We start from the raw sequence: 57,432 nt of genomic DNA, 5'->3' as shown, positions 1-57,432 counted from the left end.
AAATGCCGGGCAATAAAATCGGCCTGCTGAATGTGCATCATCGCGTGAAGTTGTTATATGGCGAGGGGCTGCATATCCGCCGCCTGGAACCAGGAACGGAAATTGCGTTTTACATTCCTAACCAACGCACCCCTGTCGCCTCACAGGCTACGTTATTGCTTTGAGCCGGAGTGATATTGTGAAAGTCATCATTGTTGAAGACGAATTCCTGGCACAACAGGAACTTAGCTGGCTTATTAAAGAGCACAGCCAGATGGAGATTGTCGGCACCTTTGACGACGGTCTGGACGTGTTGAAGTTTTTGCAGCATAACCGCGTCGACGCCATTTTTCTGGATATCAATATTCCGTCGCTGGATGGCGTGCTGCTGGCACAAAACATCAGCCAGTTCGCCCATAAGCCGTTTATTGTGTTTATCACCGCGTGGAAAGAACATGCGGTGGAAGCGTTTGAACTGGAGGCGTTTGACTACATTCTCAAACCGTATCAGGAGTCACGGATTACCGGGATGCTGCAAAAGCTGGAAGCCGCCTGGCAGCAGCAACAAACCAGCAGTTCGCCCACTGTGCCGTTAACGCGTGAGAATGACACCATCAATCTGGTGAAAGATGAACGCCTCATCGTGACGCCGGTTAATGATATCTACTACGCCGAAGCGCACGAGAAAATGACCTTTGTCTATACGCGGCGTGAATCTTATGTGATGCCAATGAACATCACCGAGTTTTGCAGCAAACTGCCGTCGTCGCACTTTTTCCGCTGCCATCGCTCGTTTTGCGTCAACCTGAACAAAATCCGCGAGATAGAACCGTGGTTTAATAATACCTATATTCTGCGGCTGAAAGATCTGGATTTTGAAGTGCCAGTCAGCCGCAGCAAAGTTAAAGAATTCCGCCAGTTAATGCATCTGTAATCGGGAACTTTCATGAAAGCAGCAGGCTTGCCCGCCGATCAACAATTTTTCGCCGATCTGTTCAGCGGCCTGGTGCTTAACCCGCAACTGCTTGGGCGCGTCTGGTTTGCCTGCCAGCCCGCCTCGCTGCCGGTAGGCAGTTTGTGTATTGATTTTCCCCGACTGGATATTGTGCTGCGCGGCGAATATGGCAATCTGCTGGAAGCAAAGCAGCAGCGTATGGTGGAAGGAGAAATGCTGTTTATTCCGGCGCGCGCGGCTAATTTACCGGTCAACCACAAACCGGTAATGCTGTTAAGCCTGGTGTTTGCGCCGACCTGGCTGGGGTTATCGTTTTACGATAGCCGCACCACGTCGTTGTTGCATCCTGCTCGCCAGATCCAGCTTCCCAGCCTGCAACGCGGCGAAGGTGAAGCAATGCTCACCGCCCTCACCCATCTCAGCCGTTCGCCGCTGGAGCAGAGTATCATTCAGCCACTGGTGTTAAGTTTGCTGCATCTTTGCCGCAACGTGGTCAACATGCCACCGGGCAATTCGCAACCGCGCGGCGATTTTCTCTACCACAGCATTTGTAACTGGGTTCAGGATAACTACGCCCAACCACTCACCCGCGAGAGTGTGGCGCAATTTTTTAATATCACGCCCAATCATCTGTCAAAACTGTTTGCGCAACATGGGACGATGCGTTTTATCGAGTATGTTCGCTGGGTACGAATGGCAAAAGCGAGGATGATTTTGCAAAAATATCATCTGTCGATTCATGAAGTGGCGCAGCGTTGCGGGTTTCCGGATAGCGACTATTTTTGTCGCGTTTTCCGGCGTCAGTTTGGTCTGACGCCGGGAGAGTACAGCGCACGTTTTCAGGGCTAAGTTTAGAAAGTTATTTCCGTTTCCAGCAGCGTCAGAATACTTTGTGCATCTTGCGCGGCGAACAGCGACTGGCGGAAATTTTTATTCACCAGTTTACGCGCCAGCTGCGAGAAGACTTTCACATGATTCATCCCTTCGTTAGCGCCCAGCGTCAGCATGATCACCAGTTCGACTTCGCCCATTTCTGACTGCCAGTCAACCGGTTTCACCAACCGGGCAATGCTGATACTGGAATGACGGATCCACTGTGATTTGGTATGCGGGATCGCCACGCCAAAACCAACGCCAGTGGTGACAATCTCTTCCCGCTGCCAGACATCCTCTTCCAGCTCGAACGGATGTTCAGTACGCCCGTTAACGCCGAGGTTGCCGCACAGAAACTGAATCGCCTGCTCTTTATTGCTAAAGTCCTGATCAACGAAGATATTCTCCAGCGCCAGCAGTGGGCGAACGTCTTCTTCCGGCGTAAACGCGGTGAGTAACGCTTCAATTTCCTGCGCGCTGCGGCATTCACATGCCTGACGCGCCAGTTCCCGACACGCCTCGCTATCCAGTTGACGAAGCTGGCTTTTCACCGCCGGAATGCGCGGGCTACTCATACTCAGCTCATCCAGGCCCAGCCCAAGCAGTAGCGGCAGATAACGGCTTTCACCGCCCAGTTCACCGCAAATGCCTACCCATTTGCCCCGCTGATGCGCAGTGGTAACTATCTGCTGCAACATGCGCAGGAACGATGGCGTAATCGGGTTATACAGCGGCGATACGCGCGGGTTATTACGATCGACCGCATACAGATACTGGGTCATATCGTTGGAGCCGATACTGAAGAAATCGACCTCATCGCAGAAGTGATCGATGATGTAGCACACCGACGGCACTTCCACCATGATCCCAAGCGTAATCGTCTCTGCATGACGCAGGCCATCGCGCTTAAGCTCAACGATCGCTTTCTGGATCTCACCTTTCACCCATAAGATCTGATCAAGGCTGTGGACCATCGGGATCATCAACTGGGCGTTGCCGAAACTGGCAGCGCGCAAAATCGCCCGCAGTTGAGTGCGGAACAGGCCAGCAAATTCCGGATAAATACGTACCGCGCGATAGCCGAGGAACGGGTTCTCTTCCTGGGGAATGTTGAGGTAAGGAATGCTTTTATCACCGCCGATGTCCATCGTGCGGAAGATAATCGGTTTGTCGCCCGCCGCCAGTAATACCTGCTGGTAGGCTTCAAATTGCTCCTGTTCGTCCGGCGCGCTGTCACGATCCATATAGAGCATTTCGGTACGAAACAGCCCGACGCCTTCCGCGCCGTTGGCAAACGCGCCTGGTGCTTCCAGAGCGGTGCCGATATTCGCCGCAATATCAATACGCTTGTTATCACGGGAATAGGCCAACTGCGCGGCGGCCTGCGCCTGTTGTTGCTGACGTTTATCCGCCAGCGTCTGCGCAACCTGATAATAACCGCTCACCGCGTCATCAGGATTTACCGCCAGTACGCCGCACTGGGCGTCAAGCACCGCCGGTTGCCCAGCATAACGGGCAATCGCATCCAGCGGCAGGCCGCTAAGAACGGGGATCGCCGAGGCGCGGGCCAGAATCAGAGTATGCGAGGTGCGCCCGGTTTTCTCCAGAATCATGCCTGCGAGATTTTTCAAATCGAGGCTCAAAAACTGGCTTGGGGTTAAATCTTCAGCCACCAGAATGGTCGGTTTTTCAAGCACCAGATTGTTGCGCGGCTTCAGTTCCGGCCAGGTAATATGCAGCAACTGTTCGCTGATATCACGAATGTCGCTGACCCGCTCGCGCAGATAATCGCTGGCAGAAGCAGAAAGCTTGTCACAAACCTGCTCCATATTGCTGATGATCGCCGCTCCCAGCCCCTGATGCTGTTCTGTCATCAGGCGACGGATATTGCCCGCGAATTCATCATCCTGAATCAGCGACAAATGGGCGCTTAGGATGGTTTTGCTTTCGCCGTCGCGCTCGCGCAGCTGCTGGTTCAGTTGCTCGGCAAGCGTTGCCAGGCTGTGTTCCAGCCAGGTGGAGTCTTGCGCACTGGCCGGGGTTGCCCGATAACTGTCGAGGCTGTTGCTCTGTAACAGAGTCAGCGTACCCACGCCGACGCCGCTTGCCAGCACATTGCCGTACAGTAAATCAGGATTCAGGCGGCTTAATGAACGCGGCAGCGGGTGCGCCGTCAGTTCTGCCTGCGTCGGCTGGACGCTGTCGCTGTCGATAAAGCGCACCTGGATGTACTCTTCCAGCACGCGCCGCGCCTGCTCTTCATCGCTGCCGCTAATGTTCAGGCTGCAACTGTCATTAAATAAGGTGCCGGTGCCAATCAGCGCCAGCGAGCTTTTGGCATCCGCCTTCGCGTTCTGGCGATGGTTGATGAAGGTGATTTCGCTTTGCCACTGGCTGCACTGTTCTTTAAGTTCCCACGCCGGACGGGCATGAAGACCGTTAGGCAAAGGACAGAGAAATTGAATCGTTAGCATAACCGCTCCGGGTTAATCAGGAGATCATCTGAAATCCGTCAGTTGAACAACCGTCTCACGCGTAAGACGTTGAATAAGGGCAGATAAAAGCTGCTGCATCTGCAAAATGTCGCGGCAGTCGGCAATCGATGCGGCGCAATGTCCATGGCGGGTTGCTGGCCCCATCACCACTGTTGGTATGCCAGTACCGGTTAAGTGCACCGCTCCACCGTCCGTGCCGCCGTTACTGAACATATCCGCCTGTAACGGCACGCCAATTTCTGCCGCCACGGTTTCGATCCAGACGGTAAGTTTTGGCGGCGCAATCAGTGACTTGTCGCTTAACACCAGCATCGGCCCGTTACCAATCTGGCGATGGTTAGCCGCGCCATAATCAAAGTTTTTCGCCCAGCAGGCGGTATCAAGCACAATGGCGACATCCGGCGACACCGCGCGGGTGGCAGTTTGCCCGCCGCGTAATCCCACCTCTTCGCTGGAACTTGCCACCAGCCACACTTCCGCAGGCAATTCGGCGTCGTGCAGTTCGCGCAGTAACGTCACCAGCAGATAGCAACCGAGGCGGTCATCAAAGGCTTTCCCCATCACCCGCTGGTGGGGGAGAACCTGAAAAGTAGTATCAAACGTGACGCGATCGCCTGGACGAATTCCTGCCTGCATCACTTCGTCATACGAGCGCGCGCCAATGTCCACGCGCATGGCGCTGACATCATTCCCCTGCCGCTCGCCATCAAGCAGACCGGGAATTTTGCACTCTTCACGGGTAGTGATCCGCACCGACTGCAGCTGGCGGGCAGCCATGCGCACATTGCCAACTGGCAGCACATCAATCGCCCCTTCGCGGGAGACGCTGCGCACCATAAATCCCACTTCATCCATATGGGCGCAGATCATCACTTTCGGACCTGTCGATTCATTGAGGCGGATCAGCACCGATCCCAGGCCGTCAAATCGCACTTCTTTTTGCAGGCGATCCGCTTCATCCAGCAGGATCTGCCGCACTTCCTGTTCCGACGAGGCGATCGCATCTGCCTCGCTCAACGCTTTCAATAGCGATAAATCCATTATGCCTCTCCCGTGAGCAACACTGTTTTCGGCATGGCGTAGAGCACTTCTGCGCCTTGCGGGGTGACCAGCACAACATCTTCGATGCGCACGCCCCCTTGCCCTGGCAAATAAATCCCCGGCTCCACGGTCAGTAACATGCCTGGCTGTAGCGTCGTGGTGTCCCGCGGTGAAAAGCGCGGATCTTCATGTACTTCAATGCCGATAGCATGACCGGTGTTATGACCGAAATAGTCGCCATAACCGGCTTCTGTAATGACCCGGCGCGCGGCATCGTCAACCTGTTGGCAGCGCACGCCGGGGCGAATCGCGGAGATTGCCGCCAGCTGTGCTTGCAGGGCAATCTGATACACGTCAAACAGCGGGTGAGATTCGGCGCTCACCCCTTCGCCATTCACCAGCAAGGTGCGCGTCATATCAGAGCAGTAACCCTGATACAGCGCACCGAAATCGAGAGTGACAAACTCGCCTGCTGCAACAATCTTGTCGCTGGCTTTACCGTGCGGCAGCGCCCCACGCCAGCCGCTGGCGACAATGGTGTCAAAAGAGGCTTTTTCTGCGCCCTGCTGGCGCATAAACCACTCCAGTTCAGCGGCTATCTCGCATTCGCTCATCCCCGCCTGAATAAAGCGGCGAATATGCTCTGCGCCACGATCGGCAATCCCACAGGCGAGGCGGATTTTCTCCACCTCCTCTGGCGTTTTGATTTGCCGCAGCACATCCGGCGTGGCGCTTACCAGTTTCGCATTGAGTTCAGACTGCCAGCGGTGCGCGGTTTCCCAACTCACCTGCTGGCCTTCAAAACCGAGCGTTTGCAACTGCTCATCGGCAATGATTTGCCTGACGATGGTGGCAAGCGTGTGCATCGCGTCGAGCAAATGCAGCTGGTAGCCTTGCGTGCGGGCTTCTACATCCGCGTAATAGCGCGAGTCCACCAGAATGTGCGCACTCTCACGGCTAATCACCACATAACCTGATCCGGTGGAGATCCCCAGATGCGGCTGTTTGTTCTGCCGTGAGGAGAGAAGCACCGCATCCAGTTGTTGCGTCTTAAGCCAGTTGCGCAGCGAAGCGAGTAATGTCATCTGGATTTTTCCTTCTTACAGGCTATCGATTAACAATTTGCCTTTGCGGAACATCATCAGACGCAGGAACACCACCATCAGCGCAGTAATGATTGCTCCCAGCGCGATCCCCGCCATATAGACGCCCAGATTAGTGACCAGCGGCCACGCCCAGATAGCGGATTCCGGGAACCATTGCACTGCACCCAGCCAGACAGCAGCGGTGGAACCGACAATCGCGCCAACCATATAGGACGGAATGGCGGTGATGGGGCTTTCCAGCGCAAACGGAATCGCACCTTCACTGATCCCCATAAACGCCAGGAACATAGCGGTTTTACCCTGCGGATAAAGCTGGGCGTTGAACAGGCGTTTGCCGGTTAAACGACGGTCGATAATGGTCGCCAGACCCAGACCAATCGGCGGAATAACGATAGCGATAGAACGCGCGGTGACTGGTAATACATGGTCGGTGGTAAAGCTGAAGGCGACGAAACCAGCTGCTTTGTTGATTGGACCACCCAAGTCGATTGCGGTCGCCGCAGCAATGCCCATTGCGTACATCAGCGCGCCCTTCTCACCAGCAGCGGTCAGCACGGTACGGATACCGCCGTTGATCCAGCCACCAAATGGGGTGATGACGTAGTACATCGCCAGCATGACAAAAATGGCGGAAAGAATCGGTAGCAAAAATGTGGTTTTGAACGCTAACAGGAAATCTGGTAACTGGATTTTCTGGTTCATCCACTTCACGAGGTAACCCGCGACGATAGAAATAATCAGCGCACCAATGAAGGTAGATGGGACTGGTGAAGAGGTCGCCCACTGCATAGTGCTGGGATCAAAGTTCAGCAGTTGCGTGGCTGGGTAGACATCAACCCGCCGATAAACCCAGCCGGGAACGCCAGTTTTCCGCCAATAGAGTTCGCCACAAAAGCGGCAAACATCGGAATGGCAAAGCCAAACAGCACGCCGCCAAAGGACTGCGACAGCCAGGCAAATTTCAGTAAGGAGAGGTCGAAACCGGAAAATTTCCCGCTATTAAGAGCATCCATAATGCCGATGTCTGCGGGAATTTTAAGCCAGCTATAAGCAATCAGCTGGCTGAAAGCGAGGATCACACCGCCCATAATTAAGGTCGGCACCATGCGTGAAATCCCTGACATCACATGCTGCGGGAGTTCACCCCAGAAGCTGGTTTTAGAGGCCTGCGGATTCTTAACTGCCGCTGCCGCACCGGATGCGCCAGGCACAACGGTTGCACTGCGTTTTTTAATGGCCATAATAATTATCCCTGTCGAATATTACTGTTGTTCAGCGGCAATCATCTCTTCGATTTCTTTGATGATGCCCGCAGCGTTTTTAATTGCGTCCTGCAAAGTGATTTCATAAACGTCGCGTGATTCGAAACGTTCGTTATCTTCTGGTGTTACTGCCACGGAATGAATGATGATGGTCGCTTCGGCGATATCCTGCGCCGTCAGGCGGTTCTGGATACCATCCGCGCCCTGAGTTTCAATTTTCACTTCATAGCCGGCTTCCACCGCCGCTTCTTCCAGCGCCTGGGCGGCCATAAAGGTGTGAGCCAGGCCCATTGGGCAGGCACATAAGGCAATCAGTTTCTTACTCATCGTTATTTCCTCGTTCGTTTATAGTTGACGAATGAAATTATGAACGTGCAAAACAAATTGCCGTTACCAGATAAATAATGCATTTACTGGAGAATTAATCCCGTAGTGCGGAAGTGTGACGCAGGTCGGCCTTGTGAAGAGACACAAAGAAAAATTGAATTAACTGTTTGATTTAAAAGATTATCGGGAGAGTCACCTCCCGATAGGACAGGAAGGATTTACAGAATGTGGCCTAAGGTCTGGCGTAAATGTGCACCGGAACCGAGAAGCCCAGGGTTATCGTGCACAATTAAATAGACCGGAATATCATGAACATAATCTTTAAAGCGCCCTTTGTCTTCAAAAGCGGCACGGAAACCGGAGGCTTTGAAGAACTCAAGGAAACGCGGAACGATACCGCCCGCAATATAGACGCCGCCAAATGTTCCGAGATTGAGCGCCAGATTGCCGCCAAAACGCCCCATAATGACGCAGAACAGTGACAACGCGCGGCGACAATCGGTGCAGCTGTCGGCCAGCGCGCGTTCGGTAATATCTTTTGGCTTGAGATTTTCCGGCAGGCGGTTGTCCGCTTTCACAATCGCGCGATACAGATTCACCAGACCAGGGCCAGAGAGCACACGTTCAGCCGAGACATGGCCAATTTCCGCGCGCAGTATTTCAAGGATAATGGCTTCTTCTTCACTGTTTGGCGCAAAATCAACGTGACCACCTTCACCAGGCAGGCTTACCCAGCGTTTATCGACATGGACCAGATGTGCAACCCCAAGCCCTGTCCCGGCACCGTACACCGCGACAGGTTTACCTTCAACCGGTTCTGCGCCGCCAAACTGAATCAGATGCTCTTTTTTCAGCATCGGGATCGCCATCGATACAGCGGTAAAATCGTTAATAATTTCCAGATGGCTAAAACCGAGATTCTTTTTCATTTCGGCAATCGAAAACGCCCAGGTGTGGTTGGTCATTGCCACCCAGTCACCGGTAATTGGGCAAGCGATGGCGATGCAGCCATCTTTCACCTCGACTTTATGCTCTTCAAGATAAACGCGAATGACCGCTTCAAGGCTGGGATAATCAAGCCCTGAATAGGTTTTAGCCTGCGAGATTTCACCACTGGCAATATCACACAGAGCAAGACGTGCGTTAGTACCGCCCACATCACCGACTAATGCATACTTTGTCATTCTTCAACTGCTCCGCTAAAGTCAAAATAATTCTTTCTCACACTGTAAGTTCATGGGGGCATAACAACAACGCCGTAGAGGCGGGCTCCCTGTAAATATCGATCTGGGTCACACATTTACTTTATCGTTTCAGCACCAATTGCAGCGATGTCTTTATGCAAGCTGGGCAAACTAAATATCTGAACCCGCATAAAGGAATAGAACATGCTCCATCCGCGAGCCAGAACCATGTTGTTATTATCGCTCCCCGCTCTGGCAATTGGGATTGCGTCCAGTCTTATTCTGATGGTGGTAATGAAAATCGCCTCGGTATTACAGAATCTGCTCTGGCAACGACTGCCGGGAAGTCTGGGGATAGCCCAGGATTCACCGCTCTGGATCATCGGAATTTTAACGCTGACAGGGGCTGCTGTTGGGCTAGTCATCCGTTTCAGCCGGGGTCATGCCGGGCCGGATCCTGCCTGTGAAGCGCTGATTGGCGCGCCAGTCCCCCCCTCTGCGCTACCAGGACTGATCGTAGCATTAATTCTCGGTCTTGCGGGCGGCGTCAGTCTTGGGCCGGAACATCCCATTATGACCGTCAATATCGCCCTCGCGGTGGCGATTGGCGCGCGTCTGTTACCACGAGTGAACCGGATGGAGTGGACTATTTTAGCCTCTGCGGGCACCATCGGCGCACTGTTTGGCACTCCTGTTGCGGCGGCGTTGATATTTTCGCAAACCTTAAATGGCAGCCACGACGTTCCACTTTGGGATCGTCTCTTTGCGCCGTTAATGGCAGCGGCGGCTGGCGCACTAACCACCGGATTGTTTATCCATCCTCATTTTTCGCTGCCCATTGCTCATTACGGACAGATGCAGTTAGCAGACATTATCAGTGGTGCAATTGTGACGGCGATCGCCATTGCGGCAGGTATGGTTGCAGTGTGGTGTTTCCCACGGGTGCACGCGATGATGCATCAGATTAAAAATCCGGTCCTCATGCTGGGGGTTGGCGGCTTTATTCTCGGTATTCTGGGTGTTATTGGTGGGCCTGTTTCGCTATTTAAAGGGCTGGACGAGATGCAGCAGATGGTGACAAATCAGGCTTTCAGCACCAGCGATTACTTATTGCTGGCGGTAATCAAACTTGCCGCCCTGGTCATTGCCGCCGCCAGCGGGTTTCGCGGCGGGCGAATCTTCCCGGCGGTATTTGTCGGCGTAGCGTTAGGTTTGATGCTGCATGCGCACGTTCCCGCCGTTCCAGCGGCCATTACCGTTTCCTGCGCGATTCTCGGCCTCGTACTGGTGGTAACGCGCGATGGCTGGCTAAGTTTGTTTATGGCGGCGGTCGTTGTACCTGATTCCACATTGTTACCGCTACTGTGTATCGTCATGCTTCCTGCATGGTTATTACTGGCAGGTAAACCGATGATGATGGTGAATCGTCCAAAACAACAGCCACCCCACGATAACCTTTAGCAAAAAATGCTCTCCCTTATGATTTAAGAGTTATGGCGATGAAACGGGGCTTTACCTCCCCGTAATATTGCGTTAACAGGCCGCTGACGGCTTCGATCGTGAAGGAGAATAACAATGTTCAGGTCACTGTTTCTGGCGGCCGCCCTGATGGCATTTATCCCGCTTGCAGCAAACGCAGGTGAAATTACCTTACTGCCATCAATTAAATTACAAATTGGCGATCGCGATAATTATGGTAACTACTGGGACGGCGGCCACTGGCGCGATCGTGACTACTGGCACCGTAATTATGAATGGCGTAAAAACCGCTGGTGGCGTCATGATAATGGCTATCACCGTGGCTGGGATAAGCGTAAAGCGTATGAGCGTGGCTATCGCGAAGGCTGGCGCGACCGTGATGATCATCGCGGAAAAGGCCGTGGACATGGGCATCGTCATTAAACACATTCGCTAATGGAGCGCAATGCCTGATGCGACGCTTGCGCGTCTTAGCAGGCCTACAAACCCACTTCATTTAACGCGTAGGGCGGATAAGGCGTTTTACGCCGCATCCGCCAGTGGTGCCTGATGCGACGCTTGCGCGTCTTATCAGGCCTACAAACCCGCTCCATTTAACGCGTAGGTCGGATAAAGCGTTTACGCCGCATCCGCCAGTGGTGCCTGATGCGGCGCTCATTCAACTACAGCCCCAATGCCGTTCCCACCAACAACCAGATATTCAGCGTTACCACCAGCACCACAATCATCCAGCCGATTTGTTTAACCCATTTGCTATTCACCAGATCGCCCATCAACTTGCTGTCACTGGTGAAAATCAGCAGCGGCACCAGCGCCAGAGCAATACCAAAACTGAGCAGCACCTGACTCATAACCAGAATCCGTGTCGGATCTAATCCCATCAGAATGACAATAAATGACGGCAGCATGGTTACCGTACGGCGTACCCACAGCGGAATATGAAAGCGAATGAACCCCTGCATCACCACCTGCCCTGCCAACGTACCCACTACCGTTGACGAAAGCCCCGCCGCCACCAGACTTAAACCAAAAACCGTTGCCGCAGCATTGCTTAACAGCGGTTGCAGCGTAAGGTAAGCCTCATCAAGGTCGGCAACACCAGTATGACCAGAAAAGTGAAACGCGGCGGCAGCCGTTGCCATCATCGCCAGATTGACAAAGCCAGCGATGGTCATGGCAATCGCCACATCCCATTTGGTCGCAGAGTAACGTTGCTGGCGTGAACCACCGTGTAGGTGCTGGGTAAGCGAAGAGTGAAGATAAATCACGTGCGGCATAATCGTCGCCCCTAACACGCCAGCCGCCAGGAAGACCGCTTCCGAGGTCGGTAAACTCGGTATCGCCATACCTTTGCTCAACTGCACCAGATTCGGTTGGGAGAAAATCAACTCAACAATGTAAGCCGCGGCAACAAACAACAGAAGCCCACCAATTACTTTCTCCAGCGGTTTTTGCCCGCGACGTTGCAGCATTAAAATCAAGAAGGTGGCGATACCTGTCAGCACCGCCCCCTGCAATAAAGAAACACCAAGAATGAGTTTGAAACCGATCGCCGCACCAATAAATTCCGCCAGATCGGTCGCCATCGCAATAATTTCCGCCTGGACCCAATAGAACCAGACTACCGGACGTGGGTAGTGGTCGCGAATTTGCTCCGCCAGATTTTTACCAGTGGCAATCCCGAGTTTGGCCGAGAGGATCTGAATCAGCATCGCCATTAAGTTGGCCCAGACGACCACCCACAGCAGTTGATAGCCGAAGCTGGCGCCCGCCTGAATATTGGTCGCAAAGTTACCGGGATCGATATAACCAATTGCCGCAATGAACGCAGGTCCCATTAATGCGAGCCTCATCTTGCGCGCTGCCCGACCGCTGCTACTCTCAACGCGATAGTTCGTCATCTTGTGCCTCTAAAACATAGCCTTTGCTATGTTTCATGCTATGTCAAACGAGAATGATTATCAAATTCATTTAAATGGATTATGGTGATTTCTCTGATAGACCAGGATTATGACTACGAAAAGATTGATGATTTGAATGTTATAATTATGTTTAATGTTAGCACATTTACATAACTTTCAGCTTCCATACACAACATAGAAAAAATGTATGACAGGTCACTATTTTTGAAGCTTGTCACAGGACGTCATTATAGTGTGTGTCAGATCTCGTTTTCCTTACCCATGTTACATAGAATGTGCACGGAAATTTAACCTGCCTCATATTTGGAGCAAATATGGACCGCGTCCTTCATTTTGTACTGGCACTTGCCGTTGTTGCGATTCTCGCACTGCTGGTAAGCAGCGACCGCAAAAAAATTCGTATCCGTTATGTTATTCAACTGCTTGTTATCGAAGTGTTACTGGCGTGGTTCTTCCTGAACTCCGACGTTGGTCTGGGCTTCGTGAAAGGCTTCTCCGAAATGTTCGAAAAACTGCTCGGATTTGCCAACGAAGGGACTAACTTCGTCTTTGGTAGCATGAATGATCAAGGCCTGGCATTCTTCTTCCTGAAAGTGCTATGCCCAATCGTCTTTATCTCTGCGCTGATTGGTATTCTCCAGCACATTCGCGTGTTGCCGGTGATTATCCGTGCAATTGGTTTCCTGCTCTCCAAAGTCAACGGCATGGGCAAACTGGAATCCTTTAACGCCGTCAGCTCCCTGATTCTGGGTCAGTCCGAGAACTTTATCGCCTATAAAGATATCCTCGGCAAAATCTCCCGTAATCGTATGTACACCATGGCAGCCACGGCGATGTCCACCGTTTCTATGTCCATCGTTGGTGCATACATGACCATGCTGGAACCGAAATACGTCGTTGCTGCGCTGGTACTGAACATGTTCAGCACCTTTATCGTGCTGTCGCTGATCAACCCTTACCGTGTTGATGCCAGCGAAGAAAACATTCAGATGTCCGACCTGCACGAAGGCCAGAGCTTCTTCGAAATGCTGGGCGAATACATTCTGGCAGGCTTCAAAGTGGCCATTATCGTTGCCGCAATGCTGATCGGCTTTATCGCCCTGATCGCTGCACTGAACGCTCTGTTTGCTACCGTGACTGGCTGGTTTGGCTACAGCATCTCCTTCCAGGGCATTCTGGGCTACATCTTCTATCCAATTGCATGGGTGATGGGTGTTCCTTCCAGTGAAGCACTGCAAGTTGGCAGCATCATGGCAACCAAACTGGTTTCCAACGAGTTCGTTGCAATGATGGATCTGCAGAAAATTGCTTCCACGCTCTCTCCGCGTGCTGAAGGTATCCTCTCTGTGTTCCTGGTATCCTTCGCTAACTTCTCTTCTATCGGGATTATCGCGGGTGCCGTTAAAGGCCTGAACGAAGAGCAAGGTAACGTGGTTTCTCGCTTCGGTCTGAAACTGGTTTACGGCTCTACGCTGGTGAGTGTGCTGTCTGCGTCAATCGCAGCACTGGTACTGTAAGCGAATCCATTAGAAAAGCCGGGGATAATTCCCCGGCTTTTTTACGCCTGTTAATCAACTAATGGTTGCGGGCGACCAATTAAATACCCTTGCAGATATTGCACCCCGAGCTTATGCAATAGCGCCTGCTGCTGTTGCGTCTCGACAAACTCCGCAACCACACTCAATGACTTCGCTTTCGCCAGATCGGTAATTGATCTCACTATCATCGCATCCAGTGTATTAGTGACGATATCCTTAACGAAGACGCCATCAATCTTGATGATATCAGCCTGCAAACGTTTTAACCGTTCGTAGTTGGCATAGCCTGTGCCAAAGTCATCAATCGCAATACGGAAGCCAAACTTATGCAGTTGTTCGATATTGTACATACTGCTTTCTGCGTTAGAAAACGCCTGCTCCTCAGTGATCTCAATAATCACAGCCTCCGGGGAGACACGGTAACGTTTAAACAGACGAATAATTCGCCCGGCGATATTCTTTTGCAGCAGAGTGAGCGGCATTAAATTGACTGAAAAGCGCGGGCCTTTCTTGTCGCAAGGGTGGGTTGCCAGCCACTTCAGCAGGGATTCCAGCACCTGTAAATCGAATCGCGCGCTAAGGTTAAATTGGGCAATAAGCGGCAAAAATTTATCAGGCGTCATTATGCCGCCGTCGTATTTCAGACGCGCAAGGATTTCATCGTAACCTTCTCCATCCTTGTTGCGAATTGGCTGGGCATAGAGCAGCAAATCACCCTTATCTAACGCCTTACGGATTGTATTGAGTAACAACACCTGTTTGGTTGTCTGCCCGGATGCAATCTCTTCTCGATTATCCAACGCCAGCACGTGATGATGAACGCAGGATTGTTCTGCCAGCCAGCTTAACTGCCCCAGCATTGGCTGCAGGGTATCCTGATTACCGTCAAAACGTCCCCAGGCAGCACCATAGCCCATATCCAGCCCGGTGTTGTTCCAGTGGATTTGCCGACTGTTGAGAACGTTAACCATATGCTGTAGCCGCCCTTCCGTTTCCGGCCCGGTCAGTACCAACAGCAATTCGCTCCCCGGCAATTGATACAACTTTTCGTTTTCCTGCATCAATGGCAGCAATGTACGGTAAATTGAGCGGATACAATGAACGCGCATTACTAACCCGTAATGGCGACTCATAAACTCAAGATTATCAATGCGCAGACAGCAAAAACTCTTACCAGCCTCTTGCTCCTGCGATTGCTCCAGTGCACGAAAGTTGGGTAATAGCGTTAACGGATCGGTCAGTGCCTGCAAATGCCAGCGACGGTTAAGCCATTCGCTACGATAATAAATGCGTACCATGTAAAGCAGGCAAACGCTAAAGGAAATCAGCACCGCGAGAATAAATGCTAGCGAATATTCTGTTTCCACCCCTTGTAAAAAATTCTGGTTGTAATTCAGGAGGAAAAGCGTCGATACAGCCCAGGTAAGATTTAAAAACGGATAACGAAGTTTACCGACACCAAGGGTAAAGATGATAAAGAAAACAGGTACCAGATAACCGGCGATAAAGTCGTTTTCATAAGGCGTGCACATCAAAAGTAGCAGAACGCTAAGAGCCGCCAGCCAACTTAAGGTAAATGTGCGTTTTTCTTTACTCAGCGACGGTGCGATATCTCTGCGCCACAATATCTGCGCAAAGTGAGGACTTACAATCATGCGAGTGAGATAGTAAAAGAGCATGTTGTAAATCAACACGGCGGTGAAAAGGCTTAGTAAATCAACGACCGTGAAAATCGCGTCGGCATCGCCGAAAAAGGTTGATATCTTTAGTGGGAAATCAAAGAACCTGCCCACGAGATACATGCTGCCTTTGATGCCGAACGGCGTCACCAAACCAAGCCAGAAGAGACGTTTCCATACGTTTCGGGTGGTTAATCCGTAGCGCCAACGCGTTCCCAACTGCCAGCGTAATATTGCGCAGGCACACAGCACAGCAAACGACTGGCTGCCAAGCATGACGGCGGTTTGCAAAAATGAGAGATGAAAATTCCACAGATTGGTGCAAAACATTCCGCATAAAACGGGAACGACACCGCGCCAGCCGAAGATAAAGAATATTGATAGCATTACGCACAGTGGCATCCACGCCAGGAAAATATAGCTGGAATGGATAACAGCAAGTGGCGAGATAAAACGGGATAGCTGAATAAGTACCACGGTGAGCGTAAACGCTAGTGCAAATATCTTGATATTTTTTATCAGGTTATGCTCCACAAACATGAGTACACTACTCTCACTGATCGGGGTTTTAAGGCACACAAATAATATGTTTATTCGCATCGCGAAGCAAACAGGGACCGACCTGTTGCCGATATTTCATCCAATGATGTTTCCAACAGGCAACACTAACCTGGGAGGTAGACTGTATTACAAAAGCGGCAAAAAGCAGAGACAAAAAACCCCCGCTTCGCAGCGAGGGTTTGAAATTTGGTGGAGCTAAGCGGGATCGAACCGCTGACCTCTTGCATGCCATGCAAGCGCTCTCCCAGCTGAGCTATAGCCCCACGAGTTGTTTACGTACCAAATTTGCTGGGTGCAAAATTTGGTGGAGCTAAGCGGGATCGAACCGCTGACCTCTTGCATGCCATGCAAGCGCTCTCCCAGCTGAGCTATAGCCCCATCACGTAAAGCTTGTCGAGTTGACGGGCGGCATCATATGAATTCCGCCCGAATGTGTCAACGGCAAATTGCAAGGCGTAGTTTCAATCGCTGAAAAATCAGGCAAATGAACTATTTTGGATAGTCGCTCGCATTCAGTAGTTATTCCTGTCACGGTTTCTTGTAAAGTGGTGTTATAAAATGAACCACTAATAGACCCGCAATCATTCAGGGAATTGTTATGTTCAAGGAGAGGATGACGCCAGATGAACTTGCCAGGCTGACCGGTTATAGCCGCCAGACCATTAATAAATGGGTACGCAAGCAAGGCTGGACGACATCACCAAAACCAGGTGTCCAGGGTGGCAAGGCCCGACTGATTCACGTCAATAAACAAGTTCGTGAATATATTCGTAATGCAGAACGTCCGGACGATCAAAGAGAAGCTCCTGAACTGTCTGCCGATACGCCGCTTGAAGTGCTGCTGGTGACGCTGGCGAAAGAGATGACGCCTCTTGAACAAAAACAGTTTACATCCTTGCTTCTGCGGGAAGGGATTATCGGATTATTACAACGCTTAGGGATTCGCGACAGCAAATAATATGAAAAGATTACGTAATAAAATGACCACCGAAGAGCTGGCGGAATGCCTGGGTGTGGCTAAACAAACTGTTAACCGTTGGATCAGAGAAAAAGGCTGGAGAACGGAAAAATTTCCCGGCGTGAAAGGAGGTCGTGCCAGACTTATTCTGGTCGATTCGCAGGTTTGCGAGTTTATTCAGAACACGCCTGCGTTCCATAACACACCAATGTTGATGGAAGCTGAAGAGAGAATTGCTGAATACGCTCCTGGAGCACGCGCCCCGGCGTATCGACAAATCATCAACGCGATAGATAATATGACAGACATTGAGCAGGAAAAAGTCGCGCAATTTTTGTCACGTGAAGGAATTCGCAATTTCCTCGCCCGTCTCGATATTGACGAATCAGCATAAATAAAAAAACGGCAGGATATTATCTCCTGCCGTTTATCTTTTTACACGCTAATTACTGCTGATTTTCGCGTTCAGCAATAAAGGCCAGCGCTTTGTTGATACGCTCAATGCTACGTGTCTTACCGATCGCGTGAACGGTAACATCCAGTGCCGGGGACTGTCCTGCACCGGTAACGGCGACACGCAGCGGCATCCCAACTTTACCCATGCCCACTTCCAGTTCATCCGCCGTTGCCTGAATTGCATGGTGAACATTTTCCGCCGTCCAGTCAGTGATAGCAGACAGTTTATCGCGCACTACTTCCAGCGGCTGACGCGATACCGGACGCAGATGTTTTTTCGCAGCATCGGCATCAAACTCAGCAAAATCTTCGTAGAAATAGCGGCAGCTTTGCGCCATCTCTTTGAGCGTCTTGCAGCGTTCACCGAGCAGTTTCACCAGCTCAGCAAGCTGCGGGCCGTTACGGGTATCAATATTTTCCTGTTCGATGTGCCACTGTAAGTGAGTAGCCACATACTCCGGCGGCAGCGCGTTAATATAGTGATGGTTCAACCACAGCAGTTTGTCAGTGTTGAACGCACTGGCAGATTTGCTGACGGCATTCAGGGTGAAGTACTTGATCATCTCTTCACGATTGAAGATTTCCTGATCTCCGTGGGACCAGCCCAGACGCACCAGATAGTTCAGCAGTGCTTCTGGCAGATAGCCGTCGTCGCGGTACTGCATTACGCTGACTGCACCGTGACGTTTGGACAATTTTTTACCGTCATCACCGTTGATCATAGAAACGTGCGCGTAAACCGGCACCGGCGCTTTCAGGGCCTTAAGAATGTTGATCTGGCGCGGCGTGTTGTTGATATGGTCTTCACCACGGATGACGTGAGTAATTTCCATATCCCAGTCGTCGACAACCACACAGAAGTTATAGGTCGGAGAACCATCGGTACGGCGGATAATCAGATCATCCAGCTCCTGGTTGCTGAACTCGATCGGACCACGGATCTGATCGTCAAAAACAACGGAACCTTCCTGTGGGTTAGCAAAACGTACAACGCACGGTTCATCATCAGCGTGATGCTCATGGCTGTGGCGGCAACGGCCGTCATAACGCGGTTTCTCGCCTTTTGCCATCTGCTCTTCACGCAGCGCTTCGAGGCGCTCTTTAGAGCAGTAGCATTTATAGGCAGTACCCTCTTCCAGCATCTGATCGATAACCGCGTTATAGCGATCGAAACGTTTGGTCTGGAAGTACGGGCCTTCATCCCACTCCAGACTCAGCCAGTTCATGCCATCCATAATGGCTTCGATAGCTTCCGGCGTGGAACGCTCAAGATCGGTGTCTTCAATACGCAGCACGAACTCACCGCCGTGGTTACGTGCAAAAAGCCAGGAGTAAAGAGCAGTACGCGCGCCGCCAACGTGCAGATAGCCTGTTGGGCTTGGCGCGAAGCGAGTTTTGATTTTCATGAAATGGCCTTACGTTTAGAAAGATGCCGACAACCGGCAAATCCTGGAAAAATTGAGTGGGCGATATTCTATCACTCCCGCCTGATTCCTCAATGTAGTTCGGGTTGCTACCTTACGCATTATTGTTTTCGTTGACAAATTGCGCAACACGGTCTGTTTTGCGATCACCTTGCTTAAATTTACGACGAACGAACAATTTCTTTAGAAAATGCGTTGACTCATTTCCAACTCTCCCTATAATGCGACTCCACACAGCGGGGGTGATTAGCTCAGCTGGGAGAGCACCTCCCTTACAAGGAGGGGGTCGGCGGTTCGATCCCGTCATCACCCACCAACTACTTTATGTAGTCTCCGCCGTGTAGCAAGAAATTGAGAAGTGGGTGATTAGCTCAGCTGGGAGAGCACCTCCCTTACAAGGAGGGGGTCGGCGGTTCGATCCCGTCATCACCCACCACTTCGGGTCGTTAGCTCAGTTGGTAGAGCAGTTGACTTTTAATCAATTGGTCGCAGGTTCGAATCCTGCACGACCCACCAATGTAAAAAAGCGCCCTAAAGGCGCTTTTTTGCTATCTGCAATACTCAAAGATTCGAACCTGCAGCAGGTTCGAGTTGAGCGCAGCGAAACAACGGAGCCGGTTGCGGCGACGGCCCGAAGGGCGAGCGAAGCGAGTCATCCTGCACGACCCACCAATGTAAAAAGGCGCCCTAAAGGCGCCTTTTTGCTATCTGCGATATTCCTTCACGCGATCAAAGCATTAACCAACCTCTCCAGCGCAGGCGTCGCGTGTTGCTGTTCATAGACAATATACAGATCTGCCGGAATACGTTCTTCCAGTGGACGAAATACCACACCGGGCCAACTCATCTGGGCATAGCTATCTGCCATTAATGTCACGCCCAATCCCATACTGATCATCGCCAGCACAGTTTGCGGCTCTACGGCCTCCCGGACGATCATCGGTGAAAAACCTGCCTGCTGACAAACGCGCTGTAAAAACGCCCAGTCAGAATGGACGGAAGGCAGCGTTACAAAGTATTCATTGCGTAATGCAGTTAGCGGGATAGCATCTCGCGATGCCAGATGATGGTCTTGCGGAATAGCAACCAGAAAAGAGGATTCATGTAAGCGTAAGCTGGTAAACCCCGTGGTTGGTTCAATCGCCATCCGCCAGATACCCGCATCCAGTTCCCGCCGCTCCAGCAACGCCATTTGCATGCCTGGTGATTTTTCACGAAATGAGACATGAACATTGGGGCATTCTTTCAGAAAGCACCGCATCGCCGGACGCATTCGCCCCCACATTGCTGTTCCCACCACGCCCAGCTCAATCCGCCCTGCCTCACCGCGACCAATCTGCTCAACCCGTGCCATCGCCTGACTGGCATTCGCCAGTAACCGTCGTGATTCTTCCAGTAAAATTTTTCCCGCATGAGTGAGCGCCACACTGCGCGAATGACGAACGAACAGCAACGTGCCCAGTTGTTGTTCCAGATCTTTAATATGAATACTTAATGGCGGCTGCGACATATTGAGCCGCGCAGCCGCCCGCCCAAAGTGAAGTTCTTCTGCAACCGCAAGAAAATAGCGCAATAACTTGAGATCAATACGATGCGTACTTTCCATGATTATTGCGCTCCATAAGTTTGGTAAGGCTCCAAATCTAGCACATAGCAATAAAGGTCAACCCCGTTTACATCAGTGAGCTAATGATTTTTGTGCCATTTTTTCAGGTTCATGCTTATAACGGAAAAACAGGGCAAAGATCACTGCCAGGGCCAGCGCATACGCAGCAAATACCAACCAGATAGTTTGCCAGTCTTTCACACCATCAACCGTGAAATAGTCAACCGCCATACCACTCAGAAGAGAGCCGATCCACGCCCCAACGCCGTTGACCATCGTCATAAATAAGCCCTGAGCGCTGGCGCGAATACTGGAATCCACTTCCTGTTCGACAAACACTGAACCTGAGATATTAAAAAAGTCGAACGCACAGCCATACACAATCATCGATAACAACAATAATACAAAGCCACCTGGCGATGGGTCGCCAAAGGCAAAGAAGCCAAAGCGTAATGTCCACGCGACCATACTCATCAACATGACGGTTTTTATGCCAAAACGCTTCAGGAAGAAGGGAATAGTAAGAATGAAGCCGACTTCCGCCATTTGCGAAACAGAGAGCAGGATGGAAGGATATTTCACCACGAAGCTATCAGCAAATTCAGGGTTACGAGCAAAATCATGCAGGAACGGGTTACCAAAAACGTTAGTAATTTGTAGTACCGCACCTAATAACATGGCAAATAAAAAGAAAATCGCCATACGCGGATTTTTAAATAACACAAACGCATCCAGACCTAATTTACTGGAAAGCGTAGTGCTGATTTTATGCTCCGCCACTGGAATTTTCGGTAGCGTTAATGCATAGACCGCTAACACTAAAGAAGCGCCAGAAGCAATATACAGTTGCACACTACTTAACTCCAGATGCAATAAACTCACCAGCCACATGGCGACAATAAATCCCACAGTGCCATAAACACGGATTGGCGGAAAACAGGTTACCGGATCTAATCCGGCCTGGGCCAGACACGAATAAGAAACACTATTGGATAATGCAATAGTGGGCATGAACGCCATTGCGTTAAGCAACATTATCCAGAACATCATATTCGGTTCAGTCACGGAGGCGGCATAAAAAAGTACCCCGGCGCAAATAAAGTGGCACAGCATATAGGTACGTTCAGCTCGTAACCATTTATCTGCAATAATACCCATAATGGCTGGCATGATAATAGCCGCAATGCCTTTAGAGCTGTATGCCATACCAACATCAGCCCCGGTAAAATGTAAGGTGTTTATCATGTAAGATCCGAGGGTAACTAACCAACTCCCCCAGATAAAATATTGCAGAAAAGACATAATCTTTAAACGCGTTGCGATATTCATTTTTGGTTTCCTTATCGCAGTGAGATGGCCCCATCCGCGAGGCCATTTTTTATTGCTTTCAGGCGATTTTGCGTAAGAATCCGCAAATCAGATTGATAAAGTTTTGCCGGGATAATTCCGCTGCAGCCAGCGTTTGGGCATGTGACAATTTCACATCGCTTAAACCTTCCGCCATATTAGTTATTGCAGACACAGCAACGACTTTCATTTCGCTATGACGTGCGGTAATCACTTCAGGCACTACAGACATACCCACAACGTCACCGCCAATCATCTGCATCATGCGAATTTCTGCCGCCGTTTCGAAGTTAGGCCCTGGATAAGAAACAAAAACGCCCTCTGTGAGCGGAAAACCTTCTTCCTGCGCGACGGACTGCAAAACGGCCCGATAATCAGCATCATAAGCGTTCGCTAATGAGAAAAAGCGCTCGCCGAAGCGATCATCATTAAGGCCTGTCATCGGTGTGCCTGGCATCGTGTTGATGTGATCTTTCAGCGCAACCAAACTGCCCGCCCTCACTTCCGGGCGAAGCGAGCCTGCAGCATTAGTGCAGAACAACAACTCACAGCCCAGCAACTTGAACGTGCGAATCGCATCAGTCATGACTGTCATTCCACGGCCCTCATAAAAATGGCCACGACCTTTCATGCAAGCTACAGGCACACCAGAGAGCATGCCGAGGACCAACTCTCCTGCGTGACCATGTACGGTGCTCACCGGAAATCCCGGCAAATCGCTATAAGAAATAGCGACCGCGCCTTCAATCTGTTCAGCCAACGCACCCAGCCCCGAACCAAGAATAAACGCAACGCGTGGGGTAAAGTTTGGTTTGTGGCGACGAATGATATCTGCGCAATACCACGGGTTTTGTGAAAAATGAGATTGGGTCATGGAAAGTCCTTGTAATAAACATTATTCGTTAAATATGTGTCACTTCTTCTTATAACGAGAAAAAGTCGTGACTGACCAATACATTTACCAGAGATATTCAATATATTTTTTAAATCGATCATACCGTCCCCCGGCAGAGAGATATAACGACGGTATAATTTATTTTGGTAGTTAATTTAAAAAGTTGATTATCAGGCAATCACTCACCTGATAATCAAAAAGAATAAACTATTACATTTCTTTGTTGTCAATCAATGCTTCAAGCTCGGCAAATGAATGTGCCACCGTTGATGACCAGGTTATCATTAAATTTAGATAATCGGTCGTCAGTGCAGACTGATACTTTTGTTGCTTACTACAATAAATAATCGATTGCTGCCCTAATGCATAGGCAATGCCATTCATAATACCGGTGTCAACATTCGGCTCAAAGGTATCAGAATAAAAAATGGCTTGTCTGGATTTTCTTAAATTATCAATATCAGTCGCAATATCATTCATGTTGTCACCAACGATAAATGTTTTACCCGCACTAACGATCGCGTCTTTGATATTATCCAGTAAGCCCCGAGATGGTTCTGTATACATAAAGTTAGGATCAAGATAATAATCATACTCAATGGGCAGTGGCGTGACGGGTATAGCTGGAGTAATCGTCGTGCCGAAGTCGGCAATTAAATTTTGCTGAAATATTTGCAATGCACGATTGATGATGTCTGTTGTTTGTTCACGATAGTTGCTGATACTGGCATCAGAATCTGACACTAATACAACTTTTGCTACATAATTTATCAGCTTACTTATAGGGTAAAACTCTGAAGAATTACCTGCCGCCCATAAGAGAAAGTCGGTCGTAACCAGATGTACCGGCATTCCTGAAGCCCATGCATAGCCCACTTCCCACGCACAACCGGAATCATAGGTTCCGCCATCGAAATAACCGATAACCCCAACGCTGTTGTCCATATTCGCGACATCGTTAACAAAAATCTCCTCTTCACTGGAGGCACCGGCATCATCACGATAAGGAAGAAAAGTATGGATCAGGGGCGGTAACAGACCATCGTCAATCCATTGATCGATGATGTCATTTAAATTTAAAGCATCTAATCGCCAGGGTGCACAATAGACCCGACATTGGTTATACAATTGATTTGCCATAACATCCTCCTTTACGAATCCTGTAAAACATTATTAATTTTGATAAATACCGTATCAGGCGTAATGACTGGACGTCGTCGTGGCACCGTTGTGTTTATATTTAAACAACACCATAAATGCGAGAGCAAGAACCAGTGAATACCCAGCAAATACCAGCCAAATGGTTGCCCATTGCGGGTTACCATCCGTTGTTAAATAATCGACGACTTTGCCACTAATAAAACCGCCCAGAATACAACCAAAACCATTGGCCATCATCAGGAATACGCCCTGAGCACTATTACGGATCGAGGGATCAACTTCTTGTTCAACAAATACCGAGCCAGATATATTGAAGAAGTCAAAGGCACAGCCATAAACAATCATCGAAAGAATTAACAGAATAGTACCGCCGAATGAAGGATCGCCATAAGCGAATAAACCAAAGCGCAGCATCCAGGCTATCATGCTCATCAGCATGACATTTTTAATACCATATTTTTTCAGAAAAAAGGGAATAGCAAGAATGAAACAAACTTCGGATATCTGAGAAATCGATAACAAAATAGAAGCATGGGTGACAACAAAACTATTGGCAAACTCTGGAACACTCTCGAAGCTGTGGAGAAAAGTATTTCCAAACATTCCGGTAATCTGTAATTCTGCCCCAAGCAGCATGGCAAAGATAAAGAAAATAGCCATTTTGCTATTTTTGAACAGTGCAAATGCACGCAGCCCGAGAACGTCTATTATTCCTTGGGCCTGGTTAGATTTAGCCACCGGTACAACGGGTAATGTCAACGTAAACAGACTTAATCCTAATGAAGCCGCCGCTCCGATATACAATTGCATATGACTTAATTCAAAACCAGCCAGACTTACTGCCCACATCGCAACAATAAATCCGATCGTTCCCCAGATGCGTATTGGTGGAAACTCAGTCACAATATCCATACCCGCATTTTGTATACGGTAATAGGAAATCGTATTACTCAAGCCAAGCGTTGGCATATAAACGAGAGAGTTAAGTAAAATGACAATGAACATTGCCGAAGGTGTTGTAACAGATGCCGCGATAAATAATGTTACCGCGCCAAAAAAGTGACAAGCGGCATAAATCCATTTAGCGCTAATCCATTTATCTGCCACAATGCCAAATAGTGTTGACGTTATCACCGCTGCAATACCCAATGTACTGTAGACTGCACCAATATCTTCTCCTTTGAAGCGCAGCGTAATAAACATATAAGAACCAAATGTGTTTAGCCAACTTCCCCACAAAAAGAATTGCAGAAATGAAAGAACTTTTAACTGTAGTTTTAGATTCACCGTCGTCCCCTTCGATTTGAGCCTCCCCTTTAAATATCCTGAAACACATCAAATTTACCAATATCTTTTATTGTAATGATCAATTGCGATTTGATATCGATTCTGAAAACATTAAGAAAGCCACCCTAATATTGCGTAATGATCATGAGTTTTTAGATAAACCACTAACCCAGTAACAGCAACACTAAACAATCACATCAAAAATATATGAAGCAATCACATTCATGATATTTATTGTTCGCGTGAAATATACAATTAAAAGGCAGTTCCTGTTATTAAACCTGAGTCTGCCCTCATAGTTTTACCGCACCGTTAATAATAAAGTGAGTGAAACGCTCTCTCCGGGTGACATTCTTTATTCAATAAAATACCCGTTCTAAACCAGCGCTGATCATGCTAAAACTGCTATGTACATCAGTAGTAATAACCTTCTGTGATTTTTTCGGCTGTCACATAGTTCCCTCAGTTAACGGCCCCTATTTGCCAACCAGGCGAAGCTCCCCTCTGACTTCCCATTACCACGCACAAATTGATAAGCAATTCAGTTTTATTTATCAATCAGAACAACGCACAATGAAAGCATCGGTCATCTGGAGTCTTTATGAAACTTTTTCGTATCCTCGATCCTTTCACTTTAACCCTGATCACGGTGGTATTGCTGGCTTCTTTCTTTCCGGCCAGAGGCGGTTTTGTCCCCTTCTTTGAAAATCTGACCACGGCAGCTATTGCCCTGTTGTTCTTTATGCACGGCGCTAAGCTGTCGCGTGAGGCGATAATTGCTGGCGGTAGTCACTGGCGATTGCATTTGTGGGTAATGTGCAGCACCTTCGTACTGTTTCCGATTCTGGGCGTACTGTTTGCCTGGTGGAAACCGGTAAATGTCGATCCGATGCTCTATTCCGGTTTTCTCTATTTGTGCATTCTCCCGGCTACCGTGCAGTCTGCAATTGCCTTTACTTCAATGGCGGGCGGTAATGTCGCGGCAGCAGTTTGTTCTGCGTCGGCATCCAGCCTGCTGGGGATTTTCCTTTCGCCGTTGCTGGTCGGTCTGGTAATGAATATCCACGGTGCAGAAGGCAGTCTGGAACAGGTCGGTAAGATTATGTTGCAACTACTGCTGCCGTTCGTGCTGGGACATCTTTCTCGCCCGTGGATTGGTAACTGGGTAGCACGCAATAAAAAGTGGATAGCAAAAACCGACCAGACATCCATTCTTTTGGTCGTTTATACGGCATTCAGCGAAGCCGTCGTTAACGGCATCTGGCACAAAGTCGGTTGGGGTTCGCTGCTGTTTATTGTGGTAGTTAGCTGCGTATTGCTGGCTATTGTGATTGTGATTAACGTCTTTATGGCGCGTCGACTGGGTTTCAATAAGGCGGATGAAATCACTATCGTCTTCTGTGGCTCGAAAAAGAGTCTGGCGAATGGTATTCCGATGGCGAACATTCTGTTCCCCACATCGGTGATCGGTATGATGGTACTGCCGTTGATGATTTTCCATCAGATCCAACTGATGGTTTGCGCGGTACTGGCGCGTCGTTATAAGCGCCAGACCGAGCAACTGCAGGCGCAGCAGGAAAGCAGCGCCGGAAAAGTTTAAAGCGGACGTTTCAGGGGCTGGACCAGTTGCGTCAGCCCCTCGGTTTTAATCAGCAACGTGATTTGCATTAACTCACCAAGTTTGCCTGCCGGAAACTCATCTTTGCGGGCAAACCACAGTAGATACTCTTCCGGCAGGTCAATTAAGCGACGCCCTTTGTACTTGCCAAACGGCATCACCGTATTGGCAATTTCAATCAGCTGCTCTTTCTCCACCTCAGCTCCCCAGCAAACGCAGCATTTCAGCTTCGTCGATAACTTCAATACCCAGTTCCTGCGCCTTCGCCAGTTTAGAGCCTGCAGCTTCTCCGGCAATCACCAGATCGGTTTTCTTCGACACGCTGCCCGCCACTTTCGCGCCCAGTTCGACCAGTCGAGCTTTAGCGTCATCACGCGACATCTGACTTAAGCTACCGGTGAGCACCACAGTTTTACCGGCAAACGGGCTGTCGATCTCTTCCGCGTTAATCACCACCGGCTCAGGCCAGTAAACGCCTTCCGCCAACAGCTCGCTGATGACATTGCGGTTGCTTTCTTCGGCAAAGAAGTTGTGAACATGAGATGCCACCACGATCCCGACGTCTGGCACTTTTTGCAGCTCTTCAATCGAGGCTGATTCCAGCGCTTCCAGCGTGCCAAAATATGCCGCCAGACCGGCTGCGGTAGCCTCACCGACTTCACGGATGCCAAGGGCATAGAGGAAGCGGGAAAAGGTGGTTTCTTTCGCTTTTTCCAGCGCGTTAACCACATTTTGTGCCGATTTCGGCCCCATTCGCTCCAGCCCAGTAAGTTTGCCTGCGGTGAGTTTGAACAGGTCCGCCGGAGTGTGGACGTATTCTTTTTCAACTAGTTGGTCGATAATTTTGTCACCCATGCCATCAACGTCCATCGCACGACGGGAAACAAAGTGTTTCAGTGATTCTTTACGTTGAGCACCGCAAATCAGGCCACCAGTACAGCGAGCCACGGCTTCGCCTTCTACACGTTCCACGTCAGAACCACATACCGGACAATGCGTCGGGAATACAACCTCACGGGTATCTTCCGGTCGTTCAGAAAGCACAACGTTAACCACTTGTGGGATCACGTCACCTGCGCGGCGAATCACCACTTTATCGCCAATGCGTAAACCGAGACGTTCAATTTCGTCGGCGTTATGCAGTGTGGCGTTGCTCACCAGCACGCCTGCAACATGGACAGGTTCCAGACGCGCAACGGGCGTAATCGCACCTGTACGCCCAACCTGAAACTCTACATCACGCACAAAAGTCATTTGTTCCTGCGCAGGGAATTTAAACGCAACAGCCCAGCGCGGGGCGCGGGAAACAAAGCCAAGTTGCTCCTGCTGCGCCAGCGAGTTGACCTTAATGACTACACCGTCAATATCAAAGCCCAGCGTCGGGCGGTCTTCTTCCACTTTGTGGTAAAACGCCAACACATCTTCTGCTGATTCGCAAAGCGTTACCCGATCGCTGACTGGTAATCCCCACGCTTTAAACTGCATTAAGCGGCCCAGATGAGTGTCCGGCAGTTCGCCACCTTCAAGTACGCCAACGCCATAGCAGAAGAAAGTAAGCGGTCGCTTCGCACTAATACGCGGATCAAGCTGGCGCAGAGAACCTGCCGCCGCATTACGTGGGTTAGCAAACACTTTTCCGCCCGTGCGTCGCGCCTCTTCGTTAATCTTCTCAAAGCCCGCCTGCGGCAGGAACACTTCACCACGCACTTCCAGACGTGCTGGAATATTCTCACCATGCAGTTTCAGCGGAATGGCGCGAATGGTACGCACGTTAGACGTGATGTCTTCCCCAGTAGTGCCATCGCCACGGGTTGCCGCGCTTACCAGTACACCATTCTCATACAGAATGCTGACGGCAAGCCCATCGAGCTTTAACTCGCAGCACCAGGTCACTTTTTCGTTGCTTTTCAGACGATCCTGTACGCGTTTGTTGAAGGCGAGAAAACTCTCTTCATCAAATACGTTATCCAGCGACAGCATTGGTACTTCATGACGGATCTGGCTAAAGGCTGCCAGCGGCGCAGCACCTACACGTTGGGTAGGTGAATCAGGGGTAATCAGCTCTGGATGTTTGGCTTCCAGCTCACGTAACTCGCGCATCAGCCTGTCGTATTCAGCGTCGGGAATTTCCGGCGCATCCATCACATGATAAAGATATTCATGGTGGCGAAGCGTCGTTCGCAGTTCTGTCAGTTGTTGTTCGATTGATTCCATATCGCACCATCAATGCTAAAAACCCCCGACAAGCGGGGGTTCGAAAAGAAGTTAATTTGCCTTAAGTGTATCAGGCGTTGGCGTCTTTGACTTCGCGGATGATGTCCTGGTACTCGCGCAATTTCTGCGGAGTCATCATACGGCGCTGATCGTCAAGCACTACGCCGCCTACTTCATCGGCAATATGCTGCGCGGATTGCAGCATCAGCTTGAAGTTTTGCAGTTCATCACCGTAAGACGGCACCTGCATGAAGATAGTGACACCCGGCGTTGTGAAATCCTTCATTTCAGGATCAAAGGTTCCCGGTTTCACCATATTCGCCAGGCTGAATAATGCCGGGCCGCTGCCATCCGGGCTCAGATGGCGATGATAAATATTCATATCGCCAAAGATAAAGCCCGCCTGTTGAATGCTATTAAGAAGCAGTTCGCCGTTCAGCTCGCTACCGTGATGCGCCGCGACGTTCATGATGATCACCGCTTCTTTGCGCTTCGGCTTATCCATCACAGGCGCTGGTTCAGCTACAGGTTCAGGCTGCGGTGCCGCTACAGGTTCCGCGGTCTGGAAAGTAGGCTGCGGAGCTGGAGGCACCTGCGAAGCAACCGGCTGTTCAGGCTGCGGCGGGTAAGCCGGCTGCTGTACTGGCTGCGGTTGTTGCACTGGCTGCGGTTGCTGAACAGGCTGCGCTGAATGCGGAGCATGTTGCGGCGGTACCTGCGCTTCAGGCGGCTGCTGAACCGGTTGACGCGGTTGCGCAGACGCATAAGGCGGTTGGTACTGGTGTTGCGGCGACGGACGAGCAGCCTCATGCTCCTGGGCGTTAGCCGGGGCATGATTTACGCGGTGAACACGAACCTCACCAACGCCCTCATCATCTTCGACATCCTCGTCATAAGAATCGTCGTCACGTTTTGACTTCATTCGTTTTAGTGGCCGATCGCGAAACATAGAAGAGCGTTCTTTACGGCTGGTCCAGAAACCATGTACCAGTAAAGCGATTATGGCGATCGCGCCAACAATGATTAATATCAGACGCAAATCCTGCATCATTATATTCTCTGTTGTTCTAACACCTTGCCACCACGGCAAACATTTACTCACTAAGAGTATTTGTCGATTACCTCAAGTGCAAGTGCACTATTAACTTTCACAGCACAAAGATAGATGAAATCGTGCTTTTTGCTGGTTTTTCGAACATATCCTAACTGTCCATTGCGCAAATACCCGGTAAAATACGCAGAACTTTCCTGGGATTGGTCAAAAGGAGCATATCCTGATTATGGTTTCAACATTCACATCTGCCTCACGCAGCGGTTTTTACTATTTTGCGCAAGGCTGGAAGCTCGTCTCGCAACCTGGGATTCGCCGTTTTGTCATCTTACCGCTGTTGATCAATATCTTGTTGATGGGAGGCGCGTTCTGGTGGCTCTTTAGCCAGCTGGATGTTTGGATTCCGTCGTTAATGAGTCACGTACCTGACTGGCTGCAATGGTTGAGCTATTTGCTGTGGCCTGTAGCGGTTATCTCCGTGCTACTGGTTTTTGGCTATTTTTTCTCCACCATCGCCAACTGGATTGCCGCACCATTTAACGGTTTGTTGGCTGAACAACTGGAAGCAAGACTGACTGGCGCTACGCCACCGGATACCGGTATTTTCGGCATCATGAAAGATGTGCCGCGGATTATGAAACGTGAATGGCAAAAGTTTGCCTGGTATCTGCCGCGCGCGATTGTATTGCTGATCCTTTACTTCATCCCTGGCATTGGGCAAACCGTCGCACCGGTGCTGTGGTTCCTGTTCAGTGCCTGGATGTTAGCCATCCAGTACTGCGACTATCCGTTCGATAACCACAAAGTGCCATTCAAAGAGATGCGCACTGCCCTGCGCACGCGCAAAATCACTAATATGCAGTTTGGTGCTTTAACCAGTTTGTTCACGATGATCCCGGTACTCAACCTGTTCATCATGCCGGTGGCCGTTTGTGGCGCTACGGCGATGTGGGTCGATTGCTACCGCGCTAAACATGCATTATGGCGGTAACAATTTACCGATTATTTTGTAAACATTATGTGTGGAACAGGGGTGGCTTATGCCGCCCCTTATTCCATCTTGTGAGCCATTATTTCCCTTCTGCATATAGATATGCTAAATCCTTACTTCCGCATATTCTCTGAGCGGGTATGCTACCTGTTGTATCCCAATTTCATACAGTTAAGGACAGGCCATGAGTAAGATTTTTGAAGATAACTCGCTGACTATCGGTCACACACCGCTGGTTCGCCTGAATCGCATCGGTAACGGACGTATTCTGGCGAAGGTGGAATCCCGAAACCCCAGCTTCAGCGTTAAGTGCCGTATCGGTGCCAATATGATTTGGGATGCCGAAAAGCGCGGCGTACTGAAGCCGGGCGTGAGTTGGTGGAGCCAACCAGCGGCAATACCGGGATTGCACTGGCGTATGTGGCTGCCGCTCGCGGTTATAAACTCACTCTGACCATGCCGGAAACCATGAGTATTGAACGCCGCAAGCTACTCAAAGCGTTAGGTGCAAACCTGGTGCTGACCGAAGGTGCTAAAGGCATGAAAGGTGCGATTCAAAAAGCGGAGGAAATTGTTGCCAGCAATCCAGAAAAATACTTGCTGCTGCAACAATTCAGCAATCCGGCAAACCCGGAAATTCACGAAAAAACCACCGGCCCGGAGATCTGGGAAGATACTGACGGTCAGGTCGATGTGTTTATTGCTGGTGTCGGCACTGGCGGTACGCTGACCGGCGTCAGCCGCTACATTAAAGGCACCAAAGGCAAGACTGACCTCATCTCTGTTGCCGTAGAACCAACCGACTCTCCCGTTATAGCCCAGGCGCTGGCAGGTGAAGAAATCAAACCCGGGCCGCATAAAATCCAGGGCATCGGTGCTGGCTTTATCCCGGCTAACCTTGATCTCAAACTGGTCGACAAAGTTATTGGCATCACCAATGAAGAAGCCATCTCTACTGCGCGTCGCCTGATGGAAGAAGAAGGCATTCTTGCCGGGATCTCTTCCGGCGCGGCTGTTGCTGCGGCGTTGAAACTACAAGAAGATGAAAGCTTTACCAATAAGAATATTGTGGTTATTCTACCATCATCGGGTGAGCGTTATTTAAGCACTGCACTGTTTGCCGATCTCTTTACCGAGAAAGAACTGCAACAGTAATGCCAGCTTGTTAAAAATGCGTAAAAAAGCACCTTTTCAGGTGCTTTTTTGTGGCCTGCTTCAAACTTTCACCCCTCCTGGCATTGATTCAACTTGTCGGAACTGGTATTTAACCTGACTAATTATTTTGATGCGCGAAATTAATCGTTACAGGAAAAGCCTTAGCTGAATCGATTTTATGATTTGGTTCAAGTCTTCCTTTAGCGGCATAATGTTTAATGATGAACGAAACGTCAGCGGCCAACATCCGCCAGCAATGGACTGTATAGAGCACTTCGTGCGTCGCGTCTGTTAAAACTGGCGCTAACAATACAGGCTAAAGTCGAACCGCCAGGCTAGACTTTAGTTCCACAACACTAAACCTATAAGTTGGGGAAATACAATGTTCCAGCAAGAAGTTACCATTACCGCTCCGAACGGTCTGCACACCCGCCCTGCTGCCCAGTTTGTAAAAGAAGCTAAGGGCTTCACTTCTGAAATTACTGTGACTTCTAACGGCAAAAGCGCCAGCGCCAAAAGCCTGTTCAAACTGCAGACTCTGGGCCTGACTCAAGGCACTGTTGTGACTATCTCTGCAGAAGGCGAAGACGAGCAAAAAGCGGTTGAACATCTGGTTAAACTGATGGCGGAACTCGAGTAATTTTCCGGGTTCTTTTAAAAATCAGTCACAAGTAAGGTAGGGTTATGATTTCAGGCATTTTAGCATCCCCGGGTATCGCTTTCGGTAAAGCTCTGCTTTTGAAAGAAGACGAAATCGTCATTGACCGGAAAAAAATTTCTGCCGACCAGGTTGATCAGGAAGTTGAACGTTTTCTGAGCGGTCGTGCCAAGGCATCTGCCCAGCTGGAAACGATCAAAACGAAAGCTGGTGAAACGTTCGGTGAAGAAAAAGAAGCCATCTTCGAAGGGCATATTATGTTGCTCGAAGATGAGGAGCTGGAGCAGGAAATCATAGCCCTGATTAAAGATAAGCACATGACCGCTGATGCAGCTGCTCATGAAGTTATCGAAGGTCAGGCTTCTGCCCTGGAAGAACTGGATGACGAATACCTGAAAGAGCGTGCGGCCGACGTACGTGATATCGGTAAGCGCCTGCTGCGCAACATCCTTGGGCTGAAGATCATCGACCTGAGCGCCATTCAGGATGAAGTAATCCTGGTTGCCGCTGACCTGACGCCGTCTGAAACCGCACAGCTAAACCTGAAGAAGGTGCTGGGTTTCATCACCGACGCAGGTGGCCGGACTTCCCACACCTCTATCATGGCGCGTTCTCTGGAACTGCCAGCCATCGTGGGTACCGGTAGCGTCACCTCTCAGGTGAAAAACGACGACTATCTGATTCTGGATGCCGTAAACAATCAAGTTTACGTCAATCCAACCAATGAAGTTATTGATAAACTGCGCGCCGTTCAGGAGCAAGTTGCTTCTGAAAAAGCAGAGCTTGCTAAACTGAAAGATCTGCCAGCAATTACGCTGGACGGTCACCAGGTCGAAGTGTGCGCTAACATCGGTACTGTTCGTGACGTTGAAGGTGCAGAGCGTAACGGCGCTGAAGGCGTTGGTCTGTATCGTACCGAATTCCTGTTCATGGACCGTGACGCGCTGCCAACCGAAGAAGAACAGTTTGCTGCTTACAAAGCGGTGGCTGAAGCGTGTGGCTCACAGGCAGTTATTGTTCGTACCATGGACATTGGCGGCGATAAAGAGCTGCCGTATATGAACTTCCCGAAAGAAGAGAACCCGTTCCTCGGCTGGCGTGCTATCCGTATCGCGATGGATCGTAAAGAGATCCTGCGCGATCAGCTTCGCGCTATCCTGCGTGCCTCTGCTTTCGGTAAATTGCGCATCATGTTCCCGATGATCATCTCTGTTGAAGAAGTGCGAGCACTGCGCAAAGAGATCGAAATCTACAAACAGGAACTGCGCGACGAAGGTAAAGCGTTTGACGAGTCAATTGAAATTGGCGTGATGGTGGAAACACCGGCTGCCGCGACAATTGCGCGTCATTTAGCCAAAGAAGTTGATTTCTTTAGTATCGGCACCAATGATTTAACGCAGTACACTCTGGCAGTTGACCGTGGTAATGATATGATTTCACACCTTTACCAGCCAATGTCACCGTCCGTGCTGAACTTGATCAAGCAAGTTATTGATGCTTCTCATGCTGAAGGCAAATGGACAGGTATGTGTGGTGAGCTTGCTGGCGATGAACGTGCTACACTTCTGTTGCTGGGGATGGGTCTGGACGAATTCTCTATGAGCGCCATTTCTATCCCGCGCATTAAGAAGATTATCCGTAACACGAACTTCGAAGATGCGAAGGTGTTAGCAGAGCAGGCTCTTGCTCAACCGACAACGGACGAGTTAATGACGCTGGTTAACAAGTTCATTGAAGAAAAAACAATCTGCTAATCCACGAGATGCGGCCCAATTTACTGCTTAGGAGAAGATCATGGGTTTGTTCGATAAACTGAAATCTCTGGTTTCCGACGACAAGAAGGATACTGGAACTATTGAGATCATTGCTCCGCTCTCTGGCGAGATCGTCAATATCGAAGACGTGCCGGATGTCGTTTTTGCGGAAAAAATCGTTGGTGATGGTATTGCTATCAAACCAACTGGTAACAAAATGGTCGCTCCGGTTGACGGCACCATTGGTAAAATCTTTGAAACCAACCACGCGTTCTCCATCGAATCTGATAGCGGCGTTGAGTTATTCGTTCACTTCGGTATCGACACTGTTGAACTGAAAGGCGAAGGCTTCAAGCGTATTGCTGAAGAAGGTCAGCGCGTGAAAGTTGGCGATACTGTGATTGAATTCGATCTCCCGCTGCTGGAAGAGAAAGCCAAGTCTACCCTGACTCCGGTTGTTATCTCCAACATGGACGAAATCAAAGAACTGATCAAACTGTCCGGTAGCGTGACTGTGGGTGAAACCCCGGTTATTCGCATCAAGAAGTAATTCTTGCCGCAGTGAAAAATGGCGCCAATCGGCGCCATTTTTTATGCTTCCGCCAACGGCGGCAAAATCAATTCATCGCTCTCATGTTGCTGGGTGTAGCGCATCACCTCCAGCACGCGTAAGCCTGCGCTATGTACCGCGTCAGTCAATTCCTTACCTTTCAACAATCCACTGATAAGCTGGGCGCAAAACAGATCGCCTGTACCTTTCAGATCGGTTTTTACCCGAGAATGGGAAATGACATTCACGCTGTCGGCACTGACCACCACCACCTGCATCTCCTGATTTTCTTCGTTACCAGAGGCGCTGGTAATAACCACCCATTTTAATGGGTCTGAAAGCAAACTTTTTGCTGCGGCAATGGCGCTGTCGAGATCGCGGCAGTTTTTACCGGTCAGGATTTCCAGCTCAAAGATATTTGGTGTAATTCCCTGCGCCAGTGGCAACAAATATTGCCGATACGCCTCCGGAAGATCAGGTTTGACGTAGATACCGCTATCAATATCGCCAATGACCGGATCGACCATAATCAATAAGTCAGGATGGTTTTCGCGTAATACAGTCAGCCACTCGGCAAGTATTTTGATTTGCGACGCGGTTCCCATATAACCGGTGGTGACAGCGCGCAGCTGGCGCAGCGCATCACGCTCCTGTAGTGCACGTAAATAGCCGCTAAACCATTCGTCCGGAATCGCACCACCGTAGAACGTATCATAATGTGGCGTATTGCTTAGCAACACGGTCGGCACGGCAAAGACATTCAGGCCGTTCTGTTTAATAGCAGGCACGGCAATGCTGTTGCCTACGCTGCCATACACCACCTGCGACTGCACAGCGACAATATCCGCCTGCAACGCTCTGCTCTTATCGTTAAACAACAACAAACTACTCATTTAATTTTTCTCCTTGCCGATGATCCTCATCGCATCCCAACCGAAACTTTACCTGATTTTGGCAGTCAAATCGGCTATCACAAAACAAGGATATGGTAATTCAGTGAAGAAAATCATTTGTCTGGTCATTACGCTGTTGATGACACTCCCCGCTTACGCGAAGTTAACTGCCCACGAAGAAGCCCGTATCAACGCCATGCTGGAGGGATTAGCACAGAAAAGGGATTTGATATTTGTGCGCAACGGTGATGAACATACTTGTGATGAAGCAGTTTCGCATCTGAAGTTGAAGCTCGGCAACACGCGCAACCGCATTGATACCGCCGAGCAGTTTATTGATAAGGTGGCTTCGTCGTCATCGATTACCGGTAAGCCTTACATCGTGAAGATGCCCGGTAAGAGCGATGAAAATGCGCAACCTTTTTTACATGCGCTGATTGCGCAGACGGATAAAACAGTGCCTGCGCAATAATCTTAAATCCCCGCCCCCTGGCTAAAATGCTCTTCCCCGAATACCCCGGTAGAAAGGTAACGATCGCCGCGATCGCAGATGATCGCCACCACTACCGCGCCGGGGTTAGCTCTTGCCACGCGTATCGCGCCAGCAACCGCACCGCCTGAACTCACCCCGCAGAAAATCCCTTCCCGCACCGCCAGTTCGCGCATGGTGTTTTCCGCATCGCGCTGATGAATATCCAGTACCTCATCCACCAGCGATGCGTTAAAGATGCCTGGCAGATATTCCGCAGGCCAGCGGCGGATGCCGGGAATGCTGCTGCCCTCTTCCGGTTGCAGGCCAACAATGGTCACCGGTTTGGATTGTTCGCGCATAAAGCGTGAAACGCCGGTGATAGTGCCGGTCGTCCCCATGCTGGAGACAAAATGAGTGATGCGCCCGCCGGTTTGCTGCCAGATTTCCGGCCCGGTGGTGGTGTAATGGGCGTAGGGATTATCAGGATTATTGAACTGATCGAGCAGCTTGCCTTCACCACAATTCGCCATTTCAAGCGCCAGATCGCGCGCACCTTCCATGCCCTGCTCTTTGGTGACAAGAATCAGTTCCGCACCATAAGCACGCATCGCCGCACGGCGTTCCTGGCTCATGTTGTCGGGCATCAGCAATTTCATGCGATAGCCTTTAAGCGCGGCAATCATTGCCAGCGCAATGCCGGTGTTACCACTGGTGGCTTCGATTAACACGTCGCCCGGTTTAATTTCCCCGCGCTTTTCCGCCTCGGCGATCATCGATAGCGCCGCACGATCTTTCACCGAGCCTGCCGGGTTATTGCCTTCCAGTTTTAACCACACTTCACTGCCGTTATCCGGCCCCATTCGCTGCAACTTCACCAGAGGCGTATTGCCAATTGTTTGTTCTAATGTACTCACGATCTCTGTCCATACGTGGTGTTGCCTGATGCGACGCTTGCGCGTCTTATCTGGCCTACAGGTTACAAACCTTGCCATTAAAAAGCCCGGATCGCGGGAAGCGCCTCCGGGCGTTTAACATTCACTCAACCTATCAGGCGCTTTGTGCGAGAGCAAGTTCCTCATCGCGGGTTTCAATACGCTCGTCACCGTTATACAGCCGCGCATGTTGCAGCCCGACGAACAAACGATCGCCGCGCACTGGCGCATCATCGCCACGCATTACCACGGTGAGCGGATCTTCATACCACCCCAGCGGCTGCACAACTAATTGGGTGTAGTGGCCTTTCGGGCTGGCTTCCAGCACCTGGACCGGCAGTGGCGATTCAAGGCTGGTGCGGCGGCTGATATCCACTTCCCACGGGCGCAGGAAGAGATCCACCGGCCCCTGATACGCAGGCGTGTAGCCCAGCGGCCAGCGATGTGCGCCAACGTGGAACTGCCCACCGCGAATGGTGCCACGCAGACGGTTTACTTCGCCCATAAATTCGAGCACAAAACGGGTCGCCGGTTCGCGCCATACCTGGTCCGGCGCATCAGCCTGTTCGATATTGCCCTGGCTCATCACCACCACGCGGTTGGCGACTTCCATCGCTTCTTCCTGGTCGTGGGTAACGAACACGCTGGTGAATTTCAGTTCTTCATGCAGTTGACGCAGCCAGCGACGCAGCTCTTTACGCACCTGCGCATCCAGCGCGCCAAACGGTTCATCGAGCAGCAGAATTTGCGGTTCCACGGCAAGCGCACGCGCCAGCGCCACGCGCTGTTTCTGGCCGCCGGAAAGCTGCGCCGGATAACGATCCGCCAGATGGGCAAGCTGCACCATCTCCAGCAATTTTGTCACTTTCGCTTTGATAGCTGCGGCATTCGGGCGCTCGCGACGCGGCAGCACCGTCAGGCCAAAGGCGATATTGTCGAACACCGTCATATGGCGGAACAGCGCGTAATGCTGAAACACGAATCCCACTTTACGATCGCGCGCGTGCAGGCGGCTGACGTCGGTGCCATGGAAGCGAATATGCCCACTGGTTTGATGCTCCAGCCCGGCAATAATGCGCAGCAGCGTGGTTTTCCCGGAACCAGACGGCCCCAGCAACGCGACCATCTGACCTGAAGGAATATCCAGTGAGATATCGTTCAGCACCTGGGTGCGACCAAAAGACTTCTTAATATTGGCAATCTCAATGCTCATGATGTTCCTCCTGCTGCGCGCGTTTTTCCTGATTCTCCAGGCGCCACTGCAACATACTCTTTAAAAACAGGGTGATAATCGCCATCAGCGTCAACAGCGCAGCAGCGGTAAAGGAGCCGACGGTGTTGTAGTCCTGCTCCAACAATTCAATCTGTAACGGCAGCGAAAGTGTTTCGCCGCGAATCGAGCCGGAAACCACCGACACTGCGCCAAACTCGCCAATCGCGCGGGCGTTGGTCAGCACCACGCCATAAAGCAGCGCCCAGCGAATATTCGGCAATGTGACGCGACGGAACATCTGCCAGCCAGACGCGCCAAGCAAAATCGCCGCTTCGTCTTCCTGGCTGCCCTGGCTTAACATCACCGGCACCAACTCGCGCACCACAAACGGGCAGGTGACGAAGATAGTGACCAGCACCATTCCCGGCCAGGAGAACATAATTTGCAGATTATGTTCATCCAGCCAGCCGCCCAGCGGGCCGTTAGAGCCGTAGAACAGCAGATACACCAGGCCTGCGACCACCGGAGAGACGGCAAACGGGATATCCAGCAGCGTCAGCAGCAACTGACGCCCAGGAAAATCAAAACGTGTCACCAGCCAGGCCAGCAGGATGCCGAACACCAGGTTCACCGGCACGGCAATCAGCGCAATCATCACCGTTAGCCAGATGGCGTGCAGCATGTCTGGATCGGCCAGATTCTGTAAAACCGGCATCAACCCTTTGCTGAATGCCTGTACGAAGATGTAAATCATCGGCACCAGCAGGATGAACGCCGAAACCAGCATCCCGATGCCAATCAGAAACCATTTGCCCCAGTTAATCGGGCGCGCGTCATAACGCTTCAACTGTGTCACTTCCGCCATTAATGACCTACCACACGCCGACCAAAGCGACTTTGCAGAGTGTTAATTGAGAACAACAGCAGCAGGGATGCCGCGAGGATCACCGAAGCAATCGCGCTCGCCGCCGGGTAATCAAACTCCTGTAAGCGAACAAAAATCATCAGCGACGTCACTTCCGTCTTCCAGGCGATGTTCCCGGCGATAAATATCACCGCGCCAAACTCACCGAGGCTACGGGTAAACGACAGCGCCACGCCCGCCACCAGCGCCGGAGAAAGTTCCGGCAGCACCACTTTGCAGAAACTCTGCCAGCGCGTTGCGCCGAGCGTTTCTGCCGCTTCTTCATATTCCGGGCCTAACTCTTCCAGCACCGGCTGCACGGTACGCACCACAAACGGAATGCTGGTAAAGGCCATCGCCACCGCAATCCCCAGCCAGGTGTAGGTGACTTTGATATCGAACTTCGCCAGCCATTCACCGTAAAAACCGTTCACGGAAAAGAGCGAGGCCAGCGTTAAACCGGCAACTGCCGTTGGCAGCGCAAAGGGTAAATCCATCAGCGCATCAAGCAGCGTGCGACCCGGAAAGCGATAACGGGTTAAAATCCACGCCATCAGCAGACCGAAAACGCCGTTAAAAATAGATGCCACAAACGCCGACAGCAGCGTCACTTTATAGGCCGCGACCACCTGCGGGTTGGTGATCACCTCCCAGTACTGCGCCCAGCTCATCTGAGCCAGTTGCATCACCAGCGCGGAGAGTGGCAGCAGCAAAATCAGGCACACAAACAGCAGACTGGTGCCGAGGCTTAAGATAAAGCCCGGCAGCACGCGTCTTGATGAAACGGCCAACATCAGTTACGCCCCGCCGCTAACAGCTTGTCTAACTCGCCGCCGCTGGTGAAGTGGGTTTTCATCACTTCCGGCCATGAGCCAAACTTGTCTTCCACGCGGAACAGTTCGGTCTGCGGGAATTTGTCTTTCAGTTTGTCCATGACTTCCGGGTTATTCACGCGGTAGTAATAATCGGTGATGATGGTTTGCGCCTGTGGGCTGTAGAGCCAGTTCAGGTAGGCTTTGGCGGCTTTTTCCGTACCGTTGGCCTGCACATTTTTATCGACCCACGCCACCGGGAATTCCGCCAGAATGTTGGTTTTCGGAATCACCACTTCGAAGCCCTGCGCTTCATACTGTTTACGGATATTGTTCACTTCCGATTCAAAGCTGATCAGCACATCGCCCAGGCCGCGCTCGGCAAAAGTGGTGGTCGCGCCACGACCGCCGGTATCGAACACTTCAACGTTTTTCAGGAACTGAGTCATAAACTGTTCGGTTTTGGCTTTATCGCCACCGTCGGCTTTATCCGCTGCACCCCACGCGGCTAAATAGGTGTAACGCGCGTTACCGGAGGTTTTCGGGTTCGGGAAAATCAGCTTCACGTCGGAGCGCACCAGATCGTTCCAGTCGTGGATATTCTTCGGGTTACCCTTACGCACCAGGAAGCCCATGGTGGAGTAGAACGGCGAGCTATTATTCGGCAGGCGCGACTGCCAGTCCGCCGGGATCAGCTTGCCTTTGTCGTGCAGGATTTGTACGTCGGTCACCTGGTTATAAGTGACAACGTCTGCTTTTAAGCCCTGTAAAATCGCCAGCGCCTGTTTTGATGACCCGGCATGAGATTGTTTTATCGTCAGTTTGTCGCCGCCGTTATCTTTGGCCCATTGCTGTTCAAACGGCGGGTTCAGGGCGGCAAACAGCTCGCGGGAGACGTCATAAGAACTGTTCAGCAGTTCTGTTGCCTGTACATGGCCTGCCAGCAGCAGAGAAGCAACCAGCGCGAGATATTTCTTTTTCAGTAAGTTAACGGCCATTGCGCACCCTTATATATTTAATGACTTTCTAATAGCCATCATATTTATAACGGGCATGAAAGGAGTAACGGTTTTATATACCGTTTGGTGATTTGGAAGTTGAAAAGGGAATAAGACGAAATCCTCCCCACAGATGCAGGGAGGAAACAGAGGTGAATCAGATGCCGACGCTAACCGTCTCCGGCAACGTGCTGCCGCCATCGATCACATTCTGTGTACCGGTTAAATAGCTGGATTCATCGGATGCGAGAAAGGCCGCGAGTTCGCCGACTTCCAGCGGATCGGCGAGGCGACGCATCGGGATTGCTTTTGCCATTTCAGTCAGCACCGATTCTGGATCTTCCGGGTTCGACTGGCGGGCAATACTTTCCGCCATTGGCGTGCGCACGTAGCCCGGACAAATCGCATTTACGCGAATACCAGACTGCGCGTACTCCACCGCCAGCGATTTAGTCAGGCCAACAATCGCCGCTTTCGTTAAGGCATACGCCGTTTCGCCAGGATCGGCCACCATATCGCCAGTGACCGAAGACATCATCACAATGCGACCATCTTTACGGGCAATCATCTCCGGCAGCACCGCCTTTGTGACGTTCCATACGCCTTTAATATTGATATCAATATGGAAATCGCGATCGTCATCGCTCATATCGAGGAAACTGCCCAGGCGACAAACGCCTGCGTTATTCACCAGGATATCAATGCGCCCTTCTTTTTCCTTCGCGCGCTTGATAGCAGCGGCTACCGACGCCGGGTCACGCACATCGGCGACAACCGCCGTACAGCGATGACCACGACCACACAGTTCGTCCGCCAGCTTTTCGATCTCAGGGGAGATATCCAGCAAGATTAGATTCGCGCCATGACGTGCAAAAGTTCTGGCAATTCCTTCGCCAATTCCCTGCAATGCGCCTGTAATCAGTGCTGTCTTGCCCGTGAGTTTACCCATTTCAAGTTTCTCCTTTTGAATACAGAGCATTACGCTCTATTGTCCTTACCATACCTGAATGACAGATCAATGCTGAGTAGTGGATCTAAATTCAGGAAAATCTTAAGTAAAATCTTCCATAACCACAACGCTGTCATTGTACACATTGACTGCTGTACATAATCAGGCAGGGAGATATGATTCACTCCAGATGAAATTATTCGAAGGCAAATATTTAAGGTGATTGTATATGCAACTTGAAAAGATGATTACCGAAGGCTCGAACGCCGCCTCGGCTGAAATTGACCGCGTTTCGACGCTGGAAATGTGCCGGATTATCAACGATGAAGATAAAACCGTACCACTCGCCGTTGAGCACGTACTGCCGGATATTGCAGCGGCGATCGATGTTATTCACGCCCAGGTGAGCGGCGGCGGCCGTCTGATTTACATCGGTGCGGGGACCTCTGGTCGTCTGGGTATTCTTGATGCCAGTGAATGTCCGCCGACCTACGGCGTGAAACCGGGCCTGGTAGTTGGTTTGATTGCTGGCGGCGAATATGCCATTCAGCACGCGGTGGAAGGCGCGGAAGATAGCCGGGAAGGCGGCGTTAACGATCTGAAAAATATTAATTTAACGGCACAGGATGTGGTGGTCGGTATTGCCGCCAGCGGTCGTACGCCGTATGTGATTGCCGGACTGGAATACGCCCGCCAGCTCGGTTGCCGCACAGTGGGAATTTCCTGTAATCCGGGGAGCGCCGTTTCAACTACCGCAGAGTTTGCTATTACGCCGATTGTTGGGGCCGAAGTGGTCACGGGTTCTTCGCGAATGAAAGCTGGCACGGCGCAGAAACTGGTGCTCAATATGCTCTCCACCGGGTTGATGATTAAGTCAGGCAAAGTGTTCGGCAACCTGATGGTCGATGTGGTCGCCACCAATGAAAAACTGCATGTACGCCAGGTCAATATCGTCAAAAACGCCACCGGATGTAGCGCTGAGCAAGCGGAAGCGGCATTGGTTGCCTGCGACCGCCACTGTAAAACGGCTATTGTGATGGTGCTGAAAAATCTCGATGCCGCAGAAGCTAAAAAACGCCTGGATCAACATGGCGGCTTTATTCGCAAAGCTCTGGAAAAGGAATAACCCATGGCTAAAGAGATCAGCAGTGAACTTCTGAACACCATTCTTACCCGGGTCGGTGGCCCGGGAAACATCGCCAGCTGTGGTAACTGTATGACGCGTCTGCGTCTGGGTGTACATGACAGTTCACTGGTTGATCCCGATATCAAAACCCTGGAAGGCGTAAAGGGCGTCATTTTGACCAGCGATCAGGTGCAGGTGGTTTTTGGGCCAGGCAAAGCGCATCGTGCCGCAAAAGCCATGAGCGAGTTGCTGGGCGAAGCACCGATACAGGATGCCGCAGAAATCGCCGCCCAGAATAAACGCCAGTTAAAAGCCAGACAAACTTCCGGCGTGCAACAATTTCTCGCCAAATTCGCCACCATCTTTACGCCGCTGATCCCCGGTTTTATTGCTGCGGGTCTGTTGCTGGGGATAGCGACGCTAATCGCCACGGTGATGCACGTTCCGGCAGATGCTCAGGGAACGCTGCCCGACGCGCTGAATTTTATGAAGGTGTTCAGCAAAGGCTTGTTCACCTTCCTGGTAATTCTGGTGGGCTATAACGCGGCCCAGGCGTTCGGCGGCACAGGCGTAAATGGCGCAATTATCGCCGCGCTCTTTTTGCTCGGTTATAACCCTGCTGCCACCACTGGTTACTACGCCGGATTTCACGATTTCTTCGGTCTGCCCATCGATCCGCGCGGCAATATTATCGGCGTGTTGATTGCCGCCTGGGCCTGCGCCCGCATTGAAGGCATGGTGCGCCGCTTTATGCCGGACGATCTCGACATGCTGCTGACCTCGTTAATCACTCTGTTGATCACCGCTACGCTTGCGTACCTGATCATTATGCCGCTGGGCGGCTGGTTATTCGAAGGTATGTCGTGGCTGTTTATGCACCTGAACAGTAATCCGCTCGGTTGTGCGGTTTTAGCCGGGCTGTTCCTGATCGCCGTGGTGTTTGGCGTGCATCAGGGCTTTATTCCTGTTTACCTCGCGTTAATGGACAGCCAGGGATTCAACAGCTTATTTCCCATCCTTTCGATGGCAGGCGCGGGCCAGGTGGGCGCGGCGTTGGCGCTCTACTGGCGGGCGCAACCGCACAGTGCGTTACGCAGCCAGGTGCGCGGGGCGATTATTCCCGGCCTGCTGGGCGTTGGTGAACCGTTGATTTACGGCGTCACCCTGCCCCGCATGAAGCCGTTTGTTACCGCCTGTTTAGGCGGCGCGGCGGGCGGTTTGTTTATCGGGCTGATAGCCTGGTGGGGTCTGCCAATGGGCTTAAACAGCGCCTTCGGACCGTCTGGCCTGGTGGCGCTGCCGCTGATGACTTCCGCTCAAGGTATCCTTCCGGCAATGGCGGTATATGCAGGTGGGATTCTGGTGGCATGGGTTAGTGGGTTTATTTTCACCACGCTCTTTGGCTACCGTAATGTCAATCTGGACTGATTATGAAACGGACAATGCTCTATCTTTCTCTGCTGGCTGTTAGCTGTAGCGTCAGCGCCGCAAAATACCCTGTTCTGACAGAAAGTAGTTGATCAAGTGTATGCGGCGTTAAAGCAGTAATAAAAAGGCCAGTCAGTTATGTTACTGGCTGGCCTTTAATCATCGAATCAGAAACGCTTACAGCGCCATCAGCTTGTCCAGCGACGGCGCGAAGTAATAGCCGCCGGTTACCGGTTTGGTGAAACGCAACATCGCATCACGCTTACCATCGGTATCGCCAAACATGCTCAGCAGTTGCTGCTCAATGTTATGCAGACGCGCACAGTAGGCGCAGAAGTACAGACCGTGAGTGCCACTGGCGGTGCCGTACGGCAGGCTCTGGCGAACAATCTTCAGCCTTTGCCATCTTCTTTCAGATCAACACGGGTCAGGTGAGAGGTTTCCGGACGTTCGTCGCCATCAATCTCTTCGTTGGCTTCTTTGGTACGGCCGATCATCATCTCCTGATCGTGAACGCTCATACGGTTGAGTTGCTTCAGGTTGTGCTCCCAACGCTGCACAAACACATAGCTGCCGCCTGCATCCACGCCGTCTTTGATAACCGCCACTTCGCGACGCGTCTCTTCACCCGCCGGGTTTTCTGTGCCGTCAACAAAGCCGCTCAGGTCACGCTCTTCAACCCAACGGAAGCCGTGGATCTCTTCTTTCACTTCAATGCAGTCACCAAAGGCTTCCATCGCCGCCTGGGCGACAGAAAAGTTTACATCATGACGCAGAGAAAGAATGTGGATTAACACATCGAACTGAGTGGTCGGCGCAAGACCTTTGCCGTAGCCAGGAAAATCTTTCAGCTCTTCGGCACCAACGCCGCCGCTCAGAGCACGCCAGGTGTTGTTACCAAAGGCAACGACTGCACCAAGATGTGCGTCCGGGAATTTCGCTTCAAAAGTCGCCAGTTTGTCGGCAAATGTTTTACTGGCCGCACGCAGGGCATCAACTTCCCCTTTTACGTTGGCTTCGATCCAAATCGCCGCGCGGCAATGTTCTGGCAAAATGCCACTCTGAACCTGAGACATTGTTCCTCCTGAAAATAATAATGCCACGCAATCCGTGGCATTGTTGGGCGCTATTTTACGTGTTTTTTGTGATTAGCGGTTTGCTCAGACGCAAATTAACGTCGCCAGATAATTTTACTGACTTTCCAGTTTTTCAAGGTATCGTCCGAAGGCATTAACCCTTCAGGACCACTCCATTCACCGCTGAACTGGTAGCTAATATGTTGACTGCCTTCAGCTTTACATTCGACAGCACGATCATCACCATCGGCTTTTTGGCAATTGCCAAATGCTTTGCTGTAAAGGTCGCTAAACGGTGTACCGATTTTAACACCGGTGTCCGCAGGAATATCGCTATCTGAAACGTCAATGCGGCTGATTGTACCTTGATCACCATTGATGACCATCGCCACGCTGTCGCCTTTCATCACTTCAAAAAAGCGCACTACATTACCGTTAGCGGTTTTCATTCCGCTGCGCAGGCGATAATCACCATCAAGCGCATCGGCAATAGCTTGTTCTTGTAATGGTGTGGACGCCGTTAATTCACCCACGCCCTGCTCGCTCACTTTGGTGGACGACCCAAACCAGTTCCACGGATTCGCGGCAGACCAGTTAACTGACGACATCGTGGAACAGCCGGTCAGCATCAACGGCATAGCGCATAACATTAAACGCAGCGATTTCATCTCACTTCCTTTGGTTATTCAATAACGTTGCTTGGAGTGCAAATTTGCAAAAAAGTGCCGTTAGAGGTAGATGACAAACACAAAATTGCCTGATGCGCTACGCTTATCAGGCCTACTTTTTCCTGCAATATCTTGAATTTTCGATGTTTTGTAGGCCGGATAAGGCGTTCACGCCGCATCCGGCATAAACAAAGCGCACCTCTGCGTTATTCTTTTTCTTCATTAAAACAAGCGCGTAAACGTCGATTGGTCAGCAGCCAGATTAACGCCACAATATCCGCCACTACCAGCGCCAGACTGATTCCGCTAACCGATTCGCCGTTCAGCCACAGCCACGGTTGCCAGCAAAGTAAAACCACTTGCGCCAACAGCAACAGAAAATAGAGCCCATGCCAGATACGGGGAAACGTAGCGCGCCGACCACTCAGCAAAAACGCCAGCACTGCTGGAATGCCGGGAATTAACCCCAGCCAGAAATTATCGTGATCGGGATAAAACAGATTCAGCAGCGCAGTACCCTGCTCACGCGACGCACCGGCAATCACAAACAGCACCCAGGTTCGCGCCTGAAGCAGTAGCACAAGCCAGAAGAGAAAAGGTAAACGCAGGCGTCCGTGCGCATCATAATGGACAGGATGAAACTCAGTACTCTTCATCTTCAATCAAACGCTTACCCAGACTCAGCACATCAGCGTGTTCATATCCCAGGCGTTCGTACATTCCGAGCACCATGTCGTTGTCTTCCGGCACGTTGATCTGAATTTTCGGGCAACCGCGGGCAATGAGCTTTTTCTCCAGTCGATTAAGCAACGCGTTAGCAATTCCGCGCCCGCGAAACTCCGGATGCACGCCAAGATAATAAGCAGACCCACGATGCCCGTCATAACCGCCCATCACCGTTCCCACCACTTCACCATTCACTTCCGCGACCAGGAACAAACTGACGTCATGGTTCATCTTGCGCTCGATGTCCATTTCCGGATCGTTCCATGGACGCAGCAAGTCGCAACGCTCCCAAAGGGTGATGACCTCTTCGAAATCTTCCTGGCGAAATACGCGTATCTCCATGGTATGAGTTACCTTTTTGGGGGTTAAAAGGGTGATTATGGCGTGAACGACCGAATTAGCCAATATCTGACGAAAATCGGTTGAAAAAGTGGCATAATGACGCGTTGTCATTTATTGAAATGAAAAGTAAAACAATTCTCACCAGCAAACCGTCGTAACGGATTACGCGATACGATATAACATCTGGAACTTCATTATTACAACTCAGGCCGTATGAGCACTTTTAAACCACTAAAAACACTCACTTCGCGCCGCCAGGTGCTGAAAGCCGGATTGGCTGCCCTGACGTTGTCAGGAATGTCACAAGCCATCGCCAAAGAAGAACCTTTAAAAACCAGCAACGGACACACTAAGCCGAAAGCCAAAAAAGCCGGGGGCAAGCGGATAGTCGTTCTCGATCCAGGCCACGGCGGGATTGATACCGGTGCGATTGGCCGCAACGGGTCAAAAGAAAAACACGTGGTGCTGGCGATTGCCAAAAACGTCCGTTCAATTTTGCGCAATCATGGCATTGATGCGCGGCTGACGCGTTCTGGCGATACCTTTATTCCACTGTACGATCGCGTTGAAATCGCCCATAAACATGGCGCAGACCTGTTTATGTCAATTCACGCCGACGGCTTTACCAACCCGAAAGCTGCCGGTGCATCGGTCTTTGCCCTCTCTAACCGTGGCGCAAGTAGCGCGATGGCAAAATATTTGTCCGAACGCGAAAACCGTGCTGATGAAGTTGCCGGGAAAAAGGCGACCGACAGGGATCACCTATTGCAACAAGTGCTGTTTGATCTGGTGCAAACAGATACCATTAAAAATAGTCTGACGCTCGGCTCGCATATTCTGAAGAAGATTAAGCCGGTGCATAAACTGCACAGCCGCAACACCGAACAAGCGGCATTTGTGGTGTTGAAATCACCGTCGGTTCCTTCGGTGCTGGTGGAAACTTCGTTTATCACCAACCCGGAAGAAGAACGGCTGTTAGGCACGGCTGCGTTTCGTCAGAAAATCGCCACAGCGATTGCTGAAGGCGTGATCAGTTATTTCCACTGGTTTGATAACCAGAAAGCACACTCGAAAAAGCGGTAAGTTATGAAACCCGACGCGCACCAGGTTAGACAGTTCCTCCTCGACCTTCAGGATACAATTTGCCAGCAACTGGCCGCCGTAGATGGCGCAGAGTTTGTCGAAGATAGCTGGCAACGTGAAGCTGGTGGCGGCGGGCGTAGTCGGGTGTTGCGTAATGGTGGTGTTTTCGAACAGGCGGGCGTCAACTTTTCTCACGTCCACGGCAACGCGATGCCCGCTTCCGCGACCGCTCATCGCCCGGAACTTGCCGGGCGCAGTTTCGAGGCGATGGGCGTATCGCTGGTAGTGCATCCGCATAATCCGTACATTCCCACCAGCCACGCGAATGTGCGGTTTTTTATTGCCGAAAAACCGGGTGCCGATCCCGTCTGGTGGTTTGGCGGCGGCTTCGACTTAACCCCTTTCTATGGCTTTGAAGAGGATGCTATTCACTGGCACCGCACCGCCCGTGACCTGTGCCTGCCATTTGGCGAAGACGTTTATCCCCGTTACAAAAAGTGGTGCGACGAATACTTCTACCTCAAACATCGCAACGAACAGCGCGGTATTGGCGGGCTGTTCTTTGATGATCTGAACACGCCAGATTTCGACCACTGTTTCGCCTTTATGCAGGCGGTAGGCAAAGGCTACACCGACGCTTATTTACCGATTGTTGAACGGCGTAAAGCAATGGAATACGGCGAACGCGAGCGCAATTTCCAGTTGTACCGCCGCGGGCGCTATGTCGAGTTCAACCTGGTATGGGATCGCGGGACGCTGTTTGGTTTACAAACCGGCGGGCGCACCGAATCTATTCTGATGTCAATGCCGCCACTGGTACGCTGGGAGTACGATTATCAGCCGGAAGCAGGCTCTCCGGAAGCGGCGTTGAGTGAGTTTATTAAGGTCAGGGATTGGGTGTAACTCCCTCACTCCAACTCCTGCATCCGCTGATGCAGTGTCAGTGACGGCTTCTCGGCAAACAGTTGCTGATAATCCGTGGCAAATTGCCCCAGATGCCAGAATCCCCACTGCATGGCGGCGTCTTTTACCGTCATACTTTGCGACCACGGACTAATCAGTTCACGGCGCACGGCGTTCAGGCGAATGCGTTTTAGCCATGCATTCGGGCCAATGCCCAAAATAGCGTGAAATGCGTTTTGTAAGGTGCGGCGACTGACGTGCAGTTGATTACACAAGTCCAGTACGGTTACCGGTTCGGACATGTTTTCCAACACATATTCACGGGCGCGGGAAAGCAATCGGCGGTAACTCTGATGACTGATGCTTTCCGCTGTCACCATTGGTTGCGCTTCTTCCAGCATCGCCCCCATCGCCATCAGCAAATTATCCCCCAGCACTTTACGCACCGCAGGCTGATGAAGATTCTCCGGGTTCTCGCAAAATGTCGCCAACGCCTGTTGGACAAAGCCCCACAGCGCGGCTTTATGCTGCTCTTTCACTTCCAGCGCCGACTGGTTACGTAACATATGCAGCACCCTTTCCGGGTTATGCAAAAAGTTAGCCTGCCGGGTAATGACATCTTCAGAAAGCACTACGCCAAGGATCGTATAATCATCCGGTGTACTCAGTTCAAACTCGGTGCCGCCAGGGCGCGTGGCAATTTCCGCGCTTCCCAGGCATTGTGAGCCGATAAATCCCTGTTCGCCGCGTGTCGCCGGAATACCAAACCAGAAAGAGTTCGGCCAGACCAGGCACGACTGACGCAGTGCCAGACCGGTGTATTCACGGAAAACCTGAATATCATCGAGTAGAATTTCCGTAAATTCACCATGAAACTTGCCCGGATGCAGTTGATCGTAAATCTGCTGCCAGGCGGTAATCGTCAAAGCATGTTCATAGACATCCGTTGTCTGTCGTTGATGAACATTATCCACTTCGACCTTCGGCGTAAGCTTCAGGTTTTCGGATAAGGGGTCATGATAAAGATGGTGCAAATTAGCTGTACGGGGCTTTTTCATGATGTTAATGCCGGGTGTTATATGACACCCGGCACCTCCGACAGATTAATGGGGCTTGAGACGATAACGACTACTGCGTTTACGTAACGTCCCGGCAGAAAAGAGCTGTTCGAGCGCATTTCTGGCTTTTTCCAACGGCCAGCCAAAGTGGGCAGCCACTTCTCCTGCCGTCATTCCCTGACGTACTGATGTTAACAGCGCCAACAACTCGTCAGCAGATTCCGCAACGATAGCTGGCACGCAGGGTTCCTTTACAGCTTGCTTTGGCTGGCGGTTAAAGCCAGTAACCAGCCACTGGGTGTCATCGTCTGGCCGACCGATCTCCTTGCGGCTGATGACGCGCCCGGTACGCATCGCAGCAGCACAACCTGCATCCAGCGCCGCACGACACGCCGCCAGATCGCCTTCCACCACCAGCGTCAACCTACCTGGGTCAAGTACTTCATGACTGAGCAGGCGCACGTTGGCCGCTTTCAGCATCGCATCCGCCGCATCGATTGCGGCGACCATGCCGTCCACTTCCAGCAATCCCAGTGCATTGATCATCGGCAACCTCCGTTACGCACGCTGGATTGGATTCCGCGCGATTTCCAGCACTGCATCGGTAAAGGCATTACAGGCCGCTTTACACGCCGCCTGGCTTCCCGTTAAGAATGCGGCGGAATAGTTGGTTTCTGACGGCGGCGGGACATAAGTCACCAGCTGTACGTCGGCAGATTTTAACGCTGCATCAATGCCATAAGTCGCTTCCAGCGGCGGCGCCACCAGATACGCCATCGGATCGCCAAGCGTAATACCCGCAGTGGAAGAGAGATAAGAGCCAGTACGCGAAACCACATGTGCAAGGAATGCCGTATCTTGCGCATCGTTGGCCCACTGGAAGGCCGCACCGTTTTCAATATGCGCAACCATTGCATCCAGACCAGCACGCACTTCCGCCGGGTTTGGCCCGCCCAGCATAATCAGCACTTCACCGGCAGTCGGTGACGGGCCGTGTGCTGCTCCCGCATACAGCGAGCGGCCATACACCACTTCCACCATCGCCTGTTTGGTCGCTTCATCAGCGGCAATGTAGGTGACGTCATCGGAGTCGGCGGAAATCAGCCCAAGGCTACGAATATGCGGCGGCAATTTCAGCTCACGCGCAAAATCGGCGTTAACGGAGGCAATCACCCGCATGGCGGTGACCGACGGTCGAATCAAATCTAAAGCTGGCATGATGCCTCCTTATCGGGTCATGTTGATGCCGGATGCTTTCTGCTCCAGCATACGTTTCGCCAAATCCACAATAACTGCTGCGGCTTCAACTGGCGGCGTGCCGCCCTGGTGAATGTTAGAGATACAGGTGCGATCGGCCTCAACGGTGGTCGCCATACGCGGTGAGTAGACGGCGTAGCAGGAAAGACTTTCTGACTGCCCTAACCCCGGGCGTTCGCCCACCAGCAGGATCACCACTTTCGCGCCGAGGATCTCACCGATCTGATCTTCAATTTTCACGCGACCGTAACGCACAAAGAACGGCGTGCCGACTTTCAGCCCGGCCTGTTTCAGGCCCGCCATCAGCGGTGGCAGGATCTCTTCATAGTTCACGGTGATCGCGTCAGTAGACAGGCCATCAGAAATAACGACCTGTACGTCCGGACTGGCGACACACTGTGATTTCAGGGCTTCAACAGCTTCTGCACACAGGCGGCGACCCATATCCGGGCGAGTCAGGTAGAGATTTTTGTCGCTAATTTCAGAGCGCACTTCCAGCAAGCCCTGCGCTTTCACCCACTCTTCCGGCACTTCTTTCAGTACGGTATCTTTCGAACGAGAGTGATCGGCCAGGAAACGCAGCAGCGCCTGGGTACGCGGACGCGGACCCGCACGACCGGTACAAACGCGGGCCACGGTGCTGCGACGCAGTTCTGTTAATACGTCTGCGCGATGCGGGTTTCAACACCAATCCACGCTTTTGCTTCAGTGGAACCTAAATCCAGCGCGCAGCTTTCCGTGGTCACCGGTGCCGCACAGGTGGTAGTGGCGCACTTTGCTTCTGACGGCGCGGGGGCCGCTTGTCCCATTGACGCCATCACGCTGCGTACAATTTCTTCAATCTGTTTTTGATCCATGATGTGTTATCTCCGCGTCATCAGAAAAACAGTGACGGATCGCCCGCCCGTTTGGTCAGGCGACCGTTTGCCATAATGCCCATGTTTTCCAGCCAGCGTTCAAACTCCGGTGACGGGCGCAGGTTGAGTAACTGACGCACAGTGGCGGTGTCGTGGAAGGCCGTGGTCTGGTAGTTGAGCATGATGTCATCGCCCAGCGGCATCCCCATGATGTAGTTGCAGCCTGCGGTGGCGAGCAGGATCATCAGGTTTTCGTTGAGGTTCTGGTCAGCGTCAGCGTGGTTGGTGTAGCAGCAGTCACAGCCCATAGAGATGCCGCTCAGCTTGCCCATAAAGTGATCTTCTAAGCCCGCACGAATAATCTGGCGGTCGTTGTAGAGATACTCCGGCCCAATAAAGCCGACCACGGTGTTGACGATAAACGGATCGTAATGACGCGCCAGCCCATAGTTACGCGCTTCCATCGTCACCTGGTCCGCGCCGAAGTTAGCGCCAGCGGACAGCGCAGAACCTTGCCCGGTTTCGAAGTAGAGGCAGCTTTCCCCGGCGATACGGTTGAACTCCGCGCCCACTGCGCGCGCTTCGTCGAGCATCGCCAGCTCCACGCCAAACTCTTTCAGCCCTTTTTCGCTGCCGCAGATACTCTGGAAAATCAGCCCGCCCGGCGCGCCGCGACGAATTGCTTCAATCTGGGTGGTGACGTGCGCCAGCACGCAGCCCTGGGTCGGAATGTTGAATTTGTCGATCACGCCATAAACGGTATCCAGCACGCGACTTAAGTTCTCGACGTCATCCGTTACCGGGTTGACGCCAATCACCGCATCGCCCACCCCGAAGGAAAGCCCTTCGTAGATTTGCGCGGCGATACTTTGCACGTCGTCACGGGTATCGTTCGGCTGCAAACGGGCGCTAAAGGTGCCAGGAATACCGATGGTGGTATTGGCCTTTTTGATCACCGGCATTTTCTTCGCGCCGTAGATCAGATCCGCGTTGGAGCAAATCTTCGCTACCGCCGCCACCACTTCCGAGGTCAGCCCTTTGCGGGTAAAGGCAATGTCATCAACGCTGGTTTCGTCGCTCAGCACATACTCACGCAGCTCGCTGATGCTCCAGTTTTTAATCTGGTTGTAGGCCGTTTCGTTGACGTCGTCCTGAATCAGCCGCGTGACGCAGTCATCTTCATAGGCAATCACCGGATTATTGCGGATGTCCGCTACGGTCATTTCCGACAACACCTGCTTTGCCGCCACGCGCTCCTGTGAGCTTGCCGCTGCAACGCCCGCCAGCACATCCCCCGAACGCAGTTCGTTGGCTTTAGCCAGCACCTCTTTTACATCCTTAAACTGATATACATTGCCGAACAATGTGGTCTTTAGTTTCATAAGTCGTTCCCTCAGGAAGGAAATGCGAGTGATTTCACCGTCACCGGCACAACCGATCCGCCAAAAAGAGGCGTACCAATGTCGATATAGTCCCCCGCGCGGACAATCACTTCGTCAATGACTGCCAACGGGAGTTGTTGTAGCTGTGGGCGCAACAACATGCCCAGAGCCTTACCAAAGTCCTGCCCGGCCACCACCAGCAGGGGATGCGGATTCGGAAAACGCGCGACGAAATCGACCAGCGCGTTGATGACCGTCAGTACCGCGGCGTAACGCACAGGCAGCGAGGCGGGAAGCGCCAGCACGTACGCATCAGTTTTAGGATCAAGATCCAGCTGAATCAGCGCCTGTTGCCAGGCTCTCACCAGATCCGTTTCATCAATTGGGATCGCCACTGGCAAATTGCGCAGCGGCAGTTGTACGCCCTCCAGCCAGATTGTGCTGCCAGAGAGCGAAAGGGTATGTGCGCCCGCGCCAATCACCGTGGCGCGCACGGTTTGCGCCGGAAACTGTACGTTCATCTCACGCAGGCGCGGATGGTCATGCAGCGCAGTTGCCAGAAGCGGGCCAATATCGGCAAAACAGAACGGGTCGGCGGGCTGGTGGCGATAACATTCGCCCACGCCGCCAGAAAGCGTAATGATTTCGGGCGTAACACCTGCGGGCAGTAAACCGGTTTGCATCAATGCCTGCGCGAGCGGCGAGAGCGTTCCGTCAATCACTTCGACAATCAGTTCCGCCATCCGCCGGGTAACCTGCACCAGCTGCGCGCCAGTCAGCGAACGGGCGTCAGTGCCTGCGCCGAAACACTCATCCACAATCATCTGCCCCGGTTTATGGGCGTACACCACGCGCCCCTGGCTGTCGGTTTCCAGCAGGCGACCGCCAACGTTCAGGCAGGCAGTACCACTGATTTTTCCGGCATCGAACAGGGCGTAGTTCGCGGTGCCACCGCCGATGTCGATATTCAGTACCCGACACAGCCGTTGTTCAGAGAGTGTTTGCGCCCCGGCACCGTGACCCGCAATCACAGATTCGAGATGCGGTCCGGCGCTGGCGACGACAAAATCGCCCAGCGACTGGGAGAGCGTCATCACCGCCGGGCGAGCATTGCGGGTTTTCGCGCTTTCACCGGTGATGATGATGGCACCAGAATCAACGCTTTCCGGCGCAATGCCCGCAGCCTGATATTGCTCTAAAATCAGCGATTTCAGTTCCGCTTCTTTTAAACCACCCTGTTTATCGACAGGGGTAAAGAACACCGGGCTTTGCCAGCTAATTTCGCGTTTGATGAATTCGTAGCGCGGCACCTGCGACACCGCCGCACGGTTAACCAGCTCCAGGTGGGAGAAAATCACCTGGGTGGTGGTGGTGCCGATATCGATACCGACGCTCAGTAGCTGGCGAATGTTCACGATTGCGCCTCCACTTCGGTTTTAGCCGCGGTCGCGTCTTCTTTTGGCACCAGCATCATCGCCACGCCAATTGCCGTTACGCCGCCGATCAACTTGCCGACAATCATCGGGAAGATCATGGCGTTCATGTTGGCAGCGGCGAAGCCTAAGTGGTCGCCCAGGGCGAAAGCAGCGGAAACGGCGAAGGCGCAGTTGATGACTTTGCCGCGGGTATCCATCTGCTTCATCATGCCAAACATCGGGATGTTGTTGGCAAGCGTTGCCACCATGCCGGCTGCCGCGATGTTGTTCATATTCAGCACTTTACCGACGCTCATCAGCGGTTTTTCAAACCAGCGGGTCAGCAACAGCACCATCGGATATGCCCCTAACAACACGCAGGAGATAGAACCGATAACTTCAATGGCGCGCATCACTTCACCGGGTTTATCGCCAGGGGCCATGAAGATCGGATCCAAGCCCGGGATCAGTTCCCAGCCAAGCAGGAATTTCACCACCGCGGCAGCAAGACCGAGGGTGATCAATGCGACGAGGAATTTGGCGAAGATCTGGAAGCCGTTGATCATTTTTTCCGGGATGAATTTCAGCCCCAGCGCCACCAGTACCGCGACGATAAGTACTGGGATCATGTTCATCAGGATCAGGGCGAAGGTGAATTCCACTGGCTGACCGTTGATTTGCACGCCGGAATACATAGCCACCAGACCACCAGCGATACAGCCAATCGGAATGGTCACAATGCCCGCCAGCACGCCGAGCGCCAGATAACGACGGTCAGAAGGTTCGATAATGCCGAGCGCCACCGGAATGGAAAACACAATCGTTGGCCCCATCATCGACCCGAGAATTAACCCAGAGTATAGCCACGCTGCTACGTCGCCGCCCGCCAGCTCTTTGGCGAGGAAGAAGCCGCCCATATCGCACGCCAGCAGCGTTCCGGCGAACATTGACGGGTTTGCGCCGAGCATTTCGTAAACCGGGATAATTACCGGCCCGAGTACGTGAGCCAGTACCGGTGCCAGCGCGGTCATACCGACCATCGCCAGGCCCAGTGCGCCCATTGCCATAAAGCCTTCTTCGAACTGCCCGCCGGATCCTTCGATACTTTTACCGAACTTACCGAGGAAACGAGCAGAACCGCCGAACTGCGACAGGATCCTGTCTACGGCAGCTATCAGCATAAAGAACATCATGATGTACATGATGATTTCGTTAATTCCCATCGCCTTTACTCCCTGTTAGTTATTATTTATTGGCGGATGCGGCGTAAACGCCTTATCCGGTCTACATGTGCAATCCTGTAGACCGGATAAGACGCGACAAGCGTCGCATCCGGCACTTGCACCGCGCCACTGGCGGATGCGGCGTGAACGCCTTATCCGCCCTACATGTGCAATCCCCCAGGCCGGATA

At 51.6% G+C, this 57,432-nt stretch carries 51 protein-coding genes, 5 tRNA genes, 1 other RNA gene and 5 pseudogenes (1 of these 62 only partly in view); 24 read left to right on the top strand and 38 right to left on the bottom strand.

The features are described from left to right. The 3 genes in view from ypdA to AACU94_RS04190 are tightly spaced (at most 14 nt apart) and all read left to right on the top strand, a layout consistent with a single transcriptional unit that may run on beyond the window. A protein-coding gene (ypdA, locus tag AACU94_RS04200; protein ID WP_130207334.1) for a two-component system sensor histidine kinase YpdA crosses the window boundary here: on the top strand, window positions 1–164 show its 3' portion. The gene continues 1,534 nt to the left of window position 1, outside the view; only the last 164 of its 1,698 coding nucleotides appear in the window; the start codon falls outside the window, past its left edge; the stop codon is at window positions 162–164. Window positions 165–178: 14 nt separating this feature from the next. Continuing rightward, window positions 179–913 carry a two-component system response regulator YpdB gene (gene ypdB / locus AACU94_RS04195; protein ID WP_135488978.1) on the top strand — a complete coding sequence of 245 codons (735 nt, stop codon included), beginning with the start codon at window positions 179–181 and terminating at the stop codon, window positions 911–913. A gap of 12 nt (window positions 914–925) precedes the next feature. Next, complete coding sequence (locus tag AACU94_RS04190) at window positions 926–1,783, top strand: AraC family transcriptional regulator (RefSeq protein ID WP_135488977.1); 858 nt, start codon at window positions 926–928, stop codon at window positions 1,781–1,783. 2 nt (window positions 1,784–1,785) lie between these two features. Here the strand turns inward: AACU94_RS04190 and ptsP are convergent, their stop codons facing one another. The 6 genes and pseudogenes from ptsP to glk all read right to left on the bottom strand — a co-directional run bounded on the left by ptsP (window position 1,786) and on the right by glk (window position 9,222). Beyond that, window positions 1,786–4,281 (bottom strand): phosphoenolpyruvate--protein phosphotransferase, encoded by a 2,496-nt coding sequence (gene ptsP / locus AACU94_RS04185; protein ID WP_130221970.1) that lies wholly within the window; start codon window positions 4,279–4,281, stop codon window positions 1,786–1,788. Between the two features lie 24 nt (window positions 4,282–4,305). After that, window positions 4,306–5,343: an aminopeptidase gene (gene ypdE / locus AACU94_RS04180; RefSeq protein ID WP_130216886.1), complete on the bottom strand. Its 1,038-nt coding sequence runs from the start codon at window positions 5,341–5,343 to the stop codon at window positions 4,306–4,308. Continuing rightward, the gene (gene ypdF / locus AACU94_RS04175) at window positions 5,343–6,428 is read right to left on the bottom strand and encodes an aminopeptidase (RefSeq protein WP_135488976.1); all 1,086 of its coding nucleotides are present in this window, start codon (window positions 6,426–6,428) and stop codon (window positions 5,343–5,345) included. Before ypdF ends, ypdE begins: the two co-directional genes overlap by 1 nt. A gap of 15 nt (window positions 6,429–6,443) precedes the next feature. After that, a pseudogene (locus AACU94_RS04170) lies at window positions 6,444–7,690 on the bottom strand (PTS fructose transporter subunit IIC). Between the two features lie 21 nt (window positions 7,691–7,711). After that, complete coding sequence (locus tag AACU94_RS04165; protein ID WP_000038455.1) at window positions 7,712–8,038, bottom strand: PTS fructose transporter subunit IIB; 327 nt, start codon at window positions 8,036–8,038, stop codon at window positions 7,712–7,714. A gap of 218 nt (window positions 8,039–8,256) precedes the next feature. Further along, window positions 8,257–9,222, bottom strand: coding sequence for a glucokinase (gene glk / locus AACU94_RS04160; protein ID WP_130216883.1), 966 nt, complete (start codon window positions 9,220–9,222; stop codon window positions 8,257–8,259). 204 nt (window positions 9,223–9,426) lie between these two features. Between glk and AACU94_RS04155 the strand changes: the two genes are divergently transcribed. Then, the gene (locus tag AACU94_RS04155) at window positions 9,427–10,683 is read left to right on the top strand and encodes an ion channel protein (RefSeq protein ID WP_130221973.1); all 1,257 of its coding nucleotides are present in this window, start codon (window positions 9,427–9,429) and stop codon (window positions 10,681–10,683) included. Window positions 10,684–10,797: 114 nt separating this feature from the next. After that, window positions 10,798–11,124 (top strand): DUF2502 domain-containing protein YpeC, encoded by a 327-nt coding sequence (ypeC, locus tag AACU94_RS04150; protein WP_130216879.1) that lies wholly within the window; start codon window positions 10,798–10,800, stop codon window positions 11,122–11,124. A gap of 239 nt (window positions 11,125–11,363) precedes the next feature. On the opposite strand, the gene AACU94_RS04145 is transcribed toward ypeC, so the two are convergent. Continuing rightward, on the bottom strand, window positions 11,364–12,602 hold the full coding sequence (locus AACU94_RS04145; protein ID WP_130216878.1) for an Nramp family divalent metal transporter: 1,239 nt from the start codon (window positions 12,600–12,602) through the stop codon (window positions 11,364–11,366). Beyond that, window positions 12,583–12,639: a hypothetical protein gene (locus AACU94_RS24675; RefSeq protein ID WP_418134935.1), complete on the bottom strand. Its 57-nt coding sequence runs from the start codon at window positions 12,637–12,639 to the stop codon at window positions 12,583–12,585. The genes AACU94_RS04145 and AACU94_RS24675 overlap by 20 nt, the downstream gene beginning before the upstream one ends. A 298-nt stretch (window positions 12,640–12,937) precedes the next feature. Here AACU94_RS24675 and nupC point away from each other — a divergent pair, with 298 nt between their 5' ends. Continuing rightward, the gene (gene nupC, locus AACU94_RS04140) at window positions 12,938–14,140 is read left to right on the top strand and encodes a nucleoside permease NupC (protein ID WP_064526382.1); all 1,203 of its coding nucleotides are present in this window, start codon (window positions 12,938–12,940) and stop codon (window positions 14,138–14,140) included. A gap of 50 nt (window positions 14,141–14,190) precedes the next feature. On the opposite strand, the gene AACU94_RS04135 is transcribed toward nupC, so the two are convergent. The 3 genes from AACU94_RS04135 to AACU94_RS04125 form a co-directional block, all read right to left on the bottom strand. After that, entirely contained in the window at window positions 14,191–16,380 is a 2,190-nt protein-coding gene (locus tag AACU94_RS04135; protein WP_130216876.1) for a bifunctional diguanylate cyclase/phosphodiesterase, read from the bottom strand. Window positions 16,381–16,588: 208 nt separating this feature from the next. After that, a tRNA-Ala gene (locus tag AACU94_RS04130) sits at window positions 16,589–16,664 on the bottom strand. 39 nt (window positions 16,665–16,703) lie between these two features. Next, window positions 16,704–16,779 (bottom strand) — tRNA-Ala (locus tag AACU94_RS04125). Window positions 16,780–16,999: 220 nt separating this feature from the next. On the opposite strand from AACU94_RS04125, the gene AACU94_RS04120 reads away from it, so the two are divergent. Together AACU94_RS04120 and AACU94_RS04115 are read left to right on the top strand one after the other, a co-directional pair. Next, window positions 17,000–17,359, top strand: a complete 360-nt coding sequence (locus AACU94_RS04120; protein WP_130207360.1) for a YfeC-like transcriptional regulator — start codon at window positions 17,000–17,002, stop codon at window positions 17,357–17,359. Window position 17,360: 1 nt separating this feature from the next. Next, window positions 17,361–17,753: a MerR family transcriptional regulator gene (locus AACU94_RS04115; RefSeq protein ID WP_130216872.1), complete on the top strand. Its 393-nt coding sequence runs from the start codon at window positions 17,361–17,363 to the stop codon at window positions 17,751–17,753. Window positions 17,754–17,805: 52 nt separating this feature from the next. Here AACU94_RS04115 and gltX read toward each other — a convergent pair whose 3' ends face one another. Further along, on the bottom strand, window positions 17,806–19,221 hold the full coding sequence (gltX, locus tag AACU94_RS04110; protein ID WP_135488975.1) for a glutamate--tRNA ligase: 1,416 nt from the start codon (window positions 19,219–19,221) through the stop codon (window positions 17,806–17,808). A 258-nt stretch (window positions 19,222–19,479) separates the two neighbouring features. On the opposite strand from gltX, the gene AACU94_RS04105 reads away from it, so the two are divergent. The 4 genes from AACU94_RS04105 to AACU94_RS04090 all read left to right on the top strand — a co-directional run bounded on the left by AACU94_RS04105 (window position 19,480) and on the right by AACU94_RS04090 (window position 19,911). Beyond that, window positions 19,480–19,555: transfer RNA gene (locus AACU94_RS04105), tRNA-Val, on the top strand. A gap of 44 nt (window positions 19,556–19,599) precedes the next feature. Then, window positions 19,600–19,675: transfer RNA gene (locus AACU94_RS04100), tRNA-Val, on the top strand. A 4-nt stretch (window positions 19,676–19,679) separates the two neighbouring features. Beyond that, window positions 19,680–19,755: transfer RNA gene (locus AACU94_RS04095), tRNA-Lys, on the top strand. 30 nt (window positions 19,756–19,785) lie between these two features. After that, window positions 19,786–19,911: non-coding RNA, RtT sRNA (locus tag AACU94_RS04090), on the top strand. A 49-nt stretch (window positions 19,912–19,960) separates the two neighbouring features. Here the strand turns inward: AACU94_RS04090 and AACU94_RS04085 are convergent. From AACU94_RS04085 to AACU94_RS04065, 5 genes are all read right to left on the bottom strand, one after another. Next, a complete protein-coding gene (locus AACU94_RS04085) occupies window positions 19,961–20,845 on the bottom strand; it encodes a LysR family transcriptional regulator (RefSeq protein ID WP_130216870.1) in 885 nt (294 codons plus the stop codon). 72 nt (window positions 20,846–20,917) lie between these two features. Further along, window positions 20,918–22,174, bottom strand: a complete 1,257-nt coding sequence (locus tag AACU94_RS04080) for a nucleoside permease (RefSeq protein ID WP_130257432.1) — start codon at window positions 22,172–22,174, stop codon at window positions 20,918–20,920. Window positions 22,175–22,232: 58 nt separating this feature from the next. Further along, window positions 22,233–23,066 carry a xanthosine phosphorylase gene (gene xapA, locus AACU94_RS04075; RefSeq protein WP_130216866.1) on the bottom strand — a complete coding sequence of 278 codons (834 nt, stop codon included), beginning with the start codon at window positions 23,064–23,066 and terminating at the stop codon, window positions 22,233–22,235. Window positions 23,067–23,297: 231 nt separating this feature from the next. Then, entirely contained in the window at window positions 23,298–24,227 is a 930-nt protein-coding gene (locus tag AACU94_RS04070; protein ID WP_135488974.1) for a nucleoside 2-deoxyribosyltransferase, read from the bottom strand. Between the two features lie 54 nt (window positions 24,228–24,281). Then, window positions 24,282–25,535 carry a nucleoside permease gene (locus AACU94_RS04065; RefSeq protein ID WP_130257431.1) on the bottom strand — a complete coding sequence of 418 codons (1,254 nt, stop codon included), beginning with the start codon at window positions 25,533–25,535 and terminating at the stop codon, window positions 24,282–24,284. A gap of 601 nt (window positions 25,536–26,136) precedes the next feature. On the opposite strand from AACU94_RS04065, the gene AACU94_RS04060 reads away from it, so the two are divergent. Beyond that, a complete protein-coding gene (locus AACU94_RS04060; protein ID WP_130207366.1) occupies window positions 26,137–27,135 on the top strand; it encodes a bile acid:sodium symporter family protein in 999 nt (332 codons plus the stop codon). Here AACU94_RS04060 and AACU94_RS04055 read toward each other — a convergent pair. The 3 genes from AACU94_RS04055 to zipA form a co-directional block, all read right to left on the bottom strand. Beyond that, window positions 27,132–27,350, bottom strand: a complete 219-nt coding sequence (locus tag AACU94_RS04055; protein ID WP_111948453.1) for a DUF3820 family protein — start codon at window positions 27,348–27,350, stop codon at window positions 27,132–27,134. The genes AACU94_RS04060 and AACU94_RS04055 overlap by 4 nt on opposite strands. A gap of 1 nt (window position 27,351) precedes the next feature. Beyond that, window positions 27,352–29,367 carry an NAD-dependent DNA ligase LigA gene (gene ligA / locus AACU94_RS04050; RefSeq protein ID WP_135488973.1) on the bottom strand — a complete coding sequence of 672 codons (2,016 nt, stop codon included), beginning with the start codon at window positions 29,365–29,367 and terminating at the stop codon, window positions 27,352–27,354. Window positions 29,368–29,437: 70 nt separating this feature from the next. After that, window positions 29,438–30,418, bottom strand: a complete 981-nt coding sequence (zipA, locus tag AACU94_RS04045; protein WP_130221982.1) for a cell division protein ZipA — start codon at window positions 30,416–30,418, stop codon at window positions 29,438–29,440. A gap of 229 nt (window positions 30,419–30,647) precedes the next feature. Here zipA and cysZ point away from each other — a divergent pair, with 229 nt between their 5' ends. The 5 genes and pseudogenes from cysZ (at window position 30,648) to crr (ending at window position 35,526) form a co-directional block, all read left to right on the top strand. Beyond that, window positions 30,648–31,409 (top strand): sulfate transporter CysZ, encoded by a 762-nt coding sequence (cysZ, locus tag AACU94_RS04040; RefSeq protein WP_130207372.1) that lies wholly within the window; start codon window positions 30,648–30,650, stop codon window positions 31,407–31,409. 184 nt (window positions 31,410–31,593) lie between these two features. Then, window positions 31,594–32,564, top strand: a pseudogene (cysK, locus tag AACU94_RS04035) (cysteine synthase A). A gap of 382 nt (window positions 32,565–32,946) precedes the next feature. Beyond that, on the top strand, window positions 32,947–33,204 hold the full coding sequence (ptsH, locus tag AACU94_RS04030) for a phosphocarrier protein Hpr (RefSeq protein ID WP_000487600.1): 258 nt from the start codon (window positions 32,947–32,949) through the stop codon (window positions 33,202–33,204). 44 nt (window positions 33,205–33,248) lie between these two features. Next, on the top strand, window positions 33,249–34,976 hold the full coding sequence (ptsI, locus tag AACU94_RS04025) for a phosphoenolpyruvate-protein phosphotransferase PtsI (RefSeq protein ID WP_000623129.1): 1,728 nt from the start codon (window positions 33,249–33,251) through the stop codon (window positions 34,974–34,976). 40 nt (window positions 34,977–35,016) lie between these two features. After that, the gene (gene crr / locus AACU94_RS04020; protein ID WP_000522247.1) at window positions 35,017–35,526 is read left to right on the top strand and encodes a PTS glucose transporter subunit IIA; all 510 of its coding nucleotides are present in this window, start codon (window positions 35,017–35,019) and stop codon (window positions 35,524–35,526) included. 41 nt (window positions 35,527–35,567) lie between these two features. Here crr and pdxK read toward each other — a convergent pair whose 3' ends face one another. After that, window positions 35,568–36,419 (bottom strand): pyridoxine/pyridoxal/pyridoxamine kinase, encoded by an 852-nt coding sequence (gene pdxK / locus AACU94_RS04015; protein WP_135488972.1) that lies wholly within the window; start codon window positions 36,417–36,419, stop codon window positions 35,568–35,570. 103 nt (window positions 36,420–36,522) lie between these two features. Here pdxK and AACU94_RS04010 point away from each other — a divergent pair, with 103 nt between their 5' ends. After that, the gene (locus AACU94_RS04010) at window positions 36,523–36,891 is read left to right on the top strand and encodes a YfeK family protein (RefSeq protein ID WP_130216854.1); all 369 of its coding nucleotides are present in this window, start codon (window positions 36,523–36,525) and stop codon (window positions 36,889–36,891) included. Window positions 36,892–36,893: 2 nt separating this feature from the next. On the opposite strand, the gene cysM is transcribed toward AACU94_RS04010, so the two are convergent. The 6 genes from cysM to ucpA all read right to left on the bottom strand — a co-directional run bounded on the left by cysM (window position 36,894) and on the right by ucpA (window position 42,699). Next, complete coding sequence (gene cysM, locus AACU94_RS04005; protein WP_135488971.1) at window positions 36,894–37,805, bottom strand: cysteine synthase B; 912 nt, start codon at window positions 37,803–37,805, stop codon at window positions 36,894–36,896. Between the two features lie 133 nt (window positions 37,806–37,938). Then, entirely contained in the window at window positions 37,939–39,036 is a 1,098-nt protein-coding gene (cysA, locus tag AACU94_RS04000) for a sulfate/thiosulfate ABC transporter ATP-binding protein CysA (RefSeq protein ID WP_135488970.1), read from the bottom strand. Continuing rightward, window positions 39,026–39,901, bottom strand: a complete 876-nt coding sequence (gene cysW / locus AACU94_RS03995; protein ID WP_064526347.1) for a sulfate/thiosulfate ABC transporter permease CysW — start codon at window positions 39,899–39,901, stop codon at window positions 39,026–39,028. The genes cysA and cysW overlap by 11 nt, the downstream gene beginning before the upstream one ends. Continuing rightward, window positions 39,901–40,734: a sulfate/thiosulfate ABC transporter permease CysT gene (cysT, locus tag AACU94_RS03990; RefSeq protein ID WP_135488969.1), complete on the bottom strand. Its 834-nt coding sequence runs from the start codon at window positions 40,732–40,734 to the stop codon at window positions 39,901–39,903. The genes cysW and cysT overlap by 1 nt, the downstream gene beginning before the upstream one ends. Continuing rightward, window positions 40,734–41,750 (bottom strand): thiosulfate/sulfate ABC transporter substrate-binding protein CysP, encoded by a 1,017-nt coding sequence (cysP, locus tag AACU94_RS03985; protein ID WP_130221987.1) that lies wholly within the window; start codon window positions 41,748–41,750, stop codon window positions 40,734–40,736. The genes cysT and cysP overlap by 1 nt, the downstream gene beginning before the upstream one ends. Window positions 41,751–41,907: 157 nt before the next feature. After that, entirely contained in the window at window positions 41,908–42,699 is a 792-nt protein-coding gene (gene ucpA, locus AACU94_RS03980; protein ID WP_000517431.1) for an SDR family oxidoreductase UcpA, read from the bottom strand. Between the two features lie 229 nt (window positions 42,700–42,928). Between ucpA and murQ the strand changes: the two genes are divergently transcribed. The 3 genes and pseudogenes from murQ to AACU94_RS03965 all read left to right on the top strand — a co-directional run. After that, on the top strand, window positions 42,929–43,825 hold the full coding sequence (gene murQ / locus AACU94_RS03975; RefSeq protein ID WP_135488968.1) for an N-acetylmuramic acid 6-phosphate etherase: 897 nt from the start codon (window positions 42,929–42,931) through the stop codon (window positions 43,823–43,825). Between the two features lie 3 nt (window positions 43,826–43,828). After that, window positions 43,829–45,253: a PTS N-acetylmuramic acid transporter subunit IIBC gene (murP, locus tag AACU94_RS03970; RefSeq protein ID WP_135488967.1), complete on the top strand. Its 1,425-nt coding sequence runs from the start codon at window positions 43,829–43,831 to the stop codon at window positions 45,251–45,253. Window positions 45,254–45,255: 2 nt separating this feature from the next. Next, a pseudogene (locus AACU94_RS03965) lies at window positions 45,256–45,342 on the top strand (hypothetical protein); the annotation flags it as partial. Window positions 45,343–45,430: 88 nt separating this feature from the next. Here AACU94_RS03965 and yfeX read toward each other — a convergent pair. The 4 genes and pseudogenes from yfeX to AACU94_RS03945 all read right to left on the bottom strand — a co-directional run bounded on the left by yfeX (window position 45,431) and on the right by AACU94_RS03945 (window position 48,065). After that, window positions 45,431–46,329, bottom strand: a pseudogene (gene yfeX, locus AACU94_RS03960) (porphyrinogen peroxidase). Between the two features lie 95 nt (window positions 46,330–46,424). Further along, the gene (locus AACU94_RS03955; protein WP_130216836.1) at window positions 46,425–46,997 is read right to left on the bottom strand and encodes an RpoE-regulated lipoprotein; all 573 of its coding nucleotides are present in this window, start codon (window positions 46,995–46,997) and stop codon (window positions 46,425–46,427) included. 206 nt (window positions 46,998–47,203) lie between these two features. After that, window positions 47,204–47,653: a DUF2919 domain-containing protein gene (locus tag AACU94_RS03950; RefSeq protein ID WP_135488966.1), complete on the bottom strand. Its 450-nt coding sequence runs from the start codon at window positions 47,651–47,653 to the stop codon at window positions 47,204–47,206. Then, complete coding sequence (locus AACU94_RS03945) at window positions 47,640–48,065, bottom strand: GNAT family acetyltransferase (RefSeq protein WP_000406000.1); 426 nt, start codon at window positions 48,063–48,065, stop codon at window positions 47,640–47,642. Before AACU94_RS03945 ends, AACU94_RS03950 begins: the two co-directional genes overlap by 14 nt. A 213-nt stretch (window positions 48,066–48,278) precedes the next feature. Here AACU94_RS03945 and amiA point away from each other — a divergent pair, with 213 nt between their 5' ends. Both amiA and hemF read left to right on the top strand, forming a co-directional pair. After that, on the top strand, window positions 48,279–49,148 hold the full coding sequence (gene amiA, locus AACU94_RS03940; protein WP_130207396.1) for an N-acetylmuramoyl-L-alanine amidase AmiA: 870 nt from the start codon (window positions 48,279–48,281) through the stop codon (window positions 49,146–49,148). 3 nt (window positions 49,149–49,151) lie between these two features. Beyond that, window positions 49,152–50,051 (top strand): oxygen-dependent coproporphyrinogen oxidase, encoded by a 900-nt coding sequence (gene hemF, locus AACU94_RS03935; protein WP_130221993.1) that lies wholly within the window; start codon window positions 49,152–49,154, stop codon window positions 50,049–50,051. Window positions 50,052–50,056: 5 nt separating this feature from the next. Here hemF and eutR read toward each other — a convergent pair whose 3' ends face one another. The 7 genes and pseudogenes from eutR to eutH all read right to left on the bottom strand — a co-directional run bounded on the left by eutR (window position 50,057) and on the right by eutH (window position 57,243). Next, complete coding sequence (gene eutR / locus AACU94_RS03930) at window positions 50,057–51,109, bottom strand: HTH-type transcriptional regulator EutR (protein WP_130221994.1); 1,053 nt, start codon at window positions 51,107–51,109, stop codon at window positions 50,057–50,059. Window positions 51,110–51,154: 45 nt separating this feature from the next. Continuing rightward, window positions 51,155–51,655: an ethanolamine utilization microcompartment protein EutK gene (gene eutK, locus AACU94_RS03925; RefSeq protein WP_130207402.1), complete on the bottom strand. Its 501-nt coding sequence runs from the start codon at window positions 51,653–51,655 to the stop codon at window positions 51,155–51,157. A gap of 12 nt (window positions 51,656–51,667) precedes the next feature. Next, window positions 51,668–52,327 (bottom strand): ethanolamine utilization microcompartment protein EutL, encoded by a 660-nt coding sequence (gene eutL / locus AACU94_RS03920; RefSeq protein ID WP_001111027.1) that lies wholly within the window; start codon window positions 52,325–52,327, stop codon window positions 51,668–51,670. A 9-nt stretch (window positions 52,328–52,336) separates the two neighbouring features. After that, window positions 52,337–53,223 (bottom strand): annotated as a pseudogene (gene eutC, locus AACU94_RS03915) (ethanolamine ammonia-lyase subunit beta). Window positions 53,224–53,243: 20 nt separating this feature from the next. After that, complete coding sequence (eutB, locus tag AACU94_RS03910) at window positions 53,244–54,605, bottom strand: ethanolamine ammonia-lyase subunit alpha (protein ID WP_135488965.1); 1,362 nt, start codon at window positions 54,603–54,605, stop codon at window positions 53,244–53,246. Between the two features lie 11 nt (window positions 54,606–54,616). Then, a complete protein-coding gene (gene eutA, locus AACU94_RS03905) occupies window positions 54,617–56,020 on the bottom strand; it encodes an ethanolamine ammonia-lyase reactivating factor EutA (protein WP_135488964.1) in 1,404 nt (467 codons plus the stop codon). Beyond that, window positions 56,017–57,243 (bottom strand): ethanolamine utilization protein EutH, encoded by a 1,227-nt coding sequence (gene eutH / locus AACU94_RS03900; RefSeq protein WP_000512387.1) that lies wholly within the window; start codon window positions 57,241–57,243, stop codon window positions 56,017–56,019. The genes eutA and eutH overlap by 4 nt, the downstream gene beginning before the upstream one ends. Between the last annotated feature and the right edge of the window lie 189 nt (window positions 57,244–57,432).

Source organism: Escherichia sp. E4702 (assembly GCF_963883545.1).
Classification (GTDB): domain Bacteria; phylum Pseudomonadota; class Gammaproteobacteria; order Enterobacterales; family Enterobacteriaceae; genus Escherichia.
The sequence above is the reverse complement of the archived record's forward strand: the minus strand, read 5'-3'. Positions and strand labels throughout refer to the sequence as shown.

What these genes read in the sequence shown, in the direction of transcription:
- AACU94_RS04120 (WP_130207360.1), top strand. Translation starts at nt 17,000, where the DNA reads ATGTTCAAGGAGAGGATGACGCCAGATGAACTTGCCAGGCTGACCGGT.
- ptsP (WP_130221970.1), bottom strand. Translation starts at nt 4,281, where the DNA reads ATGCTAACGATTCAATTTCTCTGTCCTTTGCCTAACGGTCTTCATGCC.
- murQ (WP_135488968.1), top strand. Translation starts at nt 42,929, where the DNA reads ATGCAACTTGAAAAGATGATTACCGAAGGCTCGAACGCCGCCTCGGCT.
- amiA (WP_130207396.1), top strand. Translation starts at nt 48,279, where the DNA reads ATGAGCACTTTTAAACCACTAAAAACACTCACTTCGCGCCGCCAGGTG.
- ptsI (WP_000623129.1), top strand. Translation starts at nt 33,249, where the DNA reads ATGATTTCAGGCATTTTAGCATCCCCGGGTATCGCTTTCGGTAAAGCT.
- nupC (WP_064526382.1), top strand. Translation starts at nt 12,938, where the DNA reads ATGGACCGCGTCCTTCATTTTGTACTGGCACTTGCCGTTGTTGCGATT.
- glk (WP_130216883.1), bottom strand. Translation starts at nt 9,222, where the DNA reads ATGACAAAGTATGCATTAGTCGGTGATGTGGGCGGTACTAACGCACGT.
- eutK (WP_130207402.1), bottom strand. Translation starts at nt 51,655, where the DNA reads ATGATCAATGCACTGGGATTGCTGGAAGTGGACGGCATGGTCGCCGCA.
- eutR (WP_130221994.1), bottom strand. Translation starts at nt 51,109, where the DNA reads ATGAAAAAGCCCCGTACAGCTAATTTGCACCATCTTTATCATGACCCC.
- AACU94_RS04085 (WP_130216870.1), bottom strand. Translation starts at nt 20,845, where the DNA reads ATGGAAAGTACGCATCGTATTGATCTCAAGTTATTGCGCTATTTTCTT.
- AACU94_RS04190 (WP_135488977.1), top strand. Translation starts at nt 926, where the DNA reads ATGAAAGCAGCAGGCTTGCCCGCCGATCAACAATTTTTCGCCGATCTG.
- AACU94_RS04135 (WP_130216876.1), bottom strand. Translation starts at nt 16,380, where the DNA reads ATGTTTGTGGAGCATAACCTGATAAAAAATATCAAGATATTTGCACTA.
- cysT (WP_135488969.1), bottom strand. Translation starts at nt 40,734, where the DNA reads ATGTTGGCCGTTTCATCAAGACGCGTGCTGCCGGGCTTTATCTTAAGC.
- AACU94_RS03945 (WP_000406000.1), bottom strand. Translation starts at nt 48,065, where the DNA reads ATGGAGATACGCGTATTTCGCCAGGAAGATTTCGAAGAGGTCATCACC.
- AACU94_RS04060 (WP_130207366.1), top strand. Translation starts at nt 26,137, where the DNA reads ATGAAACTTTTTCGTATCCTCGATCCTTTCACTTTAACCCTGATCACG.
- AACU94_RS04070 (WP_135488974.1), bottom strand. Translation starts at nt 24,227, where the DNA reads ATGGCAAATCAATTGTATAACCAATGTCGGGTCTATTGTGCACCCTGG.
- AACU94_RS04115 (WP_130216872.1), top strand. Translation starts at nt 17,361, where the DNA reads ATGAAAAGATTACGTAATAAAATGACCACCGAAGAGCTGGCGGAATGC.
- ligA (WP_135488973.1), bottom strand. Translation starts at nt 29,367, where the DNA reads ATGGAATCAATCGAACAACAACTGACAGAACTGCGAACGACGCTTCGC.
- ypdF (WP_135488976.1), bottom strand. Translation starts at nt 6,428, where the DNA reads ATGACATTACTCGCTTCGCTGCGCAACTGGCTTAAGACGCAACAACTG.
- ypeC (WP_130216879.1), top strand. Translation starts at nt 10,798, where the DNA reads ATGTTCAGGTCACTGTTTCTGGCGGCCGCCCTGATGGCATTTATCCCG.
- cysP (WP_130221987.1), bottom strand. Translation starts at nt 41,750, where the DNA reads ATGGCCGTTAACTTACTGAAAAAGAAATATCTCGCGCTGGTTGCTTCT.
- ucpA (WP_000517431.1), bottom strand. Translation starts at nt 42,699, where the DNA reads ATGGGTAAACTCACGGGCAAGACAGCACTGATTACAGGCGCATTGCAG.
- hemF (WP_130221993.1), top strand. Translation starts at nt 49,152, where the DNA reads ATGAAACCCGACGCGCACCAGGTTAGACAGTTCCTCCTCGACCTTCAG.
- AACU94_RS03955 (WP_130216836.1), bottom strand. Translation starts at nt 46,997, where the DNA reads ATGAAATCGCTGCGTTTAATGTTATGCGCTATGCCGTTGATGCTGACC.
- xapA (WP_130216866.1), bottom strand. Translation starts at nt 23,066, where the DNA reads ATGACCCAATCTCATTTTTCACAAAACCCGTGGTATTGCGCAGATATC.
- ptsH (WP_000487600.1), top strand. Translation starts at nt 32,947, where the DNA reads ATGTTCCAGCAAGAAGTTACCATTACCGCTCCGAACGGTCTGCACACC.
- cysW (WP_064526347.1), bottom strand. Translation starts at nt 39,901, where the DNA reads ATGGCGGAAGTGACACAGTTGAAGCGTTATGACGCGCGCCCGATTAAC.
- eutH (WP_000512387.1), bottom strand. Translation starts at nt 57,243, where the DNA reads ATGGGAATTAACGAAATCATCATGTACATCATGATGTTCTTTATGCTG.
- eutB (WP_135488965.1), bottom strand. Translation starts at nt 54,605, where the DNA reads ATGAAACTAAAGACCACATTGTTCGGCAATGTATATCAGTTTAAGGAT.
- cysZ (WP_130207372.1), top strand. Translation starts at nt 30,648, where the DNA reads ATGGTTTCAACATTCACATCTGCCTCACGCAGCGGTTTTTACTATTTT.
- gltX (WP_135488975.1), bottom strand. Translation starts at nt 19,221, where the DNA reads ATGAAAATCAAAACTCGCTTCGCGCCAAGCCCAACAGGCTATCTGCAC.
- AACU94_RS04155 (WP_130221973.1), top strand. Translation starts at nt 9,427, where the DNA reads ATGCTCCATCCGCGAGCCAGAACCATGTTGTTATTATCGCTCCCCGCT.
- cysA (WP_135488970.1), bottom strand. Translation starts at nt 39,036, where the DNA reads ATGAGCATTGAGATTGCCAATATTAAGAAGTCTTTTGGTCGCACCCAG.
- pdxK (WP_135488972.1), bottom strand. Translation starts at nt 36,419, where the DNA reads ATGAGTAGTTTGTTGTTGTTTAACGATAAGAGCAGAGCGTTGCAGGCG.
- AACU94_RS03950 (WP_135488966.1), bottom strand. Translation starts at nt 47,653, where the DNA reads ATGAAGAGTACTGAGTTTCATCCTGTCCATTATGATGCGCACGGACGC.
- AACU94_RS04080 (WP_130257432.1), bottom strand. Translation starts at nt 22,174, where the DNA reads ATGAATATCGCAACGCGTTTAAAGATTATGTCTTTTCTGCAATATTTT.
- ypdE (WP_130216886.1), bottom strand. Translation starts at nt 5,343, where the DNA reads ATGGATTTATCGCTATTGAAAGCGTTGAGCGAGGCAGATGCGATCGCC.
- eutL (WP_001111027.1), bottom strand. Translation starts at nt 52,327, where the DNA reads ATGCCAGCTTTAGATTTGATTCGACCGTCGGTCACCGCCATGCGGGTG.
- AACU94_RS04165 (WP_000038455.1), bottom strand. Translation starts at nt 8,038, where the DNA reads ATGAGTAAGAAACTGATTGCCTTATGTGCCTGCCCAATGGGCCTGGCT.
- zipA (WP_130221982.1), bottom strand. Translation starts at nt 30,418, where the DNA reads ATGATGCAGGATTTGCGTCTGATATTAATCATTGTTGGCGCGATCGCC.
- AACU94_RS04145 (WP_130216878.1), bottom strand. Translation starts at nt 12,602, where the DNA reads ATGACGAACTATCGCGTTGAGAGTAGCAGCGGTCGGGCAGCGCGCAAG.
- murP (WP_135488967.1), top strand. Translation starts at nt 43,829, where the DNA reads ATGGCTAAAGAGATCAGCAGTGAACTTCTGAACACCATTCTTACCCGG.
- crr (WP_000522247.1), top strand. Translation starts at nt 35,017, where the DNA reads ATGGGTTTGTTCGATAAACTGAAATCTCTGGTTTCCGACGACAAGAAG.